The following is a 56,185-nucleotide window of genomic DNA, read 5'->3' as shown; positions in this document are numbered from 1 at the left end:
CAGAGCGACAGCCAAAAAGCGCTGATCGAGAAGGAACGGCGCGAACTTGCCGAGGAACCGGAAGAGGAGCTGCTGGAACTTGCCGCGATCTACCGGAGCAAGGGCCTTAGCGAGGAAACAGCCCAGAATGTGGCGCGGGAACTGACAGAGCACAACGCCCTGGCGGCACACCTGTCCGCGGAGCTCAATATCGACGAACAGGACATCGTGAGCCCCTGGCATGCCGCCTTCGCGTCCGCCATCGCCTTCACGCTGGGTGCCATCCTGCCGATGCTGGCCATCCTGCTCCCTCCCGAGAACATTCGGGTTGCGGTGACTTTCGGAGCTGTCCTGTTGGCCCTGGCCGTGACGGGGGCCGTGGGCGCGTGGATTGGCGGCGGTTCGAAAACCCGGGCGGGGGCACGCGTAGTGGTGGGCGGCGGCGTTGCCCTGGCTGCGACGTTCACTATCGGCAACCTGCTAGGCGCCAGCGGCATTGTGTAGCGGTGCCAGGAGCCGCCCAGGCAGGAGCTGTCCAAGCAGCAGCTGTCCAGGCAGGAGCCTCCCCGCGTCCCCGATCCGCAAGGCCAGCTCCACTACGCTGGGGCTGTGAGCCGGCCACCAGACGTTCCCATCCCCCTGGACCTAACGCGCCGTTACTCCCGCAGCAGCGCCGGCAGGGCATGGCTGGCGTCCCTTCCCGACATGATCCGCGGCCGGATCGACCAGTGGCAGCTTGAGCTTGATCTGGAACCGGGAGCGTTTCCGTGGAGCGGGCACGGCGCGGTTGTGGTTCCGGTCCGCGCGGCAGGATCGCCAGCAGCATTGAAGGTGGCCTTTCCGCATGACGAAGCCCTGGTGGAACGCCATGCGCTGGCGCTGTGGAACGGCCATGGCGCGGTGAAGTTGCTGGCCTCCGACGCCGGAACTTGTTCAATGCTCCTTGAGCGCCTGGACGCGGGCACGTCGCTCCGGACAGAGCCGATGGATACCGCCCTTGAGGTGTGGGGCGGGCTCATGCGGGAGCTGAGCCTCGTGCCCGACGCCCGGCCGCAGTGGCAGGAATTCGTGCACGTGGCCGCCCGTGCGGAACAGTGGAGCGACGACCTGCCCGCCGAATGGGAACAGCTGGGCCGTCCGTTTCCCCGGTGGCTGCTGGAGGCAGCACTCGAGGTTTGCCAGACCAGAGGCGCCGTGGGTCGCCGCTCCTCCGAGGACGTCCTGGTCAATACGGACTTCCACTACCTCAACATTCTGGCCAGGCCTGACTCCCGGGCGAACAATGCGGCAGGCAACCATTCGGTCCGGAATACTGCCGCCGACGGCTTTGCCGCCATCGACCCGCAGCCGATGGTGGGCGAAGCGGAGTTCGCCGTGGCTCCCGTGCTTTGGAACCGGATCCCGGACCTGCCGGCATCGGATCCCGCCGGCGGGCTGCTGGCACGGTGCCATGACTTCAGCCTCGCGGCCGGGCTGGACCCGGAAGTGGCCCGGCAGTGGAGCCTTGCCCGGGAGGTGGATAACGCCTTGCATTACGCCTCGAGGCCGGGCCACGGCGGTGACATGGCCCGGTCCCTTTGGGTGGCCAGCACACTTGCCGGCCGGACGCTGGACGGGCTTCCGGCTGCCCACGACTTGCCCGAACCCGGCGAGGATGCCATGAACACATCGCCGTCGTAGGACCCCCAGGAGCACAGGCCCCAAAGCGCACAGGGCCGTCAGGGCTCGCCCGACCGGACGGCTTCGACGGCTCTCCGCACCGCTTCCACCGCGGTGGTGACGTCGTCGGCGTCGGTGGTCCCGTTGCTGACAGATATCCGCACCACCTCCCTGCCGTGCCAACGGGAACCGGACATCCACACCTTTCCGTCGGCGATGAGCCGCTCCGCCACACGCCGGGTTGGGGCGTCGTCGCCGAAGGCCACGGAGATTTGGGTGTAGCCGACGTCGTTCAGGACTTCCACACCGTCAATGACCCTGAGCTGTTCCCCGAGCTGGGCAGCGGACGTGGCAAGGCGGGATCTGTCCCGCAGCGCCGTCCCTGCCCAGGGACTTCAGTGCTGCCCACACGGGCACTCCCCTGGCCCTGCGGGAAAGCTCCGGAACCCGCTGGCTGGGATCACCCGAGCCGTCGGCATCCTGAAGGAGGTAACTGGCGTTCAGCCCCATGGCGCTGCGCAACGCTTGCGCATCCCGGACAGCGACGACGCCGCAGTCGTACGGGACGTTCAGACTCTTGTGGGCGTCTGTGGCCCAGGAATCCGCCCGTTCCACCCCAGCGGTCAGCCCTGCGAGCTCCGGGACGGCCGCAGCCCAGAGTCCGAAGGCCCCGTCCACGTGCACCCAGGCGCCGTGTGCCTTGGACACGGCGGTGGCTGCGGTGAAGGGGTCGAAGGCTCCCGAGTGCAGGTTTCCGGCCTGCAGGCACACCAGCACCGGGGCCGGCCCCGACCCCTGGGATCCGCCAGACTTGGCGGCGGCTAGCCCGGCGAAATTGGCCATGGTAGTTCCGGTGACGAAGCCGACGTCGGATTCCTCGGGCAGACCCAGCAGCTGCAGCAGCCAGTGGCCCGCGGCGTCCAGCCGGGAGGGTACCGCCGATGACCCAGCCGAAAAAGCGCCCGGAGGGCATGGCCATGAGGCCCGGTTCGGGGTGGCTGGCCAGATAGTCCACGACGTCGGCCGGGGGCATGCCGGACTGTGGCAGCGCTCCGTCGAACGCCGCCGCGAGTTCCCGGGCTGCCTGCTGCGGACCAACCCGGCGGCTGGGCTGGCTTTCCAGCCAGCGCGTCGCATGCCGGACGGCTGCAGCCAACGCATCCCTGTAAGGTTTCGCACCGGCTGACATAGAGGCATGCTACGCCGTCCCGGTACCGCCCGCGAGAAGGCAGCTGCGCCGGAAAGCCGGCCCAGCCGGGGAACCCAGCTCAGGCGAAGTTCTCCTGCCACACGTCGAAGGCGAGCTTGACGATCAGGGCGAAAACCACCACGAGGAACACGACACGGACAAACTTGCTCCCCTGCTTTACGGCGGTACGTGCGCCAAGGTAGCCCCCGGCCATGTTCGCCGCGCCCAGCAGCAGTCCGACTCCCCAGAGCAGGGAGCCGTGCGGGAGGAAGAATATGAGCGCCCCCGCGTTAGTGGCCATGTTGACGATTTTCGCCTTGGCGCTGGCCTCCAGGAAGGCGTACCCCATCGCCGAAACCAGGGCGATCACCAGGAAGGATCCGGTGCCGGGGCCGATGAGGCCGTCGTAGAACCCGATCACGGCGCCGATGGCGCAGGCCACCACGTAGTGCGTGCGGCCGCCGTGCCGGAGTTCGGTGAGGTGTCCGGCGTCGGGCCTAAGTGCGGTGAACAGCGCGACGGCCACGAGGGCCACCACGATGATTGGCTTGAACACCTCCGCCGGCAGCCGGGTGGCCAGCAGCGCACCGCCGAAGCTGCCCGCCAGCGCGATCGCGGCCATCGGCACGGCCGTCCGCAGATCAGGCCGGACGCGGCCGTAGTAGGTGACGGCGCTGGTGGTGGTGCCGAAAATGGAGCCCATCTTGTTGGTGGCCAGTGCCTGCACCGGGGTGATCCCCGGGACGAGCAACAGCGCCGGCAGCTGCAGCAGGCCACCGCCGCCCACGACGGCGTCCACCCAGCCTGCGGAGAAGCCAGCCACCACTATCAGGACGATAGTGGCGAGCTGGATCGACTCAAACCCCGAAACCACCGGGAGGGCAGGCGGTCAGTTGCTGCGGACGGCGTTGACCACGTAGTCAACGGCCTTGTCCACGGCCACGTTTTCAGCCTCGCCGCTGCGCCGGTCCTTGATTTCGACGACGCCGTCCACCAGTCCGCGGCCGACGGCAAGGATGGTGGGCACACCCACAAGCTCGGCATCGCCGAACTTCACGCCCGGGGAAACCTTGGGACGGTCATCGTAGATGACCTCCAGGCCGGCGCCCTCAAGCTCGAGGGCGAGCTGCTCGGCGGCGGCGAAGATCTCCTCGCCGCGACCGACGGCCACCACGTGCACGTCGGCCGGAGCCACGGAGCGTGGCCAGACGAGGCCCTTGGCATCGTGGTTGGATTCAGCCAGTGCGGCGACGGCGCGGGTGACGCCCACGCCGTAGGAGCCCATGGTGACCACCACCTGTTTGCCGTTCTGATCCAGGACCTTCAGTTCCAGCGCTTCGGCGTACTTGCGGCCCAGCGCGAAGATGTGTCCCATCTCGATGCCGCGGGCCGTTTCGAGCGGTCCGGAGCCGTCCGGGGCCTCGTCGCCGGCGCGCACCTCGGTGCACTCGATGACGCCATCCCACGTGAAGTCGCGTCCCGCCACGAGCCCGAAGACGTGCTTGCCCGCCATGTTGGCACCGGTCACCCAGGCCGTGCCGCTGACGACGCGCGGATCCACCAGGTACAGGAGCTTGGCTGCGCCTTCGAGGCCAAGGAGCGGTGCGCCCAGCGACATGCCCGGGCCGAGGTAACCGCGCACGATGAGCGGGTTGCGGGCCAGGTCCTCTTCGCCGGCGGCTTCCACGGCGATTTCGCCGGCGACCGGAAGGTAGGCACCGATGTTGGCCTCGACGCGCTTGAGGTCGACACCCCGGTCGCCCGGGACACCGAGCACCACGATCTGGCGCTCCCCGGTGGGCAGGGTGACGGCGAGAACAACGTTCTTGAGCGTGTCAGCGGCAGTCCAGGGGCCGCCGTCGGCCTCGCTGCGCGGCACGAGTTCGTTGGAGGCTGCCACCAGCGTGTCGATCGTGGGTGTGTTCGGGGTATCGCGGATCACCGCGGCGGGGGCGTTGGTGAAGTCGATGTCCGCGGGAACCACCGTGGTCACGGCTTCGACGTTGGCCGTGTAGCCGCCGGCCGAACGCACGAAGGTGTCCTCGCCGATGTCGGTGGGGTGCAGGAATTCCTCGCTCCTGGAGCCGCCCATGGCACCTGCGGTGGCCGTGACGGGAATGACTTCAAGGCCCAGCCGCTCGAAGATCTTCAGGTACGCCGCCCGGTGGGCTGCGTAGCTGGCGTCCAGCCCGGCGTCGTCGACGTCGAACGAGTAGGAGTCCTTCATGATGAACTCACGGCCGCGGAGCAGCCCGGCGCGCGGACGTGCCTCGTCGCGGTACTTGTTCTGGATCTGGTAGATACTCAGCGGCAGGTCCTTGTACGAGGAGTACAGGTCCTTGACCAGCAGCGTGAACATCTCCTCGTGCGTGGGGGCCAGCAGGTAGTCGCCGCCCTTGCGGTCCTTCAGCCGGAACAGCCCTTCGCCGTATTCGGTCCAGCGGTTGGTCGCCTCGTAGGGCTCCTTCGGGAGCAGTGCGGGGAAGTGAACTTCCTGGGCGCCGATGGCGGCCATCTCTTCCCGGATGATCTGCTCCACCTTGCGCAGCACGCTCAGTCCCAACGGCAGCCAGGTGTAGATGCCCGGAGCCGCGCGACGGATGTATCCCGCGCGCACGAGCAGCCGGTGGCTGGCCACCTCGGCGTCAGCGGGGTCTTCACGCAGGGTGCGCAGGAAAAGCTTGGAGAGTCGAAGAACCACGGGTAGGTGTCCGTTTCTGGGGGAAGTGCTGATTGTCTGGGTACTAATGTACCGGCTGGGCAGCAGCACGGGTTGCGGGCCCTGTTGGAACTGAACAGGAAAGCCACGCCCCGCAGGTGAAGCCCCTGGCCGTTTACGGCTGGTCATCCCTGTGGCGGCGTGGCTCCGCGGCCGGTCATGCCGCTAATTCTCGAGAGACCACCCGAGTCCGAAAACCCGGTTAGGACGAACCTATGTGATAGCCGTCACCGATTCCAAATCCACTTTGGCGCGGGGCTGGTCGTCCGCTAGAACAGAACTGTAGCGAAGGTCCCCACCTGCCGGAAGCCGACACGTTCATACGTTGCGCGGGCCCGGGAGTTGTAGTCGTTGACATACAGGCTGGTGACGGGCGCCATTTTCTGGGCCAGCAGCACCACGGCCGCCATGTAGCCGGCGCTCAGCCCGAGTCCCCGGTGGCTGGGGTTCATCCACACGCCCTGCACCTGGGTAACCTCGGCGGTGACAGCACCCAGCTCGGCCTTGAACACGACTTCGCCGTCCTTCAGGTGGACCAGGGAGTGTCCCTGCCGGATCAGGCCTGCCACCCGACGGCTGTAAAAGTCGCGGCCGCCAAGGTAGGGCGAGTAGCCAACCTCCTCCTCGAACATCGCTGCACAGGCAGGGAGGATGGCGTCGAAATCTGCGTACTGCCCGTACCCCAGCTCCCAGTTCGGTTCAACGGCCGGGGGGCCGGAAATGGTCATGAGCGGCTGGTCCGGCCGTACTTCGTGGGCCACGTGGCCCAGCTCCTCCAGCCGGCTGTGCAGCGCAAGCACCGTTCCGGCCGGTCCGAAGATCGACGCGTACCGGCGCCCGGAGCGGTGGGCCGCAACGGCCACCGGTCCGGCCAGCTCGGGATCCAGTTGGACGGGGACCAGGTTGGCGCCTGCCCAGCAGGCGCCAACCAGCACGTCGTCGTCGAAAACGCCCAGGACGTTGGCCCCGCCCGGGGTGGGCGCGGCAGAGTCTGTTGACTCCAAATGCGCCAGGATGAACACGTTGGCGACGGGATCGCTTTCTGCCAGTTCGCGCAGTTGACGGGTGTCCGCAAGGCCCAGTACCCGGACGGTCGCACCGTCCGGCGCGGCGCCGTCCTTATGAGACGCTAACCACGGGGCTACCCTTGACAGCATCTTCGCCATCGGCCTCCCCCATCTCTTCCGCGATACGCATGGCCTCTTCGATCAGTGTCTCAACAATCTGGCTCTCGGGGACAGTCTTGATGACCTCGCCCTTCACAAATATCTGGCCCTTGCCGTTGCCGGAGGCGACGCCGAGGTCAGCTTCCCGCGCTTCGCCCGGACCGTTGACGACGCAGCCCATGACCGCGACGCGCAGCGGGATCTCCATTCCCTCGAGGCCGGCGGTGACCTGCTCGGCAAGGGTGTAGACGTCCACCTGGGCGCGCCCGCAGGACGGGCACGAGACGATTTCCAGCTTGCGGGGGCGCAGGTTCAGCGACTGCAGGATCTGGTTGCCCACCTTGATCTCCTCGACGGGAGGGGCGGACAGGGACACGCGGATGGTGTCGCCGATGCCGCGCGAGAGGAGAGCGCCAAAGGCTGTGGCCGACTTGATGGTTCCCTGGAAGGCGGGGCCGGCCTCAGTGACGCCCAGGTGCAGCGGCCAGTCGCCCTTTTCGGCGAGCATCTCGTAGGCCGCCACCATGACCACCGGGTCATTGTGCTTCACGGAGATCTTGAAGTCGTGGAAGCCGTGCTCCTCGAAGAGCGAGGCTTCCCAGACCGCGGATTCGACCAAAGCTTCCGGAGTGGCCTTGCCGTACTTCTTCAGGATGCCCGGTTCCAGCGATCCTGCGTTCACGCCGATGCGGATGGACGTGCCGTGGTCCTTGGCCGCCTTGGCGATCTCCTTGACCTGGTCGTCGAACTTGCGGATGTTGCCCGGGTTGACGCGCACCGCAGCACAGCCTGCCTCGATGGCCGCGAAGACGTACTTCGGCTGGAAGTGGATGTCGGCGATGACCGGGATCTGCGATTTCCGGGCGATGATCGGAAGCGCTTCCGCGTCATCGGCGGACGGGCACGCCACGCGGACGATGTCGCAGCCGGAGGCCGTCAGCTCGGCAATCTGCTGCAGGGTGGCGTTGATGTCCGTGGTGGGCGTGGTGGTCATCGACTGCACGCTGATGGGGAAGTCGGAACCGACGCCGACGGAGCCCACCTTGATCTGCCGCGTCTTGCGTCGCGGGGCAAGGACGGGCGGTGGTGCGGATGGCATTCCCAGGCTGACCGAGGTCACGTGGACTCCTTGAATTCGAAAATCGGTGGTGCGGGGCGGCTAGGCTGCGTGCTCAGCCAGGAGACCGGTCACGGGTGCCCATTCGGTGGTTCGCGTGCCGGAAATGACGCCCGCTGCCGCGAAGGGATCCTGCCGGAGGATCTCGTTGAGTGCGGCTTCGTCGGCCGCCTTGAAAATGAGCAGGGCGCCTGCGCCGTCGCCGTAGGGTCCGCTGGCCAGAAGCCTGCCGTCCTGCGCGAGTCCTGCAGTCCATTCGCGGTGGGCGGGGCGGGCGGCCGCTCGCGTTTCGGAGGACTCGGCGTCGTATACGTACTCAACAGCAAAAACAGTCATAGAGATACCCTATCCCGCGGCCGGGCTAGCCGAGGAGCACGACCTTCGTGAAGGCCGCAACTCCCGCCGCCCACAGCATGGAGGCCAGGGTGCCGATGATGAACCTCTCCGCGGCCACCGGCGTTTCCTTGAGTTCCGCGAACCGGCCCAGGCCTTTTATGGCCACCACGTAGGCGATTGCCACGGGCTGCCCGGCCAGAATGGCGAGGCAGACTGCCAGCCGCTCAAGCACCCCGATGATGGCCCCGCCCCGGAGGATCCGTTTGGCCGACGCCTCGCCTCCGGCTTCCGGCGCGGCCGCACCACCAGCGTCCACCGTGATGTCGCCGTTCACTGTGTTCACCCTGTCCCCTGCGGCCGGGCTGTCCACCGAGGCCGGGCTGTCCACCGTCACGTCGGCCGAGGGGTCGTCGGCGCCGTCCCTGCCTGCGCTGGCGGCGGCGTCGGCTTTGTCGTCGATGGTGCGGGCCAGCCGGAAAACCAGGGCCGTGACAGGCCAGCCCACGAATCCGGCCGTCAGCAGGGCGGCTGCGATCCAGACTGCGTTCACGCTTCTCCTCGGTTGTCGTCGCCTTCCTGAGTCCCGGGGATGTGGTTCTCCAGGATGAGGCGGTGGGCGGTTGCCAGCAGCATTTCCACCGCCGGTCTTGCCGCCCATTCTTCCTGCCAACCGGACCGGATGACGGCCCGGCTCACCGACTGTTCGGTGATTCCCAGTTCCCTCGCCACCTGTTTCTGGAGTCCGGTGCGCCCGGAGCCCTGGTCGGTTGCTACACCGCTCTTCGCACGGAGGGCATCCACCACCCGCCACTGGGCTTCGGTCCGCGCCTGCACCAGGCCTCCGACCAACCGCAGCACCGCTTCCGCGTTGGCGCACGCCACGGCAGCCTCGTGCTCCCGGCTCCCCGCGACCACGGCGGCGGGGACGTGCCTCGCGGCTGACTTGGCACGCTCCACTGCCCGGCGGGCAGCCACAAAGGCGGGGCCGGACCCTTCACGCGGACTCGCGTCTGGCGGCAGGTCCCCCGGGCCGACGCCGATTCCGACGTACCAGTGCCCGCTTCGGAGGGCGTGCAGGGCCACGTCGACCACAAGGGCAGGGTCCTGCAGGACGCCCTGCACTTCGTCGCCGACCGAGCGTTCAAAACGGACACCGAGGTGGCTGCCGAGGTCCCTGAGGAGCTCGGGCACGCGGTCCACGTCGCCGGTGCTGCCCCGCTGGTCGATGGTCAGAACGTACATGAGATGAACCGTATCCGGCTTATATTGGTAAATCAATCATTTAGAGCTGATTTTCGGTAATCAGCCATTCTAAGCTGAATACGAGGGAACTAGCCGAAGAGATTCACCGGCTTCACGATGTCCGCATAGATCAGCAGCGCACCCATCCCCATCAGCAGCGCCGCCACCACGTAGGTCACCGGCAGCAGTTTCGCGATGTCGAAGGCGCCCGGGTCGGGTTTGCCGAATAGCTTTGCCACCCGCCGCCGCACTGCCTCGTAGAGTGCGCCGGCCACGTGGCCGCCGTCAAGCGGAAGCAGCGGGATCAGGTTGAAGACGGCCAGGGCAAAGTTCAGCCCGGCAAGCAGTCCCACCAAGGCGGCAAGCCGGGCCTGGGCAGGCACTTCCTCCATGGCGGCCACCTCGCCCGCCACGCGGCCCACGCCCACCACGCTGATGGGGCCGTTGGGGTCGCGGGGTTCTTCGCTGAACGCCGCCTTGGCCACACCGGCCACCCGGGCCGGCAGATTGAGGACCACCCCGGCAACCTGTTTGATGTTCTCCCCCGCCATGGGCAGGACGGACGACGCTGGCTGGGGAACCAGGGCGGTCTGCGCACCGATGCCCAGGAAGCCGACGTCCTGGTACAGAAGGGTCCCGGCGTCGTCCTTTGCCTGGCGCCCGTCCGGACCGACGACCGGGCGTGCCGACAGAACAGGGGTGACGGTGCTGGTCACCGGGGAACCGTCGCGCTCCACAGTGATGGACACTTCCTTGCCCGCCGAAGCGCGGATCCAGCCCGTGAGCTGGTCCCAGCTGGTCACGGTTTTTCCGTCGAAGGCGGTGATGACGTCGTTTGGCTTGAGCTGGGCGGCAGCGGCCGGAGTCGGCTTGCAGTCGGCGGAGTTCGGATCGACCGTCTCCCCCGCCTTGACCTGGCACTTGGAAACGTCGGCGATGGTGGTGGTGGGCTCGGAGATGCCGAACCCCATGAGCAGCACGGCCGTGAGCACGAGGCCGATCAGCAGGTTCATTGCCGGACCGCCCAGCATGATGATGATCTTCTTCCAGACCGGGAGCCGGTAGAACACGCGGTTCTCGTCCCCCGGCCCCACATCTTCATGGGCCATGGAGCGGGCCTCGCTGGCCAGCGTCTGGAACATGCCGGTGCTGGACGGACGCACCGAGCCGTCCTCCTTGTTGGGCGGGTACATGCCGATCATCGAGACGTAGCCGCCCAGCGGCAGCGCCTTGAAGCCGTACTCGGTTTCGCCCTTTTTGGTCGACCAGAGCGTGGGGCCGAAGCCGATCATGTACTTGGTGACGCGCACCTTGAACAGCTTGGCGGGTACCAGGTGGCCCACCTCATGCAGCGCAATGGACACCGCGATGCCGACCGCCACAAAGACGACACCAAGGATAAAGAGGATAACGGGACTCATGCTTCAGATCTGCTGCTTCCTAGAGACTGCTCACTGCTAAACGTTCGTGGGTGCGCGCACGTGCCCACTTCTCAGCATCCAGCACGGATCCGACCGTTAGCCCGGAGGAACCCGAATGTTCGCCGAGGACGGCCTCGATGGTGTCCACGATGTCCGTGAACCGGATCCTGCCCGCATGGAAAGCCGTGACTGCTTCCTCATTGGCGGCGTTGAACACAGCGGGGTAGGTGCTTCCCTGCTTTGCCGCCTCTTTGGCCAGCCGCACGGCGGGGAATGCGGAGGAGTCCAGCGGCTCGAACGTCCAGCTGGCGGCCCGGGTCCAGTCGCAGGGCGTGGCCGCGTTCGGGACCCGGTCCGGCCAGCCCAGGCCAAGGGCAATCGGCAGGCGCATGTCCGGCGGGGAGGCCTGGGCGATGGTGGAGCCGTCCACGAACTGCACCATGGAGTGGATCACGGACTGCGGATGGACCACTACGTCGATCCGGTCCAGGGGGATGTCGAACAGCAGGTGCGCCTCTATGACTTCGAGGCCCTTGTTCACCAGGCTGGCTGAGTTGGTGGTGACCATCAGGCCCATGTCCCAGGTGGGGTGGGCCAGCGCCTCCTCCGGCGTGACGTCGAAGAGCTGTTCGCGCGTGCGGCCGCGGAACGGTCCGCCCGAGGCGGTCAGGATGAGCCTGTCCACCTCCGCGGCGGTCCCCGAGCGCAGGCACTGGGCGATGGCGGAGTGCTCGGAGTCAACCGGCACGATCTGTCCCTCCGCGGCGGCGGCCTTGACCAGCGAGCCGCCAACGATCAGGGATTCCTTGTTGGCGAGCGCCAGGGTGGCGCCGGATTCCAGCGCGGCGAGCGTGGGCGCCAATCCGATCGAGCCCGTGATGCCGTTGAGCACCACGTCCGCCTTCACGGCGGCGATCCTGGTTGAGGCGTCGGGACCGGCGATGATCTCAGGCCGGTACTGCCCCAGCCCGGCTGTCCGGGCGGCGTCGCTGATCAGGTCCCGGAGCCGCCGGGGATCACCTTCGGCGATGCCGACGGCGGCGGCGCGGGTGTGCACGGCCTGCCGGGCGAGGAGTTCGAGGTTGCCGCCCCCGGCGCTCAGCGCCACAACCTGAAAAAGGTGGGGGGCGCCGTCGACGACGTCAATCGCCTGGGTGCCGATGGAACCGGTGGATCCGAGGATGACGATGGTGCGCGGCTGGCTGTCTGGACGGCTGGAGCCGGAAGTCTGCATGGCTTAAGTATCCCGCACCACCGGTGGCCGGCGGACGGGCGGACCGGCGCAGGCAGGCTGCGCAGGTAGGTTGCCGCACCTTGACGCCCATCCGCGCCGGGGTAACGTGGTGCCCGTGGACTGGGCCGCATGGTTCGATGCGCCGGACTACGAATTCGCCCGGCAGGTGCTGCAGCGCGGGGTCGCCGCACTCTATTTCGTTGCGTTCCTCTCCTCCCTCAACCAGTTTCCTGCGCTCCTCGGCGAGCGCGGCCTGCTTCCCGTTCCGGACTATCTGAAGGCCTTCAGCCGGATGCGCAGGCCTACACTGTTCCGCTGGCGCTACTCGGACCGGCTGCTGCGGGCCGTCTGTACAGTGGGGCTCGCCATCTCCGGAGTCCTGGTCCTCGGCCTCCCCCAGCTGGGCCCGCCCTGGCTGCCGCTGATCGCGTTCCTGTCCTTGTGGCTGCTGTACATGTCCGTGGTCAACGTGGGCCAGACGTTCTACGGGTTCGGCTGGGAGATGCTGCTCCTGGAGGCCGGCTTCACCGTGGCGTTCCTGGGATCGGACCAGACCGATCCGCCCAGGACCATCCTGATCCTCGTGGCCTGGCTGGTGTTCCGCCTGGAATTTGGTGCCGGCATGATCAAGATCCGTGGCGGCCGGGAGTGGCGCGACCTCACCGCACTGTACTACCACCATGAGACCCAGCCGATGCCCGGCCCCCTCAGCCGGCAGGCGCATCTGCTGCCGAAGCCATTCCATCGGCTGGAGGTGGTGGGAAACCACTTCGCCCAGCTGGTGGTGCCGTTCTTCCTCTTCGCGCCGCAGCCGCTGGGCAGTATTGCGGCGGGCATCATCATCTTCACCCAGCTGTGGCTGGTGGCCAGCGGCAATTTTGCGTGGCTGAACTGGATTGCGATTGTGCTGGCCTTCGCCGGCGTCAGCGATCCCGTGGCGCATGCGGTGCTGCCGGTCCTTCCGCTGGAATGGCACACCACCGGGGAGACACCGCTCTGGTGGCTTGTCATTACGCTGGCCGCGTCCCTGCTCCTGGTGGTCCTCAGCTACTGGCCCATCCGCAATCTGTTCTCCGAGTACCAGCTGATGAACGCCAGCTTTAACCGCTGGCAACTGGTGAACACGTACGGCGCATTCGGCACGGTCACCAAGCAGCGCATCGAAGTGGCAGTGGAGGGCACCCTGGACGAGGAGCCGGACGAGGCGGCAGACTGGCGCGAATACGGTTTCAAGGGAAAGCCGGGCGAGGTGCACCGGCTGCCACGACAGTGGGCGCCCTACCATCTGCGGCTGGACTGGCTTATGTGGTTCCTGCCCCTGCGCACGGTCCACGAGGAATGGTTCTACGCCTTCCTGGGCAAGCTGCTCGAAGCTGACGCGGCCATGCTGGGGCTGCTGCGCCATGACCCGTTCGACGGCGAACGCCCCCGCTGGGTGCGCGCCCGCACTTACCTGTACCGTTTCGCCACCCGGGCGGAGTTCCGGGAGACCGGCCAGCGCTGGATCCGGACGCCGCTCTATGAGGCGATTCCGCCCATTTCCCTGCGGGCAGGAAAATAGCCGCCTGCAGGAAAGCGGCCGGCCGGGCGGGTGCGGAGCCGGCGCTCCGCACCCGCCCCGGCCGGCAGCTTACTGACTACGCCGCCAGGGGCAACACAGCGCCCGAGGTTACGCTGAGCTGACCAGCCTCCGCGGACACGGTGACGCTTCCGCCCGGCTGCAGTCCGGACGCGACCAGCAGGTCGGCGATACGGTCGTCCACCTCGCGCTGAATGACGCGCAGCATGGGACGTGCACCGTATTCCCGTTCGTAGCCTCGTTCGGCGATCCAGTCGACTGCTTCCTCGGTTACGCTAAAGCCGATCCCTTGCACCTTCAGGCGGGCCTCCGTTCCGTTCAGCATGAGCCGGACGATCTGGCGCAGCTGCGCCTGGTCAAGCTTGCGGAACAGGACGACCTCGTCGAGGCGGTTAAGGAACTCCGGCCGCATCGATTCACGCAGCCGGGCCATCACTCGTCCGCGCAGGGCTGCATCCGAACCGGTATCCCCTTCGCTGGCCCGGATGGCGAATCCCGCCGGGCCTGTCTTGCTGGCGAGGAACTCGGACCCCAGGTTGGACGTCATGATGACCACAGTGTTGCGGAAGTCGACCGTTCGGCCCTGCCCGTCGGTCAGACGCCCATCGTCCAGAACCTGGAGCAGGAGATTGAACACGTCCGGATGGGCCTTCTCAATCTCGTCCAGCAGCACGATGGAGTACGGATTCCGCCGCACCCTCTCGGTAAGCTGGCCCGCCTCGCCGTAGCCGACGTAGCCAGGGGGCGCACCGACCAGCCGGCTGACGGTGTGCCGCTCGCCGAACTCACTCATGTCGAAGCGGACTAGCGCGTTCTCGTTGCCGAACAGGGACCCGGCCAGCGCCTTGGCCAGCTCGGTTTTGCCGACGCCGGTGGGCCCGAGGAACAGGAAGCTGCCGATCGGCTTGCCCTCCGTGCCCATGCCGGTGCGGTTGCGGCGGACGGACTTGGCGATGGCCGTCACCGCGTCGTCCTGCCCGATGACCCGCTCATGCAGTTCCGCTTCCAGCTTGGCCAGCCGTTCCCGGTCATTTTCGGTGATCCGGCTTGCCGGAATTCCGGTGGACCTGGAAATGATCTCGGCGATACCCGCTTCGTCAACAACTGCAGGGACGGCACCGGGCGCCGTTCCCGCACTGATCTTCTCCTTCGTGGCTGCGATTTCGTCCCGCAGCCGCGAGGCCTCCTCGAACCGCTCGTCAGCGACGGCAGCATTTTTTGATTCCTCAAGGGCAGCGAGCTGTTCGCGCAGAACATTCATGTCACCTGTACCGCGCTGCAGGCTCAGCCGCGCTCCCGCCTGGTCGATGAGGTCAATGGCCTTGTCCGGCAGGAAGCGGTCGGTGACATACCGTGCGGACAGCTCGACTGCTGCCCGGACGGCGGCGTCGGTGTACTCCACGCCGTGGTGTTCCTGGTACCGTCCCCTCAGCCCTGCCAGGATCTGAATGGCGTCCTCGATGCCAGGCTCACCGACGTGGACGGGCTGGAACCGCCGCTCGAGAGCCGGATCCTTCTCCACCTTGCGGTACTCGTTCAGCGTCGTGGCGCCCACGAGATGAAGTTCACCCCGTGCCAGGCGGGGCTTGAGGATGTTGCCGGCATCCATGCCTCCCTCGCCTGCCCCGCCGGCGCCGATCACGGTGTGCAGTTCGTCGATGAACAGGATGATGCTGCCCGCCTGGCTGCTAATCTCATCCATCGCCTTCGTGAGCCGCTCTTCGAAATCGCCCCGGTACCGGGTTCCGGCGAGCATGGCAGGCAGGTCCAGTGAAATGACGCGCTTGTTCCGAAGCTGCTCGGGAACCGCGCCCGCCGCAATTGCCTGTGCCAGGCCCTCAACGATAGCCGTCTTGCCCACCCCGGCCTCGCCGATCAGGACCGGGTTGTTCTTGGTTCGGCGGGCGAGGATCTCAATGGCTTGCTCGGTCTCCTGCGAGCGCCCAATCACCGGATCCAGTGCGCCTTCACTGGCGCGCGCCGTGAGGTCCGTGCTGTAGGTGTCAAGGGTGGGCGTCGCCGGGCCAGGCCCGGCGGAGGGCTGGCCGGTGGCCGGGGAACCTGATCCAGGTGCCGATCCACCATCGGTCTCCGCTTCAGTGGCTCCCGACTGGAAGGACTTGGGCGTCACGCCGGCGGCCATGAGGATCTGGCCTGTCGGTGCTTCCTGGTTAAGGACCAGGGCGACGAAGAGGTGCTCGGGATCAATGTAAGTAGACCCGAAGGCACGGGCGACTTGGTGGGCATCGAGCAAGGCCCGCTGGGCCGACGGCGTCAGGGCCGGTGTTCCGTCCACTGCCACACTCGACTTTTCGGGCAGCCGGTCTTCTGCCGCCTGGGCGACCGCGGCAGTGTCAGCACCGGCTCGCCGCAGGTAACCGGCGGCGGGTTCGTCCTGCACCATGACACGGAGTATGTGCAGCGCGTCGACGTCGCTGTGACCATGGTCAGTGGCGAAGCGGGCGGCGTGGGCAAGCACCTCGTGGGTACGGCGGCTCAGCAGCCGGGTGAGGTCGCGGGGGCGCGTCGACCTGGCAGCCCGCTGGCCCTGAAGGTAACGGGCAAAGAACTCATCAAAGGAACCGTTGCCGGAACCGGCAGGCCCGAAAAACGTAGGCATTAAACCTCCAATAGAAACTTGAGTGTACTTGACTCAAGTCCCGCTCCTGGAGATTTATTCCCGGGCAAGGACCCGGCTACCGTGCCCTGCGGAGCACCGACTCGGCGTGCCGGAGGATGGGGCCGTCGATCATCCGGCCCTGGTACTGGAACACGCCGGTACCGGCTTCCCTTGCGGCCGCCAGCAGGTGCGTGGCAGCGGCCACGTCCTCGCCCGAGGGTGCGTAGGCGGACCGGACGGCGGCCACCTGGCTGGGGTGGATGCAGGCCTTGGAACCGAACCCTGAGGCAGCGGCGTCCCGGGCTTCCGCGGCGAGCCCATCGAGGTCGGGGATGTTCACGTAGACGGCGTCCACGGCCTGCTTGCCCGCTGCGCCCGCCGCCAGGAGTACAGCGGAACGGGCGTGCAGGGCAACGGCGCGGTAGCCGCCGTCGTCGTTCCTGCTGGAGGTGCCGCCAAGGGAGGCGAGCAGGTCTTCCGCGCCCCACATCATCGCTACCACGTTGGGTTCCGCCGCGATGGCGGGTGCGTGGACTACGCCCGCGGCCGTCTCGCACAGGGCAATCACGTGGAAGTCCGGCAGGGCCCGGAGCTGGCTCGCGCTCTCTGCCTTGGCGAGCATGACGGTGCGGTAAGGCGTGTGCGCCAGGCAATGCAGGTCCTTCTCGAAGTCCTCGGTGCCGGCCGGGTTGATCCTGATGATGGTCCGGCTGGGGTCGAGCTCCGGCGCGTCGCCGGAGCCGCCGAGCTGGGCAAGGATCGCGCCCCGGGCCCGCTGCTTGTCCGGCGCCGCCACGGCATCCTCAAGGTCCAGGATGACGGCATCGGAGCGCTCGGCGGCCTTTTGGAAGCGTTCGGGGCGGTCGGCAGGGCAGAAGAGCAGGGCAGGACCCATCACGAAAGTCATACAGTCATTGTCCGATTATTTGCCCCGCTGCGCCTCTATATGCGCCTCGCGCGTCCACATCAGGCAGCTGCGCGTGGCAGATGCCACCACCGTTCCGTCCTGGTTGAAGCCAGTGTGCTGCATGGTGACGACGCCCTGCCCCGGCCGTGACCCGGACAGCCGTTTACTGGTGATGACGGTCTCCGTGTACAACGTGTCCCCGTGGTAGAGCGGGTGCGGGAAGGAGACATCCGTCAGCCCGAGCTGCGCAATGATGGTGCCCTGGGTCAGCTGCCCGACGGACTGCCCCACCACCGTCGCCAGCGTGAACATGGAGTTCACCAGCCGCTGGCCAAAGGGCTGGCCCGCACTCCAGGCCGCGTCCAGGTGCAGCCCCTGCGTGTTCATGGTCATGGTGGTGAACAGCACGTTGTCCGCCTCCGTGACAGTCCGGCCGGGGCGGTGCGCGTAAACGACGTCTTCCTCGAGTTCCTCGAAGTAGAGTCCGCGCTGCTCGACGACCCGGGCACCGCCGTTGGTTGAGCCTGCCGAAACCGCGCTCATACGGTGAGTTCCTGGTCTTCCTCGAACAGCTCCGCACCCGTGGCCGCGGCTACATCTTCCGCAGACACGTTGGGGGCGAGCTCGCGCAGGACCAGACCGTCGGGAGTCACGTCAAGGACGGCGAGATCGGTGATGATGCGGTCCACGCAGGCCTTGCCGGTCAAGGGCAGCGAGCAGCGGTCCACGATCTTCGGTTTCCCGCTGCGGTCCACGTGCTCCATCATGACGATCACTTTCTTGGCTCCGAAGACCAGGTCCATGGCTCCGCCCATCCCCTTGACCATCTTTCCGGGGATCATCCAGTTGGCGAGGTCCCCGTTGGCGGCCACCTCCATGGCACCGAGCACGGCCACATCCACGTGCCCGCCGCGGATCATGCCGAAGGACTGCGCGGAGTCGAAGAACGCGGCGCCCTTGTTGACGGTGACGGTTTCCTTGCCGGCATTAATGAGGTCCGGATCCACCTCGTCCTCGCCGGGGTAGGGGCCGACCCCGAGGATGCCGTTCTCGGAGTGCAGGACCACTTCAACGCCGGCCGGGATGTAGTTGGGGATCAGGGTGGGCATTCCGATGCCGAGGTTTACATACTGGCCGTTGCTCAGCTCCTGGGCCACGCGGGCGGCCAGCTCATTGCGGGTCCAGCCCTTGCCCTCGGGGTGTGAGGAGGCGGCCCGGCGGTATTCGTGTCGCACGGCCTCGGGACGGGGAGCCAGGGGGCTGTTCGGGTCCATGGCTACGCTCCTGCCTGTTCGGTGGTTCCGGTGCTTGCTGCCGCGGACAGGGCGACGGTCCGCTTCTCAATGCGCTTCTCGGCTTCCGGCACCACCACCACCCGCTGGACGAAGATGCCCGGCAGGTGGACGTGTTCGGGATCCAGCTCGCCCGGCTCCACGAGTTCCTCCACCTCCGCGATGGTGATCCGTCCCGCCATGGCACAAAGCGGGTTGAAGTTCATGGCCGTCGCGTGGAAGACCAGGTTCCCGTGGCGGTCGCCCTTCCAGGCGTGGACCAGGCCGTAGTCCGGGGTGAGCGACTCCTCCAGGACGTAGTCAACGCCGTCAAAGCTCCGCACTTCCTTCGCCGGGGATGCGACGGCGATGCCGCCGTCGGCGTCGTATTTCTGCGGCAGGCCGCCGTCGGACACCTGGGTCCCCACGCCCGCCTTGGTGTAAAAAGCGGGGATGCCGGCACCGCCGGCGCGCAGCTTCTCGGCCAGGGTGCCCTGCGGGGTCAGGACCACCTCCAGTTCGCCGGCGAGGTACTGCCGGGCGAACTCCTTGTTCTCCCCGACGTACGAGCTGACGGTCCGGCGGATCCTGCCGTCCCGGAGGAGGATCCCCAGGCCCCAGTCGTCCACGCCGCAGTTGTTGCTGACAGTCTCCAGGTCCGTGGTGCCGCGGCGGTGGAGGGCGTCTATCAGCGCCACCGGGATCCCGCACAGGCCAAAACCCCCGACGGCGAGCGATGCACCGTCGGCTATGTCGGCGACCGCTTCGTCAGCGCTGGCAACAACCTTGTCAATCATCGTTGATCCTTTCGGCGTCTCCACAGACTTTCGACGGACACGGCCACGGGCCTGTTACAACCCCAGTTCCCGGGCGATCAGCATTAGCTGGACCTCCGTGGTGCCCTCCCCGACCTCCAGAATCTTGGAGTCCCGGTAGTGTCGCGCCACGGTGAACTCGTTGATGAAGCCATAGCCGCCGAATACCTGGGTGGCATCCCGCGCATTGTCCATGGCCGCCTCGCCTGCGACCATCTTAGCTATGGCCGCCTGGGTCTTGAACGGCTTGCCGGCGAGCATCCGGGCGGCAGCATCGTAGTACGCAAGACGGGCCGTATGGGCGCGCGCCTGCATGCGGGCGATCTTGAAGGCGATGGCCTGGTGCTTGCCGATATTGGTTCCGAAGGCGCTGCGGTCCTTGGCGTAGCGGACCGAAAGGTCCACGCAGCCCTGCGCAGCGCCGGTGGCCAGTGCGGCGATGGCGATCCTGCCCTCATCCAGGATGGACAGGAAGTTGGCGTAGCCCCGCCCCCGCTCCCCCAGCAGGTTTGCCTCGGGAACCGTGACGTCCCGCAGCGTCAGGGGGTGCGTGTCCGAGGCATTCCAGCCCACCTTGTTGTACGCCTTCTCGGCCTTGAAGCCGGGCGTGTCGGTGGGAACCAGGATGGTGGAGATCTCCTTCCTGATGCTGCCGTCCTTGCGCTCCTCCTGGCCCGTGACGGCGGTGACGGTCACCAGCTTGCTGATGTCAGTTCCCGAGTTGGTGATGAATTCCTTGTTGCCGTTGATGACCCAGTTCTTGGCGTCTCCGTCGCCGTCCAGCCGGGCCGTGGTCTTCGTGCCGCCGGCGTCCGATCCGGCTTCCGGCTCGGTCAGGCCAAAGCCGGCGAGCGCCTTTCCGGACGCGAGCAGCGGCAGCCATTCCTTCTTCTGGGCCTCGGTGCCGAAACGGTAGACGGGCATGGCGCCGAGCGAAACGCCGGCCTCAAGTGTGATGGCCACGGACTGGTCCACGCGCCCCAGCTGTTCCAGCGCGAGGGCCAGCGCGAAGTAATCGCCGCCCATGCCGCCGTATTCCTCCGGGAACGGCAGGCCGAACAGCCCCATGTCCGCCATCTGCGAGACCACTTCGTAGGGGAAGCTGTGTTCCTCGTCGTGCTTGGCGGAGACGGGGGCCACCACTTCGTCGGCGAATTCGCGGACGGTCTTGCTGAGGTCCTGGTATTCCTCGCTGAGGTCAAAATCGGCCATGGCTAGGCCTCCTTACGTTCATCTGTTGGATCCTGGGGTGCGGGCTGTTCCGCGTGAATGGTGGCGACGACCTGGTCGGCCTTGACCGGGTCGCCCGTGCTGACGCTGATGTGGACCGTGCCGGAGACTTCGGCCACGAGCTGGTGCTCCATCTTCATGGCCTCGACGGACAGCAGCACCTGTCCTGCAGTCACTTGATCGCCGTCACTCACCGGCACCGCGACGACGGTCCCGGGCATGGGTGACCGGACTTCCGGATCCGCGGCGCCCTCTTTCCGCTCGACGGCGGCCAGCACCCGCTCCAGGCGGGACTCGCGGGTGAGCACCTCGAGGCGGCAGGACCAGCCCTCGTCGCCGAGGAAGAGCTCCGACAGGACGCGGGGGTCGGGCTCGAGCCAGCTCTGGGCGGGAGGACCGGTGTGAACGGCTGCAAGTCCATAACTGGTGGCTTCGCCATTGAGGGTGAGCACCGGCCGTTGGCGACCCGCGTACTCCAGGAGGGCCGGGAGCTGCGGCCCTCCGTTCACGCTCACGGCGACACTATCCCCCGTGACGGGGCCCCACACGTCCACGGTGGCGACGCCGCCGTCGGAGGTTCCCAGGCTGATCCGGCGCGGCGCCGCGGCACCGAGTCGCCAGCCGTCGCGGCGCTGCCATGGGCCGGCCGCCGGTTCATGCTGGTGCTGTTCCTCTGTCGTGGCCAGGGCGTACAAGGCGGCGGTGACAAGTTCGGCGTCGCCCGGCTGGCGGAACGTGAACTGCGGCATCTTGCGCTCGATCAGGCCGGTGTCGAGGCGGCCGGCGCGGACGTCGGCGTCGTCGATCAGTAACCGCAGGTATTCGACGTTGGTGTCGATGCCCAGCGCGGTGTACCCGGCGAGCGCCTCGTCCAGGGTGTCAAGGGCCGCGGCGCGGTCCTCACCCCACGCGATGACCTTCGAAATCATCGGGTCATAGCTGGACGAGATCTCCAGGCCGTCCAGCAACGCCGAGTCCACCCGGACGCGCCCGCGGGCCGTTTCGACTTCGACGCGGACAGGAGCGCTGGGGCGCTGGGCGGGGCCGGGGATCTCGTCCAGCAGGAGCACTGTTCCGGTCGAGGGCAGGAAGTTCTTCTCCGGGACCTCGGCGTAGACACGCGCCTCCACGGAGTGGCCGGTCAGCACGACGTCGTCCTGCTGCACCGTCAGTTCCTCACCGGCGGCGATGCGCACCTGCCATTCGACAAGGTCGGTGCCCGTGACCATTTCCGTCACCGGATGTTCCACCTGGAGACGGGTGTTCATCTCCATGAAGAAAAACTCGTCCGGGGAGTCGTCCGAAACGAGGAACTCCACGGTGCCGGCGCCGGCATAGTGGACACTGCGGGCGGCCTGGCACGCAGCCTCGCCAATCTTCGCGCGGACGGCCTCGCCGTCGGACAGAGATTCCAGCAGTGGTGACGGCGCTTCCTCGATGACCTTCTGGTGCCGCCGCTGCAGGGAGCATTCGCGCTCCCCCAGGTGGATGACGTTGCCGTGCGTATCGGCCAGGACCTGCACCTCGATGTGCCGCGGCGACCTCACCAGGCGTTCCAGGAACAGGGTGTCGTCCCCGAATGCGCTGGCAGCCACGCGCCGTGCGGTGGCCAGGGCCGCCGGCAGGTCCTCCGGGCGCTCCACTGCATGCATTCCCTTGCCGCCGCCACCCGCCGAGGGCTTGATCAGCAGTGGGAAGCCCACGGCCGGGGCGGCGATGATGAGTTCCGCATCCGTCATGCCGGGCTCGGCGATGCCCGGGACCACCGGAACGCCATATCCGGACACGTGGTTCTTCGAGCGGATCTTGTCTCCCATGACCTCCAGTGCCTCGGCCCCGGGTCCGATGAAGGCGATGCGGGCCGCATTCAGCGCCCGGGCGAAGTCGGCGTTCTCGCTCAGGAATCCATACCCTGGGTGCACCGCCTGCGCACCGGTGTCCTGGCAGGCCCTGATGATCGCGTCGATGCTGAGGTAGCTTTGGGCGGCCGCGGCTGGGCCGATCCGGACGGCGGCGTCGGCCTCGCGCACGTGGCGGGCGCCGACGTCGGCATCGCTGTAGACGGCAACCGAACGGATGCCCATGGCGCGCAGGGTTCTGATCACGCGGCAGGCAATCTCGCCGCGGTTGGCCACGAGGACCGTGCGGAACATGGTTTCGGCAGTCATTACTGGCTCACATTCGGAAGAGGCCGAAGGAGGTCTCCGGCAGCGGGACACGGGAGACGACGTCGAGGGCGAGGCCCAGCACGGTGCGGGTGTCAGCGGGGTCAATAATGCCGTCGTCCCACAGCCGCGCCGTGGAGTAGTAGGGGCTGCCCTGGTCCTCGTACTGCTGCCGGATGGGGGCCTTGAACGCCTCTTCATCCGCTGCGGACCACTCCTGCCCTGCGGCCTCGTGCTGGTCACGCTTGACGGTGGCCAGGACGCTGGAGGCCTGGTTGCCGCCCATGACGGAGATACGGCTGGCGGGCCACATCCACAGGAAGCGCGGCGAGTAGGCCCGGCCGCACATCGAGTAGTTGCCGGCGCCGAAGGACCCGCCGATCACCACGGTCAGCTTGGGCACGCGCGTGGTGGCCACGGCGGTGACCATTTTGGCGCCGTTCTTGGCAATGCCGCCCTGCTCGTAGTCCTTGCCCACCATGAAGCCGGAGATGTTCTGCAGGAAGAGCAGCGGAATGCCGCGCTGGTCGCACAGTTCGATGAAGTGGGCGCCCTTGAGCGCCGACTCGCTGAACAGCACGCCGTTGTTGGCCACGATGCCCACAGGGTGTCCGTGGAGCCTGGCGAATCCCGTCACCAGGGTGGGGCCGTAGTTCTTCTTGAACTCATGGAAGCGGCTGCCGTCCACCAGCCGGGCGATCACCTCGCGGACGTCGTACTGAGCATTGACGTCCGTGGGAACGGCACCGTAGAGCTCGCCGGGCCCGGCGGCAGGTTCGACGGCGGTTTCCACGTCCCAGGCCGGCGCGGCGGGCCGGGGCAGCGTGGCGACAATGTCGCGGACGATCTGCAGGGCGTGCTCGTCGTTTTCGGCGAGGTGGTCCGTGACGCCGGAGATCCGGGAGTGCACGTCGCCGCCCCCAAGCTCCTCCGCGCTGACGATTTCGCCGATGGCCGCCTTCACGAGGGGCGGGCCGCCGAGGAAGATGGTGCCCTGGTTGCGGACGATGACCGTTTCATCGCTCATCGCGGGAACGTAGGCGCCGCCTGCGGTGCAGGAGCCCATCACGGAGGCGATCTGGGGAATCCCGGCCGCGGACATTCGGGCCTGGTTGTAGAAGATCCGGCCGAAATGGTCCCGGTCCGGAAAGACCTCGTCCTGCTTGGGGAGGAAGGCTCCGCCGGAATCCACGAGGTAGATGCACGGGAGCCGGTTCTCGAGCGCGATCTCCTGGGCCCTGAGGTGCTTCTTCACCGTCATGGGGTAGTACGTGCCGCCCTTGACGGTGGCGTCGTTGGAAACCACCAGCACGTGGCGGCCGTGCACCAGGCCGATGCCTGCGATGATGCCGGCGCCGGGCGAATCGTCGTTGTACATGCCGTTCGCAGCCAGCGGGGCGATCTCGAGGAAGGGGCTGCCGTCGTCGAGAAGCCGGTCGATCCGTTCCCGGGGAAGCAATTTGCCCCGCGCCATGTGCCGCTCACGCGACTTCTCCGGCCCGCCCAGCGCCGCCGTGGCAAGACGTTTCCGCAGCTCATCCGCGAGCGCGCGCTGCGCAAGGCTGTTGGCCTCAAATGCGCTGCCGGCGGCATCCAGCCGGCTGGCGAGTGTCTCCATTGACCGCTTCCATTCCCGGGCACGTCCGGTGGCAGTCCTGCCGCATTTCGGTTAGTGCCTCGTAACTGAGATTAGGTTAGTCTCTAGTAACTGTGATGTCCAACACAGGATGTTGGTAGAGTGCTTTGGGTTCCGAGGAGGAAATGTGCCCACCACAGATCGAGAGCTCACCGCTCCCGGCCAGGCCGCAGCCGGCCGCGAGACAACCGGTCCGACGCAGCGCAGCCGGGCGAAGGAATCACGCCGGCAGGCGCTCCTGTCCGCCGCGGCCACGCTCTTCGCCGTCAACGGGTTCAACCGGGTCTCCCTCGAGGACCTCGGCGCCGCTGCAGGCGTGAGCGGACCCGCCGTGTACCGCCACTTCCCCGGAAAGCAGGCCGTGCTCGGCGCGCTGCTTCTCAGCGTCAGCCAGGACCTCCTCGACGGCGGCCGCCGCGTGGTTGCCGATGCCGCCGACCCCTCCGCCGCCCTCAACCGTCTGGTGCAGTTCCACGTGGACTTTGCCCTCAGCAACCCCGACGTGATCCGGGTGCAGGACAGGGATTTCAGCAACCTGACCAGCGAGGACCAGGCACAGGTACGTGCCCTGCAGCGCAGCTACGTGGAAGTCTGGGTCGACGTGCTCGCCGGCATCCATGGCACAACAGACACGGCCGACCTCCGCATGCGCGCCCACGCGACATTCGGCCTCATCAACTCCACGCCGCACTCCGTCCGCAACCACGGTAGCCGGATGGCCATCAAGTCGGCGCGGCCGCTTCTTGAGAGCATGGCGCTGGCGGCCCTGCTGGTGACGGCCGGCCCGCTTTCCGACTGACCGCGCTTCCCGGCTGCCTGCCGCTCGAGTGTGGGCGCCAGGCATCCGGGAATCGCGGCTACGCCATCGCGAAGGCCATGCCGGGATCCGCGAGCAGCGCACCCACGTCGGCCAGGAACCTGGACCCCTGCTCACCGTCCACCAGCCGGTGGTCGAAGGAGAGGCTCAGCGTCATGACCTGCCTCAGCGCGACCTGGTCCCGGTACTCCCACGGGGTTTTCCGGACGGCGCCCATGGCGAGGATCGCGGCCTCCCCCGGGTTCAGGATGGGCGTGCCGGCGTCAATCCCGAAGACACCGATGTTGGTGATGGAAATGGTGCCGCCGGAGAGGTCCCCAGGGCTGGTCTTCCCGGCCCTGGCAGTGTCCGTCAGTTCTGCGAGCGCCGCCGACAAATCGACAAGCGCCAGCCGGTCCGCATCCTTGATATTGGGAACGGTGAGACCACGCGGAGTTGCGGCCGCGATGCCGAGGTTCACGTAGTTGAACTGGACGATCTCCTGGTTCGCTTCGTCCCACCTGGCGTTCAAACCGGGATTGCGCCGCAGAGCAATCAGGACAGCCTTGGCCACGAGGGTCAGCGGCGTGAGCTTGTGGCCCGCGAACGCCTTGCTTTCCTTAAGCCTGGCCAGCAGCTCCATGGAAGGAGTGACGTCGACAGTGAGGAACTCCGTCACATGGGGCGCCGTAAAGGCGCTGTTGACCATGGCCGCGGCCGTGAACTTGCGGACACCTTTGATGGGCGTGCGCACTTCACGCTCACCCTGGGGCGAAGCGGGTTGGGGTGCCGCTTCCTGTGCTGCCAGCTCCTGGGCGGCCGCGGGAAGGTCTCCGCCGCCCACGAAATTCCGCACATCGTCACGGGTAATGAGACCCGTCGGGCCTGTCCCCGTGACACTCCCAAGATCGACTCCGAGGTCCTTCGCCAGCTTCCGAACGGGCGGCGTGGAACGGGGCCGCTCGGCGGATGCGGTGTCGGCAGGCTTGGTTTCGACAGGCTCAACTAGCGCGGCAGGCTCAACCACCGGGGCGGGCTCAACCACAGGGGCGGGCTCAACCAGCGTTCGCTGCCGCCGGACGGGACGGCCGGTGCTTTCGACGACGGCGCCGTACCCGACGAGGTTGGGTTCCCTCTTGGGAAGCGCTGGCTCAGCCGGAGCGGCAGCGGCGGTCTGGTTACCGGCGTCGTCCAATACCTCGAACGAGACAATCGGCTTGCCGACCTCCACGACGGTTCCCGGCTGTTCATGCAGGGCGGTGATCACGCCCGCGAAGGGTGAGGGCAGCTCCACCACTGCTTTGGCGGTCTCCACCTCGGCGATGATCTGGTTCAGGCTGACGGTGTCCCCGACCCCCACTTTCCAGCTGACGATTTCGGACTCGGTCAGTCCTTCGCCGAGATCGGGCAGCCGGAATTCCTTGATCATGGTGGCGGTCATCCTTCCAGCCCGCTCAGCGAATTCGGCCGGCCCAGCGCGCGGTCCACGCCGTCGAGGATCCGGTCCAGATTCGGCAGGTGATGCATCTCCACCTTCGAATAGGGGTACGGCACGTCAAAGCCGGTGACGCGGACGGGTGCCGCCTCCAGGTGGTAGAAGCAGCGCTCGGTGATGCTGGCGGCAACCTCCGCGCCGAGCCCGCCCGACTGCCCGGCCTCGTGGGTGATCACCAGCCTGCCCGTCTTGCGGACCGAGGCCTCGACGGTGGCGAAATCCACGGGAGCCAGCGACCGCAGGTCAATGACCTCAACCGAGACGCCTTCGTCCGCGGCTGCCGTGGCAGCGTCACGGGCCGTCTTCACGAGTGGCCCGTAGGCCAAGAGCGTAACGTCGGTGCCGTCGGTGACCACCCGGGCCTGGCCCATCGGCGGCGCTGAATTGGGATCGAGCCTCTCGTCCACTTCGCCTTTGTCGTGGTAGCGGCGCTTGGGCTCGAAGAACACCACCGGGTCATCGCAGGAAATGGCCTGCTGGATCATAGTGTGGGCGTCCTGCGGGCTGGCCGGAGTGACCACCCGCAGGCCTGCCGTGTGGGCGAAGTAGGCCTCCGGTGACTCGGAGTGGTGCTCCGGCGACCCGATGCCGCCGCCGAACGGGATGCGGATGGTGATGGGCATTTTGACGGCGCCGCGGCTGCGGTAATGCATCTTGGCCACCTGGGACACGATCTGGTCGAAGGCGGGGTAGACAAAACCGTCGAACTGGATCTCCACCACCGGCCGGTACCCGCGGTAGGCCAGGCCAACCGCGGTACCCACAATGCCGGACTCGGCCAGGGGTGTGTCCACCACCCGGTGCTTGCCGAAGTCCTTCTGCAGCCCGTCCGTCACGCGGAAGACGCCGCCCAGGGTGCCGATGTCCTCGCCCATGAGGAGCACCTTGGGATCGTTGTCGAGGGATCTGCGGAGGCCTGAATTTATTGCCCGCGCAAAGGTCATCTGCGTCATCAGCGTGCACCTTCTTCTTGTGTTGCCCCTGCGGGATCGCCGAAGGAGGCAAGGTAACGGGAGTAGTGGTCCTGCTGGCGGTCCAGCCAGGAGTTGGGAGTGCTGTACACGTGCTTGAAGACGTCCAGGGGTTCGGGATCCGGCATGCCAGTGCAGCCGGCACGCAGCTCGCGGGCGACGGCGTCAGCCTTGGTCCGCACGCCTGCTTCGAACTCCTCGGTGAACAGGCCCTTCCGGTCAAGCAGCGCATGGACCCGTCCAATCGGATCCTTGGCCGCCCAGTCTTCGAGTTCATTGGGGTCGCGGTACCGGGTGGGATCGTCCGCCGTCGTATGCGGGCCCATCCTGTAGGTAACGGCCTCAATAAAAGTGGGGCCGCCGCCCCGGCGGGCCCGGTCGAGGGCGACCCGCGTGGCTGCCATTACCGCCAGGACATCGTTGCCGTCGACCCGCATGCTGGGGATGCCGAATCCGGCCCCGCGGTCCACAAGCTGGGTGTGGGACTGGAGGCGCACAGGTTCGGAGATGGCCCAGTGGTTGTTTTGGCAGAAGAACACCAGGGGCACCTGGAAGCTGGCGGCAAAGACCATGGCCTCGTTGACGTCGCCTTCGCTGGTGGCGCCGTCGCCGAAGTACACAATCGCCGCAGAGTCGGCACCGTCGTTCTGGATTCCCATGGCGTACCCGGTGGCATGCAGCGTCTGCGCGCCGATGACGATCTGCGGGATGGCCATGTTGACTGTATACGGGTCCCAGCCGCCGGAGGCAGCCCCGCGCCAGACACGCAGGATGTCCGCCAGGTCCACCCCGCGGCAGTAGGCCACGCCGTTCTCGCGGTAGCTGGGAAATATAAAGTCGTCATCCCGCAGGGAGCGCACTGACCCCACCTGCGAGGCTTCCTGGCCCAGCAGCGGCGGCCAGAGGCCCAGTTCGCCCTGGCGCTGCAGCGCTGTTGCCTCTTTGTCGATCCGCCGGATCACCACCAGGTCCTCGTAGAGCGAGCACAGTTGCTCGTCTGATACGTCCCTGACCCAGGGGTCATACTCCGGATGGCTGACGCGCTCCCCCGAGGGGGTGATCAGCTGGACCATGCCGTGGCCTGCGCCACCCTGGTGCCCTGCATTGTTGTCCTGGCCGGCGGATGTTCCGCCCCGGCCCGCATCGTCTGTCACCACTGTTGCCGCAACCTTCTGACGTCGTGTAACCATCCCGCGGCAGGACTCGTGATACCGCCGCATTCCGGCCTCCCGGGCGCCTTTGCCCCGATTAATTGTGACCCTACTCACAATGCCCAACTGGTACAACCACCGCGGCTAAAACTGAGCACAATGCACTGTTGGGCGCCCTCAGACCGTGCTAGCCTTGCGCATTATGCAAGCTTTGGATGGCACAGACACCCGGCTGCTCTCCGCCTTGGCTCAGGACCCCCGCCGCACTGTGGTGGCTCTGGCCCAGAAGCTTGGCCTTTCCCGCAACACCGTCCAGGCGCGGATGGCCCAGCTCGAGAAGAAGCACGCCTTCCTGTCATTCGAGCGGCGCATCAATCCGGTGTCCCTGGGGTATCCGCTGATGGCTTTCATCTCGGTCCATGTCCAGCAGCAAAAGCTCGGCTCACTCGCCGAGGAGCTGGCGGCCGTGCCGGAGATCCTCGAGGGCTACGGATTGACCGGCTCGGCCGACCTGCTGCTGCGCGTGGTGGCCCTGGACGCCGAAGACCTCTTCCGGATCAACGGGAAGATCCTGGCCTGCGACGGCGTCGAAAGGACCGACACCGCCCTGGCGATGGGCGAACTGATACCTTTCCGGATCCAGCCATTGCTTGAGCGCAACTCATCTGAAGACTAGGCGCACCTGGCCGTCTGTGACGACGGGAAACCATCACGGTTCCTGGCGTTTCGATGCAAAAAAGGGCGGGCGCTATAGGCTATTCCACAAAAGTGACCGGGCGCCGGCTGTGCCCCTTTAGTCGGAGCGCCGCTGGTGCGGTGCCGGAAAGGCCCAACCCTTGAGCAATCCCCCGCTCCCTCCGCCGCAGCAGCCCCGACCCTACCAACCCGGTCCGCAACGGCCCGGTCCGCAACGGCCCGGGGCGCAGCAGCCAAAGGGCCGGCGGGCCCTTCCGCCTTCCCCGTTCGGCTTGCCGGGCCTGCCTCCGGCCAAAAGCCGCAAGGGCCTCTGGATCGTGGTGGGCATCGTGGCAGGCGTGCTCCTGCTGGTAATCGTCGGGGTCCTGCTCCTGGTGAACCTGGTGGGCGGGTCCACCCGGCAGGCCGGGGACCTCGCGGACGACTTCACCAGGCTGGTTATCGCCGGCGACACGGACAAGGCCTACAACGACTACATGGACCCGAGCCTCAAGGAGCAGCTGAGCCGCGAGGACTTCGCGTCAGGCGTGAAGAGCCTCCAGCTTGACCCGTCCTGCACCACGGCCTACGACGACCTCAAAGTCAGCACGCAGAACGACAACAACATTGCAGATGTCGCCGGGCTCATCAAATGCCAGGGCAAGGACATCGAAATGGTGTACCGCTTCGCCGGCAAGGACGAACTGAAGCTGGTCACCATCAAGCTCCGGCCAAAGGTCTGACCCTCATCTGACCGCGCACCCATCCAAGCGCCAGCCTGACCCGAATTGCTTCCGAGAGTCCCAGCCGGGGCTCCGCAAATCTGGCCGGGGCAAGCGCCCCCGGCCGGCAACCGGAAGGAATCTGGGCCATGCGCAACTCACCGAACCGTCTCATCGCCACTGTCTTCGGAGCCGTCTACCTGCTGGTGGGACTCGTAGGCTTCGCCGTGACGTCTGGAGTCGGCTTCTTCTCCACTGAAGGCTCCAACCTGATCATCTTCGAGGTCAACCCGCTGCACAACGTGATCCACCTCGCGATCGGCGCCGCCCTCCTCTACGCCGGAGTCAAGGATGTCCAGCTGTCGCGGACCATCAACACGGCTGTGGGTGCGGTGTACCTGCTCGTGGGCATCCTCGGACTGTTCCTGCTCAGCTCGCCCCTGAACATCATTGCCCTCAACGGCGCGGACAACGTTCTCCACCTGGCGAGCGCCGTCCTGCTGCTCGGCGTCGGCCTGTCCCTGGACAAGGTCCCCGCCACGGCACGCGCCTAGCAGACCTGGCGCCTAAAAAATGATGACCGGCCAGGCCATCCCGGCTATTCCGGCACCGCAGGGAACGCACCGTTCCGATGCCGTCAGGCTCTTCGCCGGCTTTGCCGGCCTCGGCGCCGCAGCGGTCAACCTCGCCGTCGCCTCGAGCCTGTTTGCTGCCGCCGGTGCCAACTTCCCCGGCAGGGTGGGCGGCGCCGCGGCCGCCCTGCTCTGGGGTGCAGCGCTGCTGGGGTGGACGGTCGCAGGGCTGAGCAGGAACCGTTTCCCGATGCCGCGGGCCTCCGCTCTCCTGCTGCCCGCGGCAGCCGCCGTGCACGTGGCGGCCATTGTTTTTGGCGCAGGGAGCGGCATGGCCGGCCTAGGCATCAGCCACCTCGCCGCCGTGCTGCTGACCCTCATGATCCGCGCGGCCACGTCATGGCTCAGCCGCGAGTCCCCCAATCTTTCCGGGGCACCTGGCCAGAACACGTCGGGTCGCCTGGGCGCGGGAACGCTCCTCGCCGCCGCCTTCGCCGGTGCCGTGCTGGTTGCCGCCATCACGACGCCGGGACTCGCCGCATCGACGGCGGGACAGTTCGCAGTGCCGCACGGTGAACACACCGGGAGCCACCACTCGCCCTGAAGGTGCCGACGCATGCCTGGCAGCCGCCAAAACGGCAGGAGCCCCCAAGTAGTACGCGGGGGCTCCTGCCGTTTGATTGTTCAGGTTAGTGCTCGACGGCCTTCTCGGCGCCCACCCCGGTTAGCGACCGGACTTCCATCTCGGCCTGCTTGCTGGGGTCCTCCTGCCGCTTGTCCAGGACCGTGCCGAGCCAGCCCAGCAGGAAGGCCAGTGGGATGGACACAATGCCCGGGTTGCTCAGCGGGAAGACGGCGAAGTTGGCGTCCTTGATCATGGAGGTCGCGCCGCCCGACACCACCGGCGACAGCGCGATCAGGATGATGGCCGATGCCAGCCCGCCGTACATGCTCCATACCGCACCCTGTGTGGTGAACCGGCGCCAGAACAGGGAGTAGATGATGGTGGGCAGGTTGGCGGAGGCGGCCACGGCGAACGCCAGGGCCACCAGGAAGGCCACGTTCTGGCCGTTGGCGAAGATTCCGCCCAGGATGGCGAGAACGCCGATCACAATCACAGTGCGGCGGGCCACCTTAACTTCGGTCTCAGCGTCGGCCTTTCCCTTCGCGATGACGTTCGCATAGATGTCGTGGGCGAAAGAGGCCGCGGCGGTGATCGTGAGGCCGGCAACCACGGCGAGGATCGTGGCGAAAGCCACGGCCGAGATGAAGCCCAGGAGTAAGGGGCCGCCCAGATGGAAGGCCAGCAGCGGCGCTGCCGAGTTGACGCCGCCGGGGGCGCCCTTGATGGTGTCGGCCCCCACCAGGGCGGCGGCGCCGTAGCCGAGGACCAGCGTGAAGATGTAGAACAACCCGATCAGCCAGATGGACCACACCACGGACTTGCGGGCCTCCTTGGCGGTGGGCACCGTGTAGAAGCGCATCAGCACGTGCGGCAGGGCGGCCGTCCCCAGTACCAGGGCCAGGGCCAGGGACATGAAGTCCAGCTTGGACGTTTCGGTCTTGCCGTACTGCAGGCCGGGGTTGAGCACGGCAGGGTTGTTCGCCGCCTCGGCCGCGCCGCCCAGCAGGCTGGAGAGGTTGAACCCGTAGATGGCGAGTACCCAGAGGGTCATGACGGCGGCACCGGCGATGAGCAGGCAGGCCTTGATGATCTGCACCCAGGTAGTGCCCTTCATTCCGCCGATCAGGACATACATGATCATCAGGGCGCCGACGACGATAATCACCAGGGCCTGTCCGCCCCAGTCGCTGATGCCCAGCAGCAGCGAGATCAGGCTTCCGGCGCCGGCCATCTGGGCCAGGAGGTAGAAGAAACAGACGGCAAGCGTGGAGATGGCAGCTGCGATGCGGACCGGGCGCTGCCGAAGGCGGAACGACAGGACGTCGGCCATGGTGTACTTGCCCGTGTTCCGGAGCAGCTCCGCCACCAGCAGGAGAGCCACGAGCCAGGCGACCAGGAAGCCAATGGAGTACATGAACCCGTCATAGCCGTTGATGGCGATGGCCCCGGTGATGCCCAGGAAGGAAGCCGCGGACAGGTAGTCGCCTGCGATGGCGGTGCCGTTCTGCGAGCCGGTGAAGGAACGGCCGGCAGCATAGTAATCAGCCGCTGTCTTGTTGTTCCGGCTGGCCCGCAACACGATGACCATGGTGACCGCGACGAACAGGGCGAAGATGCCCATGTTCAGCAGCGTGGTGTCCTTGAGTGCGGCGACGTCAACCGCTGCGGGAATAGTGATCATTTTGTTCCTCCACCGAGAGTGCTGCTGCCGGACTTGTCATACTCGTGGCCTTCAATGCCGTGCCGGATGTCCGCGGCGATCGGGTCCAGGCGCCTGTTCGAGTAGCTGACGTACCATCCGGTGATGCCGAAGGTGGTCACGAACTGCAGCAGCCCCATGATCAGGCCGACGTTGATGTTGCCCCACACCTTGGTGGACATGAAGTCCACGGCGTAGGCGGCGAGGATGACGTAGGCGAAGTACCAGAGCAGAAACGCTAAGGCCATGGGGAACACAAAGCTGCGGTGGCGCTTGCGCAGTTCCTTGAACTGCTGCGTGGCCTGGACTTCCTCGAAGTCCGCGGACGCTGCCGCGGCCGGGGTTCGGGCATCGTTACCCATCATTCCTCCTCGTTAAGACTGGCTCTCACATGGCCGCACTTCACCAGCCAATGTGACTGCCATCACTCTGCCTGCGGCGCGGATGATTTTCCAGTGGTTGCGCGTTGACGGTCGGCCAACGGCGTCGCTCCTGCGCCAAACGGCACGCGCTACGCTGGCAGCATGCCGGACTCCCCTCTCTATTCCGCCGCCGCCGTGGCCGTCATCGCGCTCGCGGTGGCCGTCGTCGTCGCCGTCGGACTCAAAGTGCTGCGCTCCTTCCGCGAGCTGGGCACCGACGCCGAGCGGGCCACCTACAACACCCTGCACGCCGCGTCGAAAGCCGGACGGCACCTGCGGACGGGCCTGAACCCCGCGGGTGCCGCCAAGGCAAGCCGCCAGCTGCGGGCCCTGCTTGGCTGTGACGCGCTGGCCATTCTGGATGTATCCGGCGTGCTGGCCTGGGACGGGACCGCCGAGGAGTTGCGTCCCGGTCTTCTGGCGCTCGCCGCGGAGGTGCTCTCGAGTGGCAGGACCCAGGTGTTCAACGCCGCCGATCTGCAGCTCCACTCCCCCAAGTCCGGATCCGTCGCCGCCGCCGTCGTGGCGCCCGTCCGGTCCGGCGCGCGCGTGGTGGGAGCCGTGGCGGCCTTCGCACCGCAGGCGGGCGCAGGGCTGGTGCGCGCCACCACCGAAGTGGCGGACTGGGTGGCCGCACAGGTGGAGCTGGCCGAGCTGGACGCCTCCCGGACGCTACTGATGGAGGCGGAGGTACGGGCCCTCCGTGCCCAGATCAGCCCGCACTTCATCTACAACTCGCTGAACGCCATAGCCTCCTTCATCAACACCGACCCGGCCCGGGCGCGCGAACTCGTGGTGGAGTTCGCGGACTTCACCCGGTACTCGTTCCGGCGGCACGGGGACTTCACCACGCTGGCCGAGGAGCTGCGGTGCATCGACAGGTACCTGCTGCTGGAGCGGGCACGGTTCGGCGAGCGGGTGCAGGTCAGCCTGCGGATCGCCCCGGAGGTGCTGAGCACGGTGATCCCGTTTTTGAGCCTGCAGCCGCTCGTGGAAAATGCGGTCCGGCACGGTCTGGAGGCAAAGGAGGGTCCAGGGCACATCACCATCTGCGCCAACGACTCGGGTGCGTTCGCGGAGGTCACCATCGAGGACGACGGCGTGGGCATGGACCCGGTGCAGCTGCAGTCCATGCTGGCCGGCCACGTGGACGGTGAGCACGTGGGCCTGCGGAACGTCGATGCCCGGCTCCGGCAGGTGTACGGCGACGACCACGGACTGGTGATCGAGACGGCTCCCGGCGAGGGCACGCTCATCACCATGCGGGTCCCGAAGTCGCAGCCGGACCATGATGCCTGAAACTGCTGGCGCCGGAGGTTCTAAGCCCGAAGCAGCGGGCCCGAAAGATAGTCTAGGACCATGATTAACGTTCTCGTCGCCGACGACGAACTGCCCGCAGTTGAAGAGCTTGCCTTTCTCCTGGGCCGTGATGAGAGGATCGGCACCATCCTGCGCGCCTCCTCGGGCGCCGAGGCGCTGCGGGTCCTCGAAGCCGAGGCGGTGGACGCCGTCTTCCTGGACATCCACATGCCGGCGGTGTCCGGTCTGGACATCGCCCGGGCCATTTCCCGCAGCAGCCGCCCGCCCGCCGTCGTTTTCGTGACCGCCGACGAGGACTGCGCGCTGGAGGCATTCGAGCTTGCGGCCGTCGACTATCTCCTGAAGCCCGTTCGGGCCGAGCGGCTGGCCCGCTCCGTTGGCCGGATCAGTGAGCTGATCCGCGACGGCGGTGCCACGCCGGAGATGATCACCGTGGACCAGGGCGGCACCACCAGGATGATCCGGCGCGACGACGTCACGTACGTCCAGGCGCAGGGCGACTACGCCCGGCTCCACACCGCCGATACCAGCTACCTGATCCGCGTTCCCCTCGCCGATCTGGAACAGCAGTGGGCGGACGCGGGCTTCATCCGCACCCACCGGTCCTATCTGGTGGCCCTCGCCCACGTCTCACACCTCAAGCTCGCCGCGGTCCGCCCCAGCGTCTCCGTCGAGGACGCCGAACTGCCGATCAGCCGGCGGCACCTGCCGGCCGTCCGCGAGAAGCTTGAGGCAACCAGGATCCGGCCCCAGGCATGACGCGGGTCAGGGTCACGGCGCCCCGTTCGGCGTCCCGCATTTCGGCCGACTCCTCCGCCGAGCCGCGCGAGGCGGCCGAGGAGTCGGCGGTCGGCCAGGTGTTCGTCCGCTCGCTGATCCGCTCCCAGCTCCGGCTTGCCCTGGTGGTGGCCGGCGGCTTCCTGCTGATTCTCGGCGCGTTTCCGCTGCTGCTTGCCGCCTCACCGGGCCTGGCGCAGACCCGGATTGCCGGGATCCCGTTCGATTGGATCGTGCTGGGCGCGGGGATCTACCCCGTGACCGGGATCAGCGCCTGGCTGTACATCCGCAGCGCGGCGCGGAACGAAGCCCGCTACCGCGACCTCGCAGGGGGAAAGTAATGCTCCGGGATGTGATCCTCCGGTGAATCCGGCAGTGGGCATCGCGGCGGTGGCCGCCGTTTCCGTGGCGACGGCGATGATCGGCTTCTACGGACTGCGGATCTCCCGCACCACCGGGGACTTCTACGTCGCCTCCCGAACCGTGCCGCCCTGGTGGAACGCGTCGGCCATTGGCGGAGAGTATCTTTCCGCCGCGAGTTTCCTGGGCGTTGCCGGCCTGATCCTGCTGTCCGGCACGGATGCCCTGTGGTACCCCGTGGGCTACACCGCCGGGTACCTGATGCTTCTGCTGTTCGTGGCCGCGCCGCTCCGGCGTTCCGGCGCCTACACCATTCCCGATTTCACCGAAGCCAGGCTCGATTCGCGGGCCGTGCGCCGTGTCACCAGCCTTGCTGTGGTCGTGGTGGGCTGGCTCTACATCGTCCCGCAGCTGCACGGTGCTGCCCTGACCATCCGGACCACCACCGGCCTGCCCTCCTGGGCCGGTTCAACCGCCGTCGTGGTGGTGGTGTGCCTCACCGTGGTGGCCGGCGGCATGCGCTCCATCACCTTCGTCCAGGCCTTCCAGTTCTGGCTGAAGCTTACGGCACTGGCCGTGCCCCTCATCTTCATTTTGCTGGTGCTGGCGGAGGATGGCGTTCCAGCCCTCCCGGCAGCGGCCACGAACCCTGGCGGGGCGAATCCGGCCAGCCCCTACCAGAGCATCTCGCTGCTCGTGGCCCTGCTGTTCGGAACGCTGGGACTGCCGCACGTCCTGGTCCGCTTCTACACCAATCCCGACGGGCAATCGGCGCGCCGGACCACGCTGATCGTGCTGGGCCTGCTGTCTGTTTTCTATCTGTTCCCGACGGCGTACGGACTGGCCGGGCGCCTGTTCACCCCGGACCTGGCACGGGCGGGGCAGGCGGATGCCCTGGTGCTGCTGCTCCCGGGCCGCCTCGTCGGGGGCACGGCCGGCGAGCTGCTGTCCGCGCTCGTCGTTGCGGGGGCCTTCGCCGCGTTCCTGTCCACAACGTCGGGGCTCGTGGTCTCGTTGGCCGGTGTGATCAGCCAGGACGTGCTGGGAGGGAGCGTGCGCGGCTTCCGGGTGGCGGCCCTGGTCTCGATCATTGTTCCGCTGGGCCTGGCGCTCATGACGGACTCGCTGGCTCTCGCCGGGAGCGTGGGCCTGGTCTTCGCCTTTACTGCTTCCACTATCTGCCCCGTCCTGCTGCTCGGCATCTGGTGGCGCGGCCTGACCGACGCCGGTGCCATCGCCGGCATGGTGACCGGCGGCCTGCTGTGTGGCAGCGCCATGGTGGCGGGCACAGTGCTCGGCGTTGCTGGAACGCCGCCGTGGCTGGCGCAGCCTGCAGCCTGGACGGTGCCGGCTGCCTTCACCGTGATGGTCCTGACGTCGCGTGCCACCAGTTCCCGGGTGCCGCGGACCATCACCAGGGTGATGACCAGGCTGCACACGCCAGAGCGGCCGCTGGTTACGGAACGCTGAGCGGCCGGCCAACGCTGATGGTCAGGCCGTCAGTCGATGGCGGCCATCAGCTCGACCACACGGTCGAGGAAGGCGTCCACCTGGGTCTCCTCGTAGCCGTCCTTGCCGGCGGCAGGGCGGAAAACGGCCCGGCGCACGTTGTCGACGCTGAGGGGTTTGTCCTGTTCCAGGTAGCCGATCAGGTCCAGGCACAGGGCGTCCACGTCTTTGATGTTGTAGCTTCGTGCGTTTTTCTTGACCGGGCGGCGGAACCTCTCGCCGTCGGGCCGGTGCAGGCGGCCGCGCAGTGTCCCGGAAAGCTGCCCGATCTGCCGGAGCCAGGCGTCCTCGCCCCGTTCGGCGATGAGGTCGTCCCGCTCCCGGCGGGCGAAGGCGTCTTCAAGACGGTCCAGCGCCGCGTCCACGGTGGTGGCGGAGTATCCGCCCTTGATGGGGTCGAAGGACACGGACCGGACGTCGGCGCTCTTGAGGGGGCGGGCGGCCGCTTCGGGCGTCTCCAGTGAAACGCGGGCCTGCTGCAGGAACTGGTCCACCTGCTTGGCGTTGTAGCCGTACTCCGTCCGCGCCACGCGTTCGAATGACGCCGGAATCTGCCGCTTGCTGTCCACTCTCACCATGTTTCCTTCGATACTTCTTCGGCGGGTCGTAACCGCATTATTCTAGGGCGTTGCGGAGGGCCGGGCGCCGGAGGCACCTGAGGGAAAGCCCTGCTGGGAAAAGCAAATCGGGGGAAAGCTCAGGCCCCGGAAAACAGGACGAACAGCATGAAGGCCACCGGCGAGGCGAACACGATCGAGTCGAGCCGGTCCATCACCCCGCCGTGTCCTGGCAGGATGCTGCTCATGTCCTTGACGCCGAGTTCCCGCTTGACCATCGATTCGGCGAGGTCGCCGGCGGTAGCGGCCGCAACCATGCCGATGGCCAGCACGACGCCCACCCACCACGGCTTGTTCAGCAGGAAGATGCTGGCCAGGATCCCGACGACCATGGCGCCCGCGATGGATCCGGCAAAACCCTCCCAGGACTTTTTCGGGCTGATCTTGGGCGCCATGGGGTGCTTGCCCAGCCGTGCGCCCACGAGGTACCCGAACGTGTCGTTGGAAACCACCAGGAGCAGCAGGATGACGATCTGCCAGGCGCCCTCCGGCACTGTTCCGCCCGGCCATGGGCCCACCGGAGAGGCGCCGCCTTCGACGTGCAGCGGCAGCGCGGCGAAACTGATCAGGAAGGGCACCCAGGCGAGAGTGAACACTCCGGCGAAAATGCTGCGGGCCGAGCCGGTTGCGCTTTCCACGGACCGCCAGAGCAGCGCCGCCACACTGCTGGCGAGCATCGCGAACAGCAGGCTTTCCAGCCCGCCGAAGTAGGCCGAGAACGGCATGGCCACCGTGCCAACCATGACGGGCACGATGGGCAGGCGTGTGCCGTTGGCTTCGAGCGCCCGGAACACCTCCCAAACGCCGAAGGCAGCGAAAGCGGTAACCACGGCAACAAAGCCGAGCGGCCAAAAGAGCAACCCTCCGAGCACCGCCAGGAGCATGGCCAGTCCCACGGCGATTGCCGCCGGAAGGTTGCGCCCGGCCCCGGGGGTGGGGTTGGGCCTTGGCTGGCGGGTCCGGGTTCGGGCCCGTGCACCGGGGGCCTGCTGTGCCTGGCCCATCAGACCTCGAGCAGCTCAGCTTCCTTGCGCTTGAGGAGCTCGTCGATTCCGTCGACGTGCTGCTTGGTGATCACGTCGAGTTCCTTTTCGCCGCGGGTGCCCTCGTCCTCGCCGGCTTCACCATCCTTGACAAGCCGGTCCAGGGTTTCCTTGGCCTTGCGGCGGATGTTGCGGATGGACACCTTGGCGTCCTCGCCCTTGGACTTGACGATCTTGACGTATTCCTTGCGGCGTTCCTTCGTCAGTTCCGGGATGGTGATCCGGATGACGTTGCCGTCGTTGGACGGGTTGGCGCCGACCTCGGAATCGCTGAGCGCCCGCTCGATGTCCCGCAGGGCGGTCTTGTCGAACGGCGTGATGAGGATGGTGCGGGCATCCGGGATCGCGAAGGATGCCAGCTGCTGCAGCGGGGTGGGGGTGCCGTAGTACTCCACCATGACCTTGTTGTACAGGCCCGGGTTTGCCCGCCCGGTGCGGATCGAGGCGAAGTCTTCCTTGGCGACCTCAACAGCCTTGTCCATCTTGTCCCCGGCTTCGAGCAAGGTTTCTTCGATCACGGTCTCTCCTCAGAAATTGGTTCCCGGCCAACCGGGCATTTCACAATCCTGGTCCCGCCCCATGGGCGGAACCGTCCTAGAAATATCCTAGCCGTAACTAGGGCGTGACCAGCGTTCCCAGCTTCTCGCCGCGGATGGCGCGGGTGACGTTGCCTTCGCCTTCCATGCCGAACACCACCATGGAGAGCTTGTTGTCCTTGCACATGGTCATGGCGGTCTGGTCCATGACGCGGATGTCGCGGCGGAGCGCGTCGTCGTAGCTGAGGTTTTCCAGCTTCTCAGCGCTCGGGTCCTTCTTCGGGTCGGCGGTGTACACGCCGTCCACGCCGCTCTTGGCCATGAGCACCACATCGGCGTGCACCTCAAGTGCACGCTGGGCGGCCACGGTGTCGGTGGAGAAGTACGGCAGGCCTGCGCCCGCACCGAAGATGACCACGCGGTTCTTCTCCATGTGGCGGATGGCGCGGCGCGGAATGTAGGCCTCGGCCACCTGTCCCATGGTGATGGCGCTCTGGACCCGGGTCTCAACTCCGGCCTGCTCCAGGAAGTCCTGCAGGGCGAGGCAGTTCATGACGGTTCCCAGCATGCCCATGTAGTCGGCCCGCGAACGGTCCATGCCGCTCTGGGACAGCTCGGCACCGCGGAAGAAGTTGCCGCCGCCAACCACGATGGCCACCTCGACGTCGGGAACGGCGGCAGCGATCTGCTTGGCCACTGCGCGGACGGTGTCCGGGTCGACGCCCAGCTTGCCGCCGCCGAAGACTTCACCGGACAGCTTCAGGAGAACCCGGCGCCTGTTCTTCTCTGACTGGACGGGAGTATTGACGGCTTCCATGGTGCCTTCCGGTTGGTGAACTCTGAGCTAGGTTATCGCGCATCCGGCCAGCGCTCATATTTCTTATGTGGCCGGTGCATGCAAAAGGGGCGGCCACCGAAGTGGCCACCCCCTTGCTTGTCAGACTAGGAGCCGACGCGGAAACGCGTGAACGCGGTTCCCTTGACGCCGGCCTCTTCGAGGACCTGCGCCACAGACTTCTTGGCGTCCTTGGCGAAAGCCTGGTCAACCAGGACCTCACCCTTGTAGAAGCCGGTAACGCGGCCTTCGACGATCTTGGTCATCGCAGCTTCGGGCTTGCCCTCGGCCTTTGCGGTTTCCTCGGCGATGCGGCGCTCGGACTCGACGAGCTCGGCCGGAACGTCCTCACGGGAGAGGTAGTTCGGAGCCATGGCTGCAACGTGAACGGCAACATCGTGCGCGGCGGTGGCAGCTGCTTCGCCTTCGCCGTCAACAGCGAACAGGACGCCGACCTGGGCCGGGAGGTCCTTGGACGTCTTGTGCAGGTAAGCGTCGACCGTAGCGCCCTCGATGCGGGAGATGCGGCGGACAACGACCTTTTCGCCGAGGATGGCGCCCTCTTCGACGACAACCTCGGACAGCGGCTTGCCGTCAACGTCGGTGGCGAGCAGGGCCTCGAGGTCGGCAGCGCCGGACTCGACGGCGACGGCCAGGACCTTGTCAGCCAGCTGGATGAACTTGTCAGCCTTGGCGACGAAGTCGGTCTCGCAGTTGACCTCGATCATTACGCCGACGCCGCCCGCGACCTTGGCAGCAACCAGGCCTTCAGCGGTGGAACGGCCTTCGCGCTTGGTGGCGCCCTTCAGGCCCTTGATGCGGATGATCTCGATCGCCTTCTCGGCGTCGCCGTTGGCTTCGTCGAGAGCCTTCTTGACATCCATCATGCCGGCGCCGGTGCGCTCGCGCAGAGCCTTGATATCAGCGGCAGTGTAGTTCGCCATGTGAACCCCTCTGTCTAGAAAATTTTTGTGTGTACGGACCGACAGGACGGCAGCTCACCTGGTGAGCGGCCATCCTGTCAGTTGCCCGGATGCTGCGGACAGCGCCCGGAAATCCCGATGAAGTTGTTACTTCGCGGAGTCGGTGCCCTCGGCAGCAGCCGGGGCTTCCTCTGCGGCCGGAGCAGCCTCGGCAGCCGGGGCTTCTTCTGCGGCGGGAGCAGCCTCGGCAGCCGGGGCTTCCTCGGTCTTGCTGCCTTCGAGGAGCTCGCGCTCCCACTCAGCCAGGGGCTCTTCCGGGGTCTCGGTGGTGCCGGTTGCGCGCTGGTTGCGGGCGATGAGGCCCTCAGCAACGGCGTCAGCAACAACGCGGGTCAGGAGGTTTACGGAGCGGATGGCGTCGTCGTTGCCCGGGATCGGGAAGTCGACTTCGTCCGGATCGCAGTTGGTGTCCAGGATGGCAACAACCGGGATGTTGAGCTTCTTGGCCTCGTCAACAGCCAGGTGCTCCTTCTTGGTGTCGACAACCCACAGCACGGACGGTGCCTTGGTCAGGTTGCGGATACCGCCGAGGTTGGACTCGAGCTTGGTGAGCTCGCGGCGCAGAAGCAGCAGTTCCTTCTTGGTGTAAGCGGAGCCGGCGACGTCGTCGAAGTCGATCTCTTCGAGTTCCTTCATGCGCTGGATACGCTTGGCAACAGTCTGGAAGTTGGTGAGCATACCGCCGAGCCAACGCTGGTTGACGTACGGCTGGCCAACGCGGGTGGCCTGCTCGGCGATGGCTTCCTGAGCCTGCTTCTTGGTGCCGACGAACAGCACGGTGCCGCCGTGGGCGACGGTGGCCTTGACGAACTCGTAGGCGCGGTCGATGTAGGACAGCGACTGCTGGAGGTCAATGATGTAGATGCCGTTGCGCTCGGTGAAGATGAAGCGCTTCATCTTCGGGTTCCAACGGCGGGTCTGGTGTCCAAAGTGGACGCCGCTGTCAAGCAGCTGGCGCATGGTTACGACGGGCATGCCGACGCTCCTTCCGGCAGGTCATTCATGAGAGCGGCCGCGGCCGCTCTTACCCTGCCAATAGTTGACGGTTATTTAGCCTTAACCCGGGTGGGCACAGGCTCCTGGCATCCATTGCACTTCTCATCAGGACCGTTGCCGGGCCTGACCGCAAGAGGCGCAATCCTCCGCAGCAGCAAGCAACTGCTTACCGGTGGTGGAGGGCTGGATACGCGTAGTCAGCTGCTGCTCCCCCGCACTCCTGAATGGGGCGTGCTGACGCTAGCCACGAAATGGAATGCGTTGAGGGCACAGCAAACTGCTCCACCAAGTGTACTACAGCGGGCCGCGGCAAATGCACCGGCCCTGCCGCATCCCTGCTGCAAATTGCCGCGTTTTCCACATAGGCCGGGGGCCCCGTTCCGGCCGTCGGATTGGGCGCCCATGCTGGGGACATGAGAGCTTATGTGATGGCGGCACTGCTCCTGCTCACGACGGCGGCGGCAGCACCTTCCGCCGCACCCGCACCGTTCGCTTTACCAGCCGCTTCCCCCGCCCGGGCCACTGCGCCGGCGCCGGCGGGCTGGCGCTGGCCTCTTGTTCCGCGGCCGGCGGTCCTGCGCCTGTTCGATCCCCCGGACAAGCCTTGGCTGAGCGGGCACCGGGGTGTGGACCTTGGGTCAGCGTCCGGCGGCGGTCCGGTCACCGCCCCGGAGTCCGGCACCGTCAGCTTTGTGGGCGTGGTGGTGGACCGGGCCGTCATCACCATTGATCATGGCAATGGCCTGCGCAGCAGCTTCGAGCCGGTGCGGAGCACGCTCAAGAAGGGCGCTTCCGTGGCCAAGGGGGCCGTGGTGGGCACCCTGCTGGCCGGCCACTGCGGCACTTCACCTTGCGTGCACTGGGGCGTCCGCCGCGGAGCGGAGTACCTCAATCCGCTGTCGTTCATCCTGGACCTGCGGCCCTCGGTGCTGCTGCCGCTGAACTGACCTGCTCGACGGTCGCGGACTAGACGATCGCGGAGACGCCGGTGATGGCCCGGCCGGCCACCAACGTGTTCACTTCGTGGGTGCCCTCATAGGAGTAGATCGCCTCGGCGTCGGCGAAGATCTTTGCCATCTCGAAGTCCGTCACAATGCCGTTACCGCCGAGGAGGCTGCGGCCGATTGCCACACTTTCCCGCATCCGCGCAGTGGTGAAGGCCTTGGCGAGGGCTGACTGCTCATCCTTGGCCTGGCCGGCATCCTCGAGCTGGGCCAGCCGCACCATCATGCCCATGGAGCTGACGGCGTTCCCCAGGATCTGGACCAACTGGCTTTGCACCAGCTGGAAGGAGGCCAGCGGGCGCCCGAACTGGTGCCGCTCCACGGCGTAGCGCCGGGCCACGTCGAAGGCGGCGAGCTGCTGGCCCACCGCCTGCCAGGCGACGGCGAGGCGGGTGACCTTCAGGACCTTGTTGGTATCTCGGAAGCTGTTGGCGTTGGCCAGCTTGAAGAAGTCCGGCACCACCACATTGTCGAGGACAATGTCCGCGTTCTGCACGGTCCGCAGCGAGATCTTGTTCTCGATCTTCGTTGCAGTGAACCCCGGAAGCGCCGCGTCCACAAGGAAAGCCTTGACCTGGTTGTCGGCCACGTCGCGCGCGTAGACCACCACCCAGTCGGAAAATGTTGCGTTGCCGATCCAGCGCTTGGCGCCGTTGAGGATCCAGCGGTCACCGTCCCGCCTTGCGGTGGTGCGCGTGCCGCCGGCGACGTCGGAACCACCCAGGGGCTCCGTCAGCCCGAAGGCCCCGATCTTGCGCAGCGAGTAGATGTCCGGCAGCCAGGCATCCTGCTGCTCCCGGGAAGCCAGGGCTTCGATGGAGCCGGTGAAAAGCCCGTCGTGCACACCGATGAAGGTGGCGATGGACGTGTCCGCGCGGGTAACTTCCGCGTGCACAATTCCGGCGAACAGATTGGAATGGCCCTGGCGCCGCACCGGGCTGACGAGGTCGAGCTCGGCCAGCCTGGGAATCAGATCCATGGGAAATTCGCCGCGGTTCCAGCAGTCCACAGCTATCGGCTTCACTTCCCGGGCCAGGAAGGAGCGGACCTCGGCCAGCCTGTCCCGCTCCTTGGAAGTAAGCAACTGCTCGAAGGAGAAGAAGTCGCCGTCGGCGTAGGGCAGGCTGTTGATGTCGGTTTCAGCGGCAGACATGGCGCTCCTTGCAGTGACCCAGTGCCCTGTGGTCGCGGCGGAGAAGGCCGCCCCCAGGACTTGTTACTGGTGAGTAACTTACAGCACGGGAAGGCAGAAGGAAAGTGCAACACCGCCGGCCCCTCCCTGTCAGTCCTCTCGGGGAACCCGGCCCTCTTCAGTTCGGAACATGCCGGCGAACAGCAGCGCAAGCACGCCGACGAGGTAGGCGACACTGGCCGCGATGAACCAACTCACCAGAAAGTACTCCGCCTTGGTCACAACAATGGCCAGGCAGAGTGCGAGTGCAAACAGGTTGGCCACCACGGCAGCTTCACGCCAGCGCGTCAGCCGCCGCCGCCATTTTCGGCGGGGGATGTTGGACGGTGACAGCCGGTCCTCGAGTGCCAGGAAAACGAGAAGGGCGGGAATGACCTCCGCCAGCAGTCCGGCCGTGGAGACGTCTATGGTCATGGCCGAACTCTATGCCCGGGGACCAGCGTGGAAAAGAAGAAGAGCCCTGACCCGCGATGACGCGAATCAGGGCCCCAAAGGTAGGGCTACTCGGACTTGAACCGAGGACCTTAGGATTATGAGTCCCGCGCTCTAACCAGCTGAGCTATAGCCCCGTGCACCCGTCCCGTTTTACCGGGCGGTGCGCCCGGCCATCGCCAGCCCGGAAAGGGCCCGTCGTCGGCGGGGCAGATTCACTCTAGCAAACCGGAGAAGCGCCTCAGACCACTTCAGACGCTCTCGCCCCGGACGACCAAGACTAAACGACCTTGTCCTCGTAGTTCGCCCCGTAATAGAGGTCCTCAAACGTCTGCAGCGTTCCCTGGATGCTGTGCGGTTCCACCATGCAGCGGCTGGCGTCGCCCATGGCTTTCCGCTCCTCGGCCGGAAGACGGAGAATCCGGGTGATTTTCGCTGAGAGGTCCGCGCTGTCATTCGGCGTGAACAGGTAGCCGTTTTCGCCGTCGCGCACCAGGTGCGGAAGTGCCATGGCGTCCGCCAGCAGCACGGGCGTTGATGCCGACATGGCCTCCAGCGTGACCAGCGACTGCAGTTCCGCGGTACCAGGCATGCAGAACAAGTCGGCCCGGATGTAGGCCTCACGGAGTTCGTCATCGCTGGCCAGGCCCAGGAACTTCACCCGGTTCTGCAGTCCGAGCCGTTCCACCAGGGCCTCGAGCGAGGGGCGCACCTCTCCGCCGCCAACGATTTCAAGATGGACGTTCAGGTCCGCGGGGGTGGCGGCGACCGCCTTGATCAGCACGTCAACGTGCTTCTCCTCAGCCAGGCGGCCCGCGAACAGCACCGTCGGGTGCTCATGCGGCTCAATGACTTCGTCCGGCTTGGGCTCATACGCCGCGGAGTCGATGCCGTTGGACAGCGGCAGCACCTTGCGCAGGAAGGCGTGCTGGTGCATCGCCTTCGCGGCGAGCGGCGTGGGCGTCGTAACGACGTCCGCCTTGCCCATGACCTTCCCCATGTCCTTCCAGGAGATCTTCCCGATGATGTCCTTGAACCACTGCGGGAACGGCAGGAACGGGTTGAGATTCTCCGGCATGAAGTGGTTGGTGGCGACGATGCGGACGCCGCGCTTCACCGCCTCATACAGGACGTGCTCGCCGATCATGTAGTGGCTTTGGATGTGCACTACATCCGGCTGGACCTTGTCGAACAGGAGGCTGATTTCCTTCTTGATCTCCCACGGGAAACAGACCCTGAAGTATTCGTGCGTGAAAACGCTGTGCGAGCGGAGGCGGTGGACAGTGGCTTCGGCGCGGAACTCCGTAAAGCTCTTGCCCTTGTCCTGCCGGCAGGCCAACACGTGGACATCGTGTCCGCGAGCCGTCATGCCTTTGGCCAGCCGGTAGCCGAACTGGGCGGCTCCGTTAACGTGTGGCGGGTACGTGTCGGCCGCGATAAGGATGGTCAGTGGACGCTGGGCGTCGGGCATGGTCACGTAGAAAGCTCCTGGTGGTCATGGTGGTCGGCTGCGGCTGACCACACTGGCCGGCCGGCGCGTGATGCACCGGCACGTTCTTGCCTGGTCCGCAGTAAAAATCGGCTAGTGGGACGCCCTGCCCGTGGCTTTCCGAACGTCCTTCTTCCGTTTGGTGACCTCGGGATGGTGTCTTGAAAGGGCGATTACCCCCACGATAGCAAGGGTTGCCGCCGTACCCATGGCAATAGCCAGGACGGCGTGGACATCGGGGCGCAGTTCGCCAAGGATCGTGATGCCGATCGCGATGCCCACGATGGGGTCGATGACGGTGAGGCCGGCTATCACCAGATCGGGCGGACCGGTGGAGTATGCGCTCTGGACGAACCAGGACCCCAGTCCCCCGGCCGCTGCGATGGCCACGAATGAATACCACGGCACGTTCAGCAGGAACAGGCCGTTCGGGTCCAGCAGGTGTTTGCCGATGATCCGCGTCAGCACGGCCACGAAGCCGAACAGGATGCCGGCACCGAGGATGTAAATGAACGCGCTCATGCGGTGCTTGAACATGGCAGCGAGGCTGCCGAAGATGCCCACCGCCAGGGAAAGCAGCAGCACAATTGTGAGTTCGTCCTCGGGCGTGACGTGGTGGCTTTCCTGCGTGACGTTGACGGCCAGCAAGACGAACAGCGCCGATCCCGTCACGCACGCGGTGATTGCAACCACCGTGGCGCGGTTGATACTAAGCCCCTGGTCCTTGGCATTGACCACGGTGGTGACCACCAGGGCGATGGCGCCGATGGGCTGCACCACGGTGAGGGGGGCCGTGACCAGGGCTACGGCGTTCATTGCCATACCCATGCAGAGCAGGAGGAGGCCGAAGACCCAGCGGGGGTTCCGCAGGAGGCGGAGGAAACCGTTGGAGCTCAGCGCAAGACCGCCGGTGTCCGCCTTGACGGCACTGCCTTGGCGCTGGGCGCCAAAGGCGAGGCAAAAGGCGCCCAAGACCGCGAGCAAAACTGCTACCCAGACCATCAGCCGTTCCCGCCGTCGTCGGCCGTCTGCATTTTCCCTTTGCGCCGGATCGCCCAGAAATAGTTGTAGGCGGCAATCCAATGGCCAACGAGCCCCAGCCCCAGAACCACCCATGCCGCGACGAACCATGCTCCGGCGAACGGAATGGAGAGCTTGGACAGCACGAGGAGCGGAGTTCCCAGCAGCAGCAGGCCGGTGCGGGCCTTGCCCACGAGGCTGACGGGCAGGTCCGGGTGCCCCCGGAAATAGAACAGCGACAAGCCCAGCAGAACAGCATCGGGTACCACCAGCGCCGCCAGGTACCACCACTGCACGACGCCGGCGATCACCAGGGTGACCGCAACGGCTATCAGGGCCAGCCGGTCGGCGATGGGGTCCAGGACGCGACCCAGTTTGGAGGTCTGGTTGAACCGCCGGGCGATGTAGCCATCCACCCAGTCGGTGCTGCCCATGATGGCCAGCACCAGCACGGCAAATCCGTATTCCTTCTGGGCCAGCACAAGCCAGACGAAGATCGGCACGCCCATGAAGCGCAGTACCGTCAGGAGGTTGGGGACGGTATAGATCAGATCGCGATCGACATGCGGCCGGCCGGGACGGGAACCAGCACCGATGAATCTCATCAGGCCTCCCTCTCCACGGCCGGCGGGCTTATCACGGTCTTCGTTCAGGGCAGGGCTCAGCTCTTGAAGAGTTTCCGCAGCAGGGCGAGCAGGACGGCGGTGGAGGCTGCCAGGGCAAGCAGCGGCTTCCAGCGTGCCTCCAGCTGTCCGGGCAGCGAGGCCTCCGAAGCCCCGGAGCGGGCGGACGCCGACACGGCGGCAAAACGTTCGGCGGCACGTCCGCGGACCTCCTGGAACTTCTCGTTGCCCTCCGCGGCGCGGTGCTTCGCGACGCCGAGCAGTGCCTGGGCCTGGGTTTTCACGTCCAGTTCCTCGCCAAGCTCGTCCCGCACACCGGTCAGGTGTTCACGGCGCTGCTTCAGCCGGCGGCGGAGTTCAGGCTCGGTGGCCACGGGGACATCCACGGCCTCGGCGGACTTCTTGGCTTCCTTCTCAGCCTTGGCCCTGGCCTTCTCCGCGGCCTTGGCTTCCGCCGCGGCCTTCGCCTGGGGCGAGTTGGGATCAAGCACGGCGGCGTTGAAGTCCGAGCCCTCCTTGGCGATGCCCAGGTCATGCTTGAGGCCGCGGACCGTGTCCTCCGGGATCAGCGGCATGGCCTGCTTGAACTTGCGGAGACCGATGAGGCCGCCAATCAGCGCAATGAGCAGGAAGACCGCGCTGACGAGCAGGGCCGCCAACCAGGCCGGCATGATGGTGGCCAGGCCCATGATGGCTGCCACGATCAGACCGGTGACCAGCAGGGCCAGGAAGACGGCAGCCACGCCGAAGAACGCACCGGCGACGCCAAGCTGCTTGCCTTTGCGCTTCGCTTCGATCTTGGCCAGGGCGATCTCATCATTGAGCTGGCGCGGCGCAAGTTTGAGGGCCAGTTTCACTGTCTTTGGCAGCGCAGTGATACGCAGTCCTTGGTTGGTCCGCCCGCTGTGACGCCCGCTCATAGGTTCCGCCTTACTGGTCCGTCGTCGATTTTTTTCGCTGCTTCGGGGGGTTTCCGGTGCGTCCGCGCGCCCCCGCTGACAAAACTATCATTCAGGGTCAGCCTGAACTTCTGGAATTAGCCCCGGCGAGCCCTCCAACGCTGTAAAAGTCTGATCTGTCAGCCCTAGGATGGTTCTCTGTGACCACCACCAACCCGGGCGATGCGCTCAGCCGCCGGCAGAAATTCCTGTACATCCTTCTACTCGGCGCGCTCACCGCCCTCGGGCCCTTCACCGTGGACCTCTACCTGCCCGCGTTCCCTGCCCTGGAAGCGAGCCTCAACGTCTCGGAAGCTGCCGTCCAGCTGACCCTGACCGGCACCACTGTCGGCTTTGCCCTGGGGCAGCTGGTGGTTGGACCCTTCAGCGACAAGTTCGGGCGCAGGCTCCCGCTGATCCTGGCCACCGCCGTGCACATCACCGCCTCACTCGGCGCGGCGCTCTCCACCGACATCGCGACCCTTGGCGTGTTCCGCGTCCTCATGGGCATCGGCGCGGCCGGCGGCGGCGTGGTGGCGATGGCCATGGTCCGCGACCTGTTCAGTGGGTACGCCATGGTCCGGATGTTCTCCCGGATGGCCCTGGTCAACGGGCTCGCCCCCATCCTGGCGCCCGTCATTGGATCCCAACTGCTCTTGGTCATGCCGTGGCCGGGCATCTTCGTGTTCCTGGCCTGCTACGGCACCGCGGTGATCCTCGCCGCCATCGTGCTTGTCCGGGAGACGCTGCCACGGGAGAAACGCGGCCAGTCCGGACTGACGGCCCGGCAGCGGTACGGCGTGCTCTTCTCCGACCGGATCTTCGTGGGGCTGCTGATGCTCGGCGGGATGAACTTCGGCGGCCTTTTTACCTACCTCTCGGCCTCCCCTTTCCTGTTCCAGGACGTCTTCGGCTTCTCCCCCCAGCAGTACGGTCTCCTCTTCGGCATCAACTCGCTGGGCATCGTCGCGGGGGTACAGACAAGCTCCCGGCTGATAAGGCGCGTTCCGCCGCAGTGGATCCTGGCCTGCTCCACGGCCTGGATGTTCCTGATGGCCGTGCTGATCGTCGTGTTCGACCAGCTGGGGTTCGGGCTCTGGGGCGTCATGGTTCCGCTGTGGTTCTACATCCTGGGCACCGGCTTCACCTTCCCCTGCGTGCAGGTGCTGGCGCTGGCAAGCCACGGGGCGCAGGCCGGCACGGCTGCGTCCCTGCTCGGGGCGTCAACGTTCATGATGGCCGGCATCATCTCCCCCGTCGTCGGGTGGCTGGGAGGAAATTCCGCCACTCCCATGGGCGCGGTCCAGGCCTGCTGCATCTTCCTCGCGGCGGCTGCCCTGTGGCTCGTTGTCCGGCCCCGGACGGTGCCTTCCATCCACTGAGTTCCCCTGATACTCGCCGGGTAGGCTGGCACCATGACCCGCAAACCCCACCGCAACGGCCGAGGGCTGTTCCTCGGAGCCATCCTCGGCGCCGTGGCCGGCTTCTTCGCCGGAAGGATGATGGGCAACGCGGCGCTGGGCATCCTGGTGGGCGCCGTCGTCGGTTCTGCCCTGCTGTACCGTGTCAATCCGGGGCCGTGGAACCGGCCATGACCCGCCGCTCCCGCTAAGCCGCACCGTGCCTCCGGACCGGGGGCGGTCGACGTCAGGCCATCTGTTCGCTGGGGTACCTGCGCGATAAAGTTGTTACGTGCCCCACTGGCAGGATCATCCCCCGCTTCCGGCCACGTGGCAGCGGTGCGACTCCGGCATTCTGCCGTTGTGGTGGGACCGGCTGTGCACCCAGACCAGTGCGCAGTCGGCAGCGCTCTATGCGGCGGGGCTTTTCACTGAGGACCGGCGCCGGCCCATAGCCCAGTGGTTCAACCCGGCTTTCAATGCCGCCCTGCTGGTGGCCCCCGAAACCTCTCCCGAATGGCCCGTCCAGCGGTTCGGCATCTTCTATGCCCCGCCCGACGGCGGCTTCACGCGCGTGCACTCCTCACCCCACGAGTGGCACCCGCGCGAACCGCGGAAGTCCCCCACGGAGCGGGAGGCGTTTGAAGCCGCCATAGCCGAGGCAGAGCGCTTCCTCCAGGTGGAGATGGATTTCGTCTGACGCTGTTGCGACTGGCACCGCGCTGGCGACACAAAAAAGTCCCGCGGCCGGCTCTGGGGCCAACCGCGGGACTGCGCGCTCCTCCTGCTGGACTTGAACCAGCAACCCTTCGATTAACAGTCGAATGCTCTGCCAATTGAGCTAAGGAGGAATGAAGCAGGTATGACATTAGCAAACGTTCTGCCGCAATGCGAAATCGGCGCAAGGACTAGGTGCAAGTACGTGCGAATACCCCTCCCGGGTATAAAAAAGTCCCCGTTCCGGAACCCGGAACGGGGACTGTGCGCTCCTCCTGCTGGACTTGAACCAGCAACCCTTCGATTAACAGTCGAATGCTCTGCCAATTGAGCTAAGGAGGAATGAAGCGGGTACTAGCCTAGCAACACCCTGCCCGGAAACGAAATCGGCGTCTTTGGCTGTCCACCCTAAGCATCGGAGCGCAGCGACCGGCGCTCCATTTCGAGCATCATGAGCTCGCGGTTCAGCTGCTGGAACTCCTCCGGGTGGGCAGTGGAATCGAGCCGCTGCAACTGACCCAGTTTGTCCGCCTTAATGCGGGTGATCTGCAGCTCGAACAGCCTGGCGAGGATGTCGCGGCAGTACTTCTGCACCGCTTCGGCAGTGTTCGCAGGCAGTGGCACCACGGCGAGCTCCGAAACCAGCGGCTGCAACGGCTCGGGAACCTCCTGCCGCAACGCTTCCACCCACTGCACGGCATCGCCGGAGAAGCCTGGCGCCGTGGCGCGGATGGCGTCGTGGATGGCCTGGTAGGCGGGCGTGGCGAACCGGGCGGTCGCGAACCGCTCCCAGGCCGCACCCCCCAGCATCGCCGGCTCCTGCAGCGCCACCTCGAGGGCCTGCCGCTCCATGGACGCCACCGGGTCCCGGGGGTCGGGGCGGTGGAAGGACGGAAGGACGCCCGACGGCGGGAGCGCCGCTACGCCGGGAGCTTCCGGATCGCTGACCCGCTTCGCGGCGGCGCCCACTGCCCTGGAGACGTCCTCGATGGGCATTCCCAGCCACCCGGCCAGTTCCCGGGCATAGCCAGGCCGGAGCCCTGCATCGCGGATCTGGGCCACAACAGGAGCGGACTCACGCAGTGCGCCGACCCGCCCCTCCACGGTGTCCAGGTTGTGCCTCCGCAGGGTGGCGCGGATGGCGAATTCGAAAAGCGGCCGCCGGGATGCGATCAGGTCACGGACGGCGGCGTCACCCCTCGTCTGGCGCAGGTCGCAGGGGTCGGCCCCGGTGGGTTCGACGGCCACGTAGGTCTGCGCCACGAAGCGCTGGTCCTCCTCGAAGGCCCGGAGGGCGGCCTTCTGTCCGGCGGCATCGCCGTCGAAGGTGAAGATGACCTCTCCCCCGGTGCCGTCGTCGGACAGCAGGCGGCGGGCAATCTTGATGTGGTCGGCGGCGAACGCCGTGCCGCAGGTGGCCACCGCCGTCGGAATTCCGGCAAGGTGGCAGGCCATGACGTCCGTGTAGCCCTCCACCACCACCAGCTGCCGGTCCTTGGCGATGCTCCGCTTGGCGAGGTCGATGCCGTACAGCACCTGGGACTTCTTGTAGAGCGTGGTTTCCGGGGTGTTCAGGTACTTGGGGCCCTGGTCGTCCTCGTAGAGCTTGCGGGCACCGAAGCCGATGGTGTCCCCGGCGATGTCCCGGATGGGCCAGATGAGGCGGCCGCGGAACCGATCGTAGATCCTCTGCTGGTTGCCGTGTCCCCCGGCGGAGAACATCCCGGTCAGTTTCAGCTCGGCATCCGTGAAGCCCCGGCCGCGCAGGTGCTTGAGCAGCGCGTCCCAGCCCTGGGGTGCGTAGCCGACGCCGAAGTGGTCGGCCGCTGCCCGGTCGAAGCCCCGCTGCTGCAGGAACTTCCGGCCCTCGGCGGCGCCGGCTGTCAGCAGCTGGGCACGGAAGAACTCGTCGGCGATCTTGTGTGCATCGAGGAGCCGCTGGCGCTTGCCGACTTCCTCGCGGCTTGGACCCGTGCCGCCGTCCTCGTAGCGGAGCTCGTACCCGATCCGCGCGGCCAGCTTCTCTACGGCTTCGTGGAAGGAGGTGTGGTCCAGTTTCTGCACGAACGAGATGACGTCGCCGTCCTCGCCGCAGCCGAAGCAGTGGTAGCGGCCCACCTGCGGGCGGACGGTGAACGACGGCGAGCGCTCGTCGTGGAAGGGGCACAGGCCTTTGTAGGAACCGAGGCCGGCGCCCTTGAGCGTGACGTAGCCGTCGACGACTTCCTTGATGTCCGTGCGCTGGCGGACTTCATCGATGTCTTCCCGTTTAATCAGCCCAGCCACGAAGCAATCCTAGTCTCTGGCGCACTGTCACGGGCAGCGCTTCCCGGGCGTATGTGGACTGGTGCGTCCAAGCTCACCACAGGGACGGCAGGCTGCCCACGAGCCGTTCGTACATGGCCAGTGCCGAGCCGTCCGTCAGCGATGCCACCTGGTCGATGACCACCCGGAGCCGGGCGGCGTCGTCGGCCGCTTCGCGCCAGTCGGCGGCGAACATGGGCTCGAGGTGCCGGTCGCCGGAGGCGTTCAGCGCCGTCACCAGGGCGTGGAGTACCTCGCGCTGGCGCTCGTAGATGGGCTGCCGGTGGTCGGTGGTCATCACGAACGTGGTGGCCAGGCCCTTCATCACCGCGATCTCCAGGACGGTCTCGTCCGGGACCATGAGTTCGGCATTGTAGCGGGTCAGGTTCGCCGGGCCGTACACGGCGCGGGTGGTTTCCAGCGCGCTCTGGCAGAACCTGCCGATGAGCTGGCTGGTCATGTCCTTCAGCGCCGCCATGGACTTGCGGCTGCCGTCCGCCTCGCGCACCCAGACATCGGTGGCTTCCAGCCGGGCCAGGGCGGCGTCGATGGCGGCAGGATCGTTGTGCGGCAGGTACCACTGCTTGGCGTACCCCACCACGCGGGCCCGGTGGTCCGGGTTGTCCATCCACCGCAGCTGGAAGTGTCCGGCCACGATCGCGTCCTCGACGTCGTGCACCGAGTACGAGATGTCGTCCGCCAGGTCCATGACCTGCGCCTCGAGGCAGGACCGCCGTTCGGGGGCGCCTTCCCGGATCCAGTTGAAGATGGGCAGGTCGTCCTCATACGCGCCGAACTTGCTGGTCCGCTGGCCGTGGACCACGGGGGCGTCCAGGGCGGACCACGGGTACTTCGCGGCCGCGTCAAGGCTGGCCCGGGTGAGGTTCAGGCCGGCCGGCCTGCCTTCCGGGTCGAGCACCTTCGGTTCCAGCCGTGTGAGCAGCCGCAGGGTCTGGGCGTTGCCCTCGAACCCGCCGATCGCGTGGGCCATCTCGTTGAGCGCCGATTCACCGTTGTGCCCGAACGGCGGGTGGCCGAGGTCATGGCTGAGGCACGCGGTGTCCACCACGTCGGGGTCGCAGCCCAGGGCACGGCCCAGTTCCCGGCCCACCTGCGCCACCTCAAGGCTGTGTGTCAGCCGCGTGCGGACAAAGTCGTCCGTGTCCGGGGCAACCACCTGCGTCTTGGCGCCGAGCCTGCGCAGCGCCGAGGAGTGCAGCACCCGGGCGCGGTCGCGCTCGAAGTCGGAGCGGTACGTACTTTTGGGCGGCTCCTCCACCCAGCGGGCGGTGTCGCGGGTTTCGTAGCCCGGCAGTGCCTGCGGGGTGGTGCGGGCTTCCGCCAGCCGGCTTTCAGCCACCGGACACATCCAGTTCCGCCGCAGCGATGTCCCGCGACTGGTCCTCGTTCAGCTGGCGGCTGAGCAGCCAGTCCTTGGGCAGGGCCGGCTTCTTGGGTGAACCGGCGCGCCCGCGGGGCCCTTCGGAGTCAACGCCGGGATAGGGCAGGTCCATGTTCAGCTGGTCCAGCAGGTCGCGGAGCACTTCGAGGGTGGGCACGGTGGCCAGTTTCGTCCTCAGGTCGCTGCCCACCACGTAGCCCTTGAAGTACCAGGCCATGTGCTTGCGGATCTCCCGCAGCGCCTTGTATTCGTCATTTCCGAAGGTTTCGACCATGAGTTCAGCGTGCCGGTAGACGCCCTCGGCCACCTCGCGCAGGCCGGGACGGTGCCGCTGGTCGCTGCCCTCGAACGCTGCCTGCAGGTCGCCGAACAGCCAGGGCCGGCCCTGGCAGCCGCGGCCGATGACGACGCCGTCGACTCCGGTTTCGCGGACCATCCGGACGGCGTCCTCGGCGGACCAGATGTCGCCGTTGCCCAGCACCGGAATGTCCGGAAGGGCCTCGCGCAGGCGGGCGATCGCGGACCAGTCCGCCTGGCCGGAGTAGAACTGGGCCGCCGTGCGGCCGTGCAGGGCGACGGCGGCAACGCCGGAATCGCGCGCGATCCGGCCGGCGTCGAGGTACGTCAGATGGTCATCGTCGATGCCCTTGCGCATCTTGATGGTCAGCGGGATGCCACCCTTGGACGCCTCCCGGACGGCGGTCTGGACAATGGCCGTGAAGAGGTCGATTTTCCACGGCAGGGCCGATCCTCCGCCGCGCCGCGTGACCTTGGGCACGGGGCAGCCGAAGTTGAGGTCGATGTGGTCTGCCCGGTCCTCCTCCACCAGCATGCGGACGGCCGCACCCACGGTGACGGGGTCCACGCCGTAGAGCTGGACAGACCGGACTTTCTCGTCGTCGTCGTGCGAGATGATGCGCAGCGATTCCGGCGTGCGCTCCACCAGGGCACGGGAGGTGACCATCTCCGCCACATACAGCCCGCCGCCGTATTCACGGCAGAGCCTGCGGAAGGCGGTGTTGGTGATTCCGGCCATGGGGGCGAGCACCACCGGGGTGTCCACGGTGATGGGGCCGAGTTTCAGCGGCGGAAGTTCCAGCCGGGGGGCGGGAGGCGTTGCTACAACAGTCACCCGTCCATTGTCTCAAAGGCGGGCAAATCGGGCAGAATTCCGGGCGGTATGCCGACGGCGGCGCTCAGTCCCGCGGCGCGGCACGCCGTCCCCGCCGGGTCGCCGGCGGCGCGTCAGCTTCGGCACGTTCCCGGCCGGCCACC

53 protein-coding genes, 3 tRNA genes and 1 pseudogene (1 of these 57 cut by a window edge) are annotated in these 56,185 nt (G+C 66.7%); 16 read left to right on the top strand and 41 right to left on the bottom strand.

Annotated elements, in window-relative coordinates; genetic code table 11:
- Together DBZ45_RS00750 and DBZ45_RS00745 are read left to right on the top strand one after the other, a co-directional pair.
- A protein-coding gene (locus DBZ45_RS00750; protein WP_111902078.1) for a VIT1/CCC1 transporter family protein crosses the window boundary here: on the top strand, positions 1-483 show its 3' portion. Its footprint begins 261 nt before the window's first position; the window shows 483 of its 744 coding nt (coding positions 262-744); its start codon lies beyond the left edge, outside the window; its stop codon occupies positions 481-483.
- A 105-nt stretch (positions 484-588) separates the two neighbouring features.
- Positions 589-1,659 (top strand): aminoglycoside phosphotransferase family protein, encoded by a 1,071-nt coding sequence (locus DBZ45_RS00745; protein WP_111902077.1) that lies wholly within the window; start codon positions 589-591, stop codon positions 1,657-1,659.
- A gap of 38 nt (positions 1,660-1,697) precedes the next feature.
- On the opposite strand, the pseudogene DBZ45_RS00740 reads toward DBZ45_RS00745, so the two are convergent.
- The 10 genes and pseudogenes from DBZ45_RS00740 to dxr form a co-directional block, all read right to left on the bottom strand.
- A pseudogene (locus DBZ45_RS00740) lies at positions 1,698-2,827 on the bottom strand (pyridoxal phosphate-dependent decarboxylase family protein).
- 79 nt (positions 2,828-2,906) lie between these two features.
- Positions 2,907-3,701: a sulfite exporter TauE/SafE family protein gene (locus tag DBZ45_RS00735; RefSeq protein WP_111902076.1), complete on the bottom strand. Its 795-nt coding sequence runs from the start codon at positions 3,699-3,701 to the stop codon at positions 2,907-2,909.
- 15 nt (positions 3,702-3,716) lie between these two features.
- Positions 3,717-5,528 (bottom strand): proline--tRNA ligase, encoded by a 1,812-nt coding sequence (locus DBZ45_RS00730; RefSeq protein ID WP_111902075.1) that lies wholly within the window; start codon positions 5,526-5,528, stop codon positions 3,717-3,719.
- Positions 5,529-5,815: 287 nt separating this feature from the next.
- Complete coding sequence (locus tag DBZ45_RS00725) at positions 5,816-6,703, bottom strand: GNAT family N-acetyltransferase (RefSeq protein WP_111902074.1); 888 nt, start codon at positions 6,701-6,703, stop codon at positions 5,816-5,818.
- Positions 6,666-7,832: a flavodoxin-dependent (E)-4-hydroxy-3-methylbut-2-enyl-diphosphate synthase gene (gene ispG / locus DBZ45_RS00720; RefSeq protein WP_003805892.1), complete on the bottom strand. Its 1,167-nt coding sequence runs from the start codon at positions 7,830-7,832 to the stop codon at positions 6,666-6,668. The genes DBZ45_RS00725 and ispG overlap by 38 nt, the downstream gene beginning before the upstream one ends.
- 39 nt (positions 7,833-7,871) lie before the next feature.
- Positions 7,872-8,165 carry a YciI family protein gene (locus tag DBZ45_RS00715; RefSeq protein ID WP_111902073.1) on the bottom strand — a complete coding sequence of 98 codons (294 nt, stop codon included), beginning with the start codon at positions 8,163-8,165 and terminating at the stop codon, positions 7,872-7,874.
- A 25-nt stretch (positions 8,166-8,190) separates the two neighbouring features.
- Positions 8,191-8,715, bottom strand: coding sequence for a hypothetical protein (locus tag DBZ45_RS00710; RefSeq protein ID WP_111902072.1), 525 nt, complete (start codon positions 8,713-8,715; stop codon positions 8,191-8,193).
- Entirely contained in the window at positions 8,712-9,407 is a 696-nt protein-coding gene (locus DBZ45_RS00705; RefSeq protein WP_111902071.1) for a MarR family transcriptional regulator, read from the bottom strand. Before DBZ45_RS00705 ends, DBZ45_RS00710 begins: the two co-directional genes overlap by 4 nt.
- A gap of 89 nt (positions 9,408-9,496) precedes the next feature.
- Positions 9,497-10,828, bottom strand: coding sequence for a M50 family metallopeptidase (locus DBZ45_RS00700; RefSeq protein WP_111902070.1), 1,332 nt, complete (start codon positions 10,826-10,828; stop codon positions 9,497-9,499).
- A gap of 19 nt (positions 10,829-10,847) precedes the next feature.
- Positions 10,848-12,062, bottom strand: coding sequence for a 1-deoxy-D-xylulose-5-phosphate reductoisomerase (dxr, locus tag DBZ45_RS00695; protein ID WP_111902069.1), 1,215 nt, complete (start codon positions 12,060-12,062; stop codon positions 10,848-10,850).
- A gap of 115 nt (positions 12,063-12,177) precedes the next feature.
- Between dxr and DBZ45_RS00690 the strand changes: the two genes are divergently transcribed.
- Entirely contained in the window at positions 12,178-13,623 is a 1,446-nt protein-coding gene (locus DBZ45_RS00690) for a lipase maturation factor family protein (RefSeq protein WP_111902087.1), read from the top strand.
- Positions 13,624-13,699: 76 nt separating this feature from the next.
- On the opposite strand, the gene DBZ45_RS00685 is transcribed toward DBZ45_RS00690, so the two are convergent.
- The 8 genes from DBZ45_RS00685 to DBZ45_RS00650 form a co-directional block, all read right to left on the bottom strand.
- Positions 13,700-16,261 carry an ATP-dependent Clp protease ATP-binding subunit gene (locus DBZ45_RS00685; RefSeq protein ID WP_111902068.1) on the bottom strand — a complete coding sequence of 854 codons (2,562 nt, stop codon included), beginning with the start codon at positions 16,259-16,261 and terminating at the stop codon, positions 13,700-13,702.
- Between the two features lie 76 nt (positions 16,262-16,337).
- On the bottom strand, positions 16,338-17,168 hold the full coding sequence (locus tag DBZ45_RS00680) for an HpcH/HpaI aldolase/citrate lyase family protein (RefSeq protein WP_111902067.1): 831 nt from the start codon (positions 17,166-17,168) through the stop codon (positions 16,338-16,340).
- A gap of 15 nt (positions 17,169-17,183) precedes the next feature.
- Positions 17,184-17,711, bottom strand: coding sequence for a MaoC family dehydratase (locus DBZ45_RS00675; protein WP_111902066.1), 528 nt, complete (start codon positions 17,709-17,711; stop codon positions 17,184-17,186).
- Complete coding sequence (locus tag DBZ45_RS00670; RefSeq protein ID WP_111902065.1) at positions 17,708-18,442, bottom strand: CoA transferase subunit B; 735 nt, start codon at positions 18,440-18,442, stop codon at positions 17,708-17,710. The genes DBZ45_RS00675 and DBZ45_RS00670 overlap by 4 nt, the downstream gene beginning before the upstream one ends.
- A gap of 2 nt (positions 18,443-18,444) precedes the next feature.
- On the bottom strand, positions 18,445-19,236 hold the full coding sequence (locus tag DBZ45_RS00665; RefSeq protein WP_111902064.1) for a CoA transferase subunit A: 792 nt from the start codon (positions 19,234-19,236) through the stop codon (positions 18,445-18,447).
- Positions 19,237-19,290: 54 nt separating this feature from the next.
- Entirely contained in the window at positions 19,291-20,466 is a 1,176-nt protein-coding gene (locus tag DBZ45_RS00660) for an acyl-CoA dehydrogenase family protein (RefSeq protein ID WP_111902063.1), read from the bottom strand.
- Positions 20,467-20,468: 2 nt separating this feature from the next.
- Positions 20,469-22,652, bottom strand: a complete 2,184-nt coding sequence (locus DBZ45_RS00655) for an ATP-binding protein (RefSeq protein ID WP_111902062.1) — start codon at positions 22,650-22,652, stop codon at positions 20,469-20,471.
- 7 nt (positions 22,653-22,659) lie between these two features.
- Positions 22,660-24,267, bottom strand: coding sequence for a carboxyl transferase domain-containing protein (locus DBZ45_RS00650; RefSeq protein WP_111902061.1), 1,608 nt, complete (start codon positions 24,265-24,267; stop codon positions 22,660-22,662).
- A gap of 145 nt (positions 24,268-24,412) precedes the next feature.
- On the opposite strand from DBZ45_RS00650, the gene DBZ45_RS00645 reads away from it, so the two are divergent.
- The gene (locus tag DBZ45_RS00645; protein WP_111902060.1) at positions 24,413-25,084 is read left to right on the top strand and encodes an SACE_7040 family transcriptional regulator; all 672 of its coding nucleotides are present in this window, start codon (positions 24,413-24,415) and stop codon (positions 25,082-25,084) included.
- 58 nt (positions 25,085-25,142) lie between these two features.
- Here the strand turns inward: DBZ45_RS00645 and DBZ45_RS00640 are convergent, their stop codons facing one another.
- From DBZ45_RS00640 to pdhA, 3 genes are read right to left on the bottom strand one after another with little or no spacing between them, the layout of a single operon-like run.
- Positions 25,143-26,522 carry a dihydrolipoamide acetyltransferase family protein gene (locus DBZ45_RS00640; RefSeq protein ID WP_111902059.1) on the bottom strand — a complete coding sequence of 460 codons (1,380 nt, stop codon included), beginning with the start codon at positions 26,520-26,522 and terminating at the stop codon, positions 25,143-25,145.
- Positions 26,519-27,529, bottom strand: a complete 1,011-nt coding sequence (locus DBZ45_RS00635) for an alpha-ketoacid dehydrogenase subunit beta (protein WP_111902058.1) — start codon at positions 27,527-27,529, stop codon at positions 26,519-26,521. Before DBZ45_RS00635 ends, DBZ45_RS00640 begins: the two co-directional genes overlap by 4 nt.
- Positions 27,529-28,704: a pyruvate dehydrogenase (acetyl-transferring) E1 component subunit alpha gene (gene pdhA, locus DBZ45_RS00630; protein ID WP_111902057.1), complete on the bottom strand. Its 1,176-nt coding sequence runs from the start codon at positions 28,702-28,704 to the stop codon at positions 27,529-27,531. Before pdhA ends, DBZ45_RS00635 begins: the two co-directional genes overlap by 1 nt.
- A gap of 196 nt (positions 28,705-28,900) precedes the next feature.
- Here pdhA and DBZ45_RS00625 point away from each other — a divergent pair, with 196 nt between their 5' ends.
- The 4 genes from DBZ45_RS00625 to DBZ45_RS00610 all read left to right on the top strand — a co-directional run bounded on the left by DBZ45_RS00625 (position 28,901) and on the right by DBZ45_RS00610 (position 31,271).
- The gene (locus DBZ45_RS00625) at positions 28,901-29,374 is read left to right on the top strand and encodes an Lrp/AsnC family transcriptional regulator (protein ID WP_111902056.1); all 474 of its coding nucleotides are present in this window, start codon (positions 28,901-28,903) and stop codon (positions 29,372-29,374) included.
- 292 nt (positions 29,375-29,666) lie between these two features.
- On the top strand, positions 29,667-30,116 hold the full coding sequence (locus DBZ45_RS00620) for a hypothetical protein (RefSeq protein WP_223256859.1): 450 nt from the start codon (positions 29,667-29,669) through the stop codon (positions 30,114-30,116).
- A 128-nt stretch (positions 30,117-30,244) separates the two neighbouring features.
- Positions 30,245-30,649 (top strand): DUF4383 domain-containing protein, encoded by a 405-nt coding sequence (locus DBZ45_RS00615; RefSeq protein WP_111902054.1) that lies wholly within the window; start codon positions 30,245-30,247, stop codon positions 30,647-30,649.
- Positions 30,650-30,671: 22 nt separating this feature from the next.
- Positions 30,672-31,271, top strand: coding sequence for a hypothetical protein (locus tag DBZ45_RS00610; protein WP_111902086.1), 600 nt, complete (start codon positions 30,672-30,674; stop codon positions 31,269-31,271).
- Positions 31,272-31,356: 85 nt separating this feature from the next.
- On the opposite strand, the gene DBZ45_RS00605 is transcribed toward DBZ45_RS00610, so the two are convergent.
- On the bottom strand, positions 31,357-32,973 hold the full coding sequence (locus tag DBZ45_RS00605) for a solute symporter family protein (protein WP_111902053.1): 1,617 nt from the start codon (positions 32,971-32,973) through the stop codon (positions 31,357-31,359).
- Positions 32,970-33,353, bottom strand: coding sequence for a DUF485 domain-containing protein (locus tag DBZ45_RS00600; RefSeq protein ID WP_111902085.1), 384 nt, complete (start codon positions 33,351-33,353; stop codon positions 32,970-32,972). Before DBZ45_RS00600 ends, DBZ45_RS00605 begins: the two co-directional genes overlap by 4 nt.
- 162 nt (positions 33,354-33,515) lie before the next feature.
- Between DBZ45_RS00600 and DBZ45_RS00595 the strand changes: the two genes are divergently transcribed.
- The 4 genes from DBZ45_RS00595 to DBZ45_RS00580 are packed head-to-tail and all read left to right on the top strand — an operon-like array spanning position 33,516 to position 37,340.
- Positions 33,516-34,712, top strand: coding sequence for a sensor histidine kinase (locus DBZ45_RS00595; protein ID WP_111902052.1), 1,197 nt, complete (start codon positions 33,516-33,518; stop codon positions 34,710-34,712).
- Between the two features lie 60 nt (positions 34,713-34,772).
- The gene (locus tag DBZ45_RS00590) at positions 34,773-35,492 is read left to right on the top strand and encodes a LytR/AlgR family response regulator transcription factor (RefSeq protein ID WP_111902051.1); all 720 of its coding nucleotides are present in this window, start codon (positions 34,773-34,775) and stop codon (positions 35,490-35,492) included.
- Positions 35,489-35,851 carry a DUF485 domain-containing protein gene (locus DBZ45_RS00585; protein ID WP_111902050.1) on the top strand — a complete coding sequence of 121 codons (363 nt, stop codon included), beginning with the start codon at positions 35,489-35,491 and terminating at the stop codon, positions 35,849-35,851. Before DBZ45_RS00590 ends, DBZ45_RS00585 begins: the two co-directional genes overlap by 4 nt.
- Positions 35,852-35,873: 22 nt before the next feature.
- Entirely contained in the window at positions 35,874-37,340 is a 1,467-nt protein-coding gene (locus tag DBZ45_RS00580; protein WP_111902049.1) for a sodium/solute symporter, read from the top strand.
- 29 nt (positions 37,341-37,369) lie between these two features.
- Here the strand turns inward: DBZ45_RS00580 and DBZ45_RS00575 are convergent, their stop codons facing one another.
- From DBZ45_RS00575 to rpsB, 6 genes are all read right to left on the bottom strand, one after another.
- Positions 37,370-37,957 carry a DivIVA domain-containing protein gene (locus DBZ45_RS00575; protein WP_440130481.1) on the bottom strand — a complete coding sequence of 196 codons (588 nt, stop codon included), beginning with the start codon at positions 37,955-37,957 and terminating at the stop codon, positions 37,370-37,372.
- Positions 37,958-38,076: 119 nt separating this feature from the next.
- A complete protein-coding gene (locus DBZ45_RS00570) occupies positions 38,077-39,000 on the bottom strand; it encodes a phosphatidate cytidylyltransferase (RefSeq protein WP_111902048.1) in 924 nt (307 codons plus the stop codon).
- Positions 39,000-39,557 (bottom strand): ribosome recycling factor, encoded by a 558-nt coding sequence (frr, locus tag DBZ45_RS00565; protein WP_111902047.1) that lies wholly within the window; start codon positions 39,555-39,557, stop codon positions 39,000-39,002. The genes DBZ45_RS00570 and frr overlap by 1 nt, the downstream gene beginning before the upstream one ends.
- Before the next feature lie 97 nt (positions 39,558-39,654).
- On the bottom strand, positions 39,655-40,392 hold the full coding sequence (gene pyrH / locus DBZ45_RS00560) for a UMP kinase (RefSeq protein WP_111902046.1): 738 nt from the start codon (positions 40,390-40,392) through the stop codon (positions 39,655-39,657).
- Between the two features lie 125 nt (positions 40,393-40,517).
- Positions 40,518-41,354 carry a translation elongation factor Ts gene (gene tsf / locus DBZ45_RS00555; protein ID WP_111902045.1) on the bottom strand — a complete coding sequence of 279 codons (837 nt, stop codon included), beginning with the start codon at positions 41,352-41,354 and terminating at the stop codon, positions 40,518-40,520.
- A 126-nt stretch (positions 41,355-41,480) separates the two neighbouring features.
- The gene (gene rpsB / locus DBZ45_RS00550; protein WP_111902044.1) at positions 41,481-42,368 is read right to left on the bottom strand and encodes a 30S ribosomal protein S2; all 888 of its coding nucleotides are present in this window, start codon (positions 42,366-42,368) and stop codon (positions 41,481-41,483) included.
- A 434-nt stretch (positions 42,369-42,802) separates the two neighbouring features.
- Here rpsB and DBZ45_RS00545 point away from each other — a divergent pair, with 434 nt between their 5' ends.
- Positions 42,803-43,336, top strand: a complete 534-nt coding sequence (locus DBZ45_RS00545; RefSeq protein ID WP_223256858.1) for a M23 family metallopeptidase — start codon at positions 42,803-42,805, stop codon at positions 43,334-43,336.
- Between the two features lie 19 nt (positions 43,337-43,355).
- Here DBZ45_RS00545 and DBZ45_RS00540 read toward each other — a convergent pair whose 3' ends face one another.
- The 7 genes from DBZ45_RS00540 to DBZ45_RS00510 all read right to left on the bottom strand — a co-directional run bounded on the left by DBZ45_RS00540 (position 43,356) and on the right by DBZ45_RS00510 (position 49,069).
- Complete coding sequence (locus tag DBZ45_RS00540; protein ID WP_111902042.1) at positions 43,356-44,546, bottom strand: acyl-CoA dehydrogenase family protein; 1,191 nt, start codon at positions 44,544-44,546, stop codon at positions 43,356-43,358.
- A 129-nt stretch (positions 44,547-44,675) separates the two neighbouring features.
- A complete protein-coding gene (locus DBZ45_RS00535) occupies positions 44,676-44,999 on the bottom strand; it encodes a hypothetical protein (protein WP_111902041.1) in 324 nt (107 codons plus the stop codon).
- An 81-nt stretch (positions 45,000-45,080) separates the two neighbouring features.
- A tRNA-Ile gene (locus tag DBZ45_RS00530) sits at positions 45,081-45,154 on the bottom strand.
- 143 nt (positions 45,155-45,297) lie between these two features.
- A complete protein-coding gene (locus tag DBZ45_RS00525) occupies positions 45,298-46,494 on the bottom strand; it encodes a glycosyltransferase (RefSeq protein ID WP_111902040.1) in 1,197 nt (398 codons plus the stop codon).
- A 105-nt stretch (positions 46,495-46,599) separates the two neighbouring features.
- Positions 46,600-47,508, bottom strand: a complete 909-nt coding sequence (locus tag DBZ45_RS00520) for a DMT family transporter (RefSeq protein ID WP_111902039.1) — start codon at positions 47,506-47,508, stop codon at positions 46,600-46,602.
- A complete protein-coding gene (locus DBZ45_RS00515) occupies positions 47,508-48,131 on the bottom strand; it encodes a CDP-alcohol phosphatidyltransferase family protein (protein ID WP_111902038.1) in 624 nt (207 codons plus the stop codon). The genes DBZ45_RS00520 and DBZ45_RS00515 overlap by 1 nt, the downstream gene beginning before the upstream one ends.
- Positions 48,132-48,187: 56 nt before the next feature.
- On the bottom strand, positions 48,188-49,069 hold the full coding sequence (locus tag DBZ45_RS00510) for a phage holin family protein (protein ID WP_111902037.1): 882 nt from the start codon (positions 49,067-49,069) through the stop codon (positions 48,188-48,190).
- 179 nt (positions 49,070-49,248) lie between these two features.
- On the opposite strand from DBZ45_RS00510, the gene DBZ45_RS00505 reads away from it, so the two are divergent.
- The 3 genes from DBZ45_RS00505 (at position 49,249) to DBZ45_RS00495 (ending at position 51,187) form a co-directional block, all read left to right on the top strand.
- Complete coding sequence (locus tag DBZ45_RS00505) at positions 49,249-50,469, top strand: multidrug effflux MFS transporter (protein ID WP_111902036.1); 1,221 nt, start codon at positions 49,249-49,251, stop codon at positions 50,467-50,469.
- 33 nt (positions 50,470-50,502) lie between these two features.
- Positions 50,503-50,682 carry a hypothetical protein gene (locus DBZ45_RS00500; protein ID WP_102970802.1) on the top strand — a complete coding sequence of 60 codons (180 nt, stop codon included), beginning with the start codon at positions 50,503-50,505 and terminating at the stop codon, positions 50,680-50,682.
- A gap of 97 nt (positions 50,683-50,779) precedes the next feature.
- The gene (locus tag DBZ45_RS00495) at positions 50,780-51,187 is read left to right on the top strand and encodes a hypothetical protein (protein WP_076798221.1); all 408 of its coding nucleotides are present in this window, start codon (positions 50,780-50,782) and stop codon (positions 51,185-51,187) included.
- A gap of 78 nt (positions 51,188-51,265) precedes the next feature.
- Here the strand turns inward: DBZ45_RS00495 and DBZ45_RS00490 are convergent.
- From DBZ45_RS00490 to dusB, 5 genes are all read right to left on the bottom strand, one after another.
- Positions 51,266-51,338, bottom strand: a tRNA-Asn gene (locus DBZ45_RS00490).
- Between the two features lie 135 nt (positions 51,339-51,473).
- Positions 51,474-51,546: transfer RNA gene (locus DBZ45_RS00485), tRNA-Asn, on the bottom strand.
- 66 nt (positions 51,547-51,612) lie between these two features.
- Positions 51,613-53,490, bottom strand: coding sequence for a DNA primase (gene dnaG / locus DBZ45_RS00480; RefSeq protein ID WP_111902035.1), 1,878 nt, complete (start codon positions 53,488-53,490; stop codon positions 51,613-51,615).
- Between the two features lie 73 nt (positions 53,491-53,563).
- Complete coding sequence (locus DBZ45_RS00475; RefSeq protein ID WP_111902034.1) at positions 53,564-54,877, bottom strand: deoxyguanosinetriphosphate triphosphohydrolase; 1,314 nt, start codon at positions 54,875-54,877, stop codon at positions 53,564-53,566.
- A complete protein-coding gene (gene dusB / locus DBZ45_RS00470; RefSeq protein WP_111902033.1) occupies positions 54,861-56,042 on the bottom strand; it encodes a tRNA dihydrouridine synthase DusB in 1,182 nt (393 codons plus the stop codon). The genes DBZ45_RS00475 and dusB overlap by 17 nt, the downstream gene beginning before the upstream one ends.
- Positions 56,043-56,185: the final 143 nt, after the last annotated feature.

The organism is Arthrobacter globiformis, from assembly GCF_003261175.1.
Taxonomy (GTDB): Bacteria; Actinomycetota; Actinomycetes; order Actinomycetales; family Micrococcaceae; genus Arthrobacter; species Arthrobacter globiformis_A.
Note: the sequence above shows the minus strand (reverse complement) of the source record. Positions and strands in the feature narration are given on the sequence as shown.

Coding starts and splice junctions, on each gene's coding strand:
- DBZ45_RS00725 (WP_111902074.1), bottom strand. CDS start 6,703: ATGCTGTCAAGGGTAGCCCCGTGGTTAGCGTCTCATAAGGACGGCGCC.
- DBZ45_RS00715 (WP_111902073.1), bottom strand. CDS start 8,165: ATGACTGTTTTTGCTGTTGAGTACGTATACGACGCCGAGTCCTCCGAA.
- DBZ45_RS00705 (WP_111902071.1), bottom strand. CDS start 9,407: ATGTACGTTCTGACCATCGACCAGCGGGGCAGCACCGGCGACGTGGAC.
- DBZ45_RS00700 (WP_111902070.1), bottom strand. CDS start 10,828: ATGAGTCCCGTTATCCTCTTTATCCTTGGTGTCGTCTTTGTGGCGGTC.
- dxr (WP_111902069.1), bottom strand. CDS start 12,062: ATGCAGACTTCCGGCTCCAGCCGTCCAGACAGCCAGCCGCGCACCATC.
- DBZ45_RS00685 (WP_111902068.1), bottom strand. CDS start 16,261: ATGCCTACGTTTTTCGGGCCTGCCGGTTCCGGCAACGGTTCCTTTGAT.
- DBZ45_RS00680 (WP_111902067.1), bottom strand. CDS start 17,168: ATGACTTTCGTGATGGGTCCTGCCCTGCTCTTCTGCCCTGCCGACCGC.
- DBZ45_RS00675 (WP_111902066.1), bottom strand. CDS start 17,711: ATGAGCGCGGTTTCGGCAGGCTCAACCAACGGCGGTGCCCGGGTCGTC.
- DBZ45_RS00670 (WP_111902065.1), bottom strand. CDS start 18,442: ATGGACCCGAACAGCCCCCTGGCTCCCCGTCCCGAGGCCGTGCGACAC.
- DBZ45_RS00665 (WP_111902064.1), bottom strand. CDS start 19,236: ATGATTGACAAGGTTGTTGCCAGCGCTGACGAAGCGGTCGCCGACATA.
- DBZ45_RS00660 (WP_111902063.1), bottom strand. CDS start 20,466: ATGGCCGATTTTGACCTCAGCGAGGAATACCAGGACCTCAGCAAGACC.
- DBZ45_RS00655 (WP_111902062.1), bottom strand. CDS start 22,652: ATGACTGCCGAAACCATGTTCCGCACGGTCCTCGTGGCCAACCGCGGC.
- DBZ45_RS00650 (WP_111902061.1), bottom strand. CDS start 24,267: ATGGAGACACTCGCCAGCCGGCTGGATGCCGCCGGCAGCGCATTTGAG.
- DBZ45_RS00640 (WP_111902059.1), bottom strand. CDS start 26,522: ATGACCGCCACCATGATCAAGGAATTCCGGCTGCCCGATCTCGGCGAA.
- DBZ45_RS00635 (WP_111902058.1), bottom strand. CDS start 27,529: ATGACGCAGATGACCTTTGCGCGGGCAATAAATTCAGGCCTCCGCAGA.
- DBZ45_RS00625 (WP_111902056.1), top strand. CDS start 28,901: ATGCAAGCTTTGGATGGCACAGACACCCGGCTGCTCTCCGCCTTGGCT.
- DBZ45_RS00615 (WP_111902054.1), top strand. CDS start 30,245: ATGCGCAACTCACCGAACCGTCTCATCGCCACTGTCTTCGGAGCCGTC.
- DBZ45_RS00610 (WP_111902086.1), top strand. CDS start 30,672: ATGACCGGCCAGGCCATCCCGGCTATTCCGGCACCGCAGGGAACGCAC.
- DBZ45_RS00605 (WP_111902053.1), bottom strand. CDS start 32,973: ATGATCACTATTCCCGCAGCGGTTGACGTCGCCGCACTCAAGGACACC.
- DBZ45_RS00600 (WP_111902085.1), bottom strand. CDS start 33,353: ATGGGTAACGATGCCCGAACCCCGGCCGCGGCAGCGTCCGCGGACTTC.
- DBZ45_RS00595 (WP_111902052.1), top strand. CDS start 33,516: ATGCCGGACTCCCCTCTCTATTCCGCCGCCGCCGTGGCCGTCATCGCG.
- DBZ45_RS00590 (WP_111902051.1), top strand. CDS start 34,773: ATGATTAACGTTCTCGTCGCCGACGACGAACTGCCCGCAGTTGAAGAG.
- DBZ45_RS00585 (WP_111902050.1), top strand. CDS start 35,489: ATGACGCGGGTCAGGGTCACGGCGCCCCGTTCGGCGTCCCGCATTTCG.
- DBZ45_RS00575 (WP_440130481.1), bottom strand. CDS start 37,957: ATGGTGAGAGTGGACAGCAAGCGGCAGATTCCGGCGTCATTCGAACGC.
- DBZ45_RS00570 (WP_111902048.1), bottom strand. CDS start 39,000: ATGGGCCAGGCACAGCAGGCCCCCGGTGCACGGGCCCGAACCCGGACC.
- pyrH (WP_111902046.1), bottom strand. CDS start 40,392: ATGGAAGCCGTCAATACTCCCGTCCAGTCAGAGAAGAACAGGCGCCGG.
- tsf (WP_111902045.1), bottom strand. CDS start 41,354: ATGGCGAACTACACTGCCGCTGATATCAAGGCTCTGCGCGAGCGCACC.
- rpsB (WP_111902044.1), bottom strand. CDS start 42,368: ATGCCCGTCGTAACCATGCGCCAGCTGCTTGACAGCGGCGTCCACTTT.
- DBZ45_RS00545 (WP_223256858.1), top strand. CDS start 42,803: ATGAGAGCTTATGTGATGGCGGCACTGCTCCTGCTCACGACGGCGGCG.
- DBZ45_RS00540 (WP_111902042.1), bottom strand. CDS start 44,546: ATGTCTGCCGCTGAAACCGACATCAACAGCCTGCCCTACGCCGACGGC.
- DBZ45_RS00535 (WP_111902041.1), bottom strand. CDS start 44,999: ATGACCATAGACGTCTCCACGGCCGGACTGCTGGCGGAGGTCATTCCC.
- DBZ45_RS00520 (WP_111902039.1), bottom strand. CDS start 47,508: ATGGTCTGGGTAGCAGTTTTGCTCGCGGTCTTGGGCGCCTTTTGCCTC.
- DBZ45_RS00515 (WP_111902038.1), bottom strand. CDS start 48,131: ATGAGATTCATCGGTGCTGGTTCCCGTCCCGGCCGGCCGCATGTCGAT.
- DBZ45_RS00510 (WP_111902037.1), bottom strand. CDS start 49,069: ATGAGCGGGCGTCACAGCGGGCGGACCAACCAAGGACTGCGTATCACT.
- DBZ45_RS00500 (WP_102970802.1), top strand. CDS start 50,503: ATGACCCGCAAACCCCACCGCAACGGCCGAGGGCTGTTCCTCGGAGCC.
- DBZ45_RS00475 (WP_111902034.1), bottom strand. CDS start 54,877: ATGTGTCCGGTGGCTGAAAGCCGGCTGGCGGAAGCCCGCACCACCCCG.